The sequence below is a fragment of the Halorubrum sp. SD683 genome (assembly GCF_002135045.1).
Classification (GTDB): domain Archaea; phylum Halobacteriota; class Halobacteria; order Halobacteriales; family Haloferacaceae; genus Halorubrum; species Halorubrum ezzemoulense.
Window position 1 is genome coordinate 1 of record NZ_NEWJ01000014.1, and the last position, 49,774, is coordinate 49,774.

A 49,774-nucleotide genomic window follows, 5' to 3' on the forward strand; every position below is an offset into this window, starting at 1 on the left:
GCCCTTTTGACTCCCGCCCCGCCCAGTACGGCACTACACAGCATCGCACACCTCCCCAGCCTCATCGGTGATTACGTACCGTCTCACTCACCGCCGTCTCGGTACTGACCGGGGCCTGTCCCGATCGTCCCGTCAGAGGTCGACGCTGTCCGGGTCGTTCCACTCGTCGTCCGCGTCGTCACCGTCGTCCGCCTCCGTCCCCGCCGGGCCGAGCCGCTCTTCGCCCTGCCGCGACTCGTGGACGGCGAAGCCGCCGGTCCGCTCGTCGCTCCCGCCGGCGTACGGGTCGGTGTCCGGGTCGTAGTCGCGCTCACCCCGCTCGAAGACGTACGCGAAGAAGCCGAACAGCGGGACGACGAACGAGATGAGCGCCCACTTGCGCGGGTCCATTCCGTACTTGGGCGCGTCGACGTACGCGTAGGCGGCGAAGCCGACGAGCCACATGAGCGGGACGCCGACGAGGATGACGGCAACGAGCGGTCGCATACTGACGCTTCGCCCGCGCGGTAATAAGGCTGCGGGCGGGCCGGCGCCTCTGCGGCCGGACGCCCGCAGACGGGTCGCCGCTCGGTCGCGAGCTAGAGGAACGGCCGCCAGTAGTACGGACTGACGAACCCCTCGATAACGGCGGCGACGGTGATCAGAATCCCGATCCCGACGGTCACCCAGAACGCTGTCTCCAAGGCGTCGGCGAACCGCTCGCGGCTCGCGCGGCCGCGGAACGTCCGCCACGAGACCGCGCCGAGGCGGACGCCGAGCGCGCCGGAGACGACGAGCGCGGGGATCTCGAAGATCCCGTGCGGGACCACGAACGCGACGAGCGCGGAGAGGTTCTCCTCCAAGGCCGCGGTGGCGCCGAGCGCGAGGCCGTTGAACGCGAGCGACGAGAGCGCGGGGAGGGCAAGCCCGACGCCCGAGAAGGCGGTCGCGATCGCGACCCCCCAGTTGTTCCCGAAGTACGTCAGCGCCGCTACGGGCGGGATCTGTCCGGCGATCCGACCCTCGATCGAGGTCGGGGCCATCTCCGCGAACGGCGCGGCGGCGACCCACCCGAGCGCGCCGAACCCGACGGCCACTCCGAGCGCGAGCGCGTGGGAGCCCGGCGTCGACCGGACGAACCCGCGCAGCTCCCGCCACCCGCGTCGGAGGCCGCCGCCGAGCTGGGCCCGGAGGCCGGCCTCCGTCGGCGAGAGGGGGTCGACCGTCCCGCGGTAGTCGCCGTAGAGGACCGTCTTCAGCAGGTCGAGCGCGGGCGCGACGACGACGGCGCTGGCGAGCGCGACGACGGGGCCCCCGCCGACGAACGCGATTCCGGAGGCGACCGACGCGACGGCGACCAGCGCGCCGATCGCGACCACGAGGTACGCGGCGGCGTCGACGGGGTTCGAGCGAACGAAGCCGCCGGCGCCCTCGACCCCGCCGACGACGCCGGCGTCGTCGACGACGACGGCCGCGGGCGCGAATGCGAAGAGGATCCGAACGAGCGCGAGGGCAACGAAGCCGGCGAGCAGGGCGCCGATCGCCACCGCTGCCCCGAGGAACGGGTTCGCGAGGAACGCCGCGCCGACCGCGATCAATCCGAGCGCGACCACGCCGATCCACAGGATGAGTTCGGCGACGTACAGCCCGAGGAACGTGAGCCACCGGGACCGGGCGCCCGCGATCCCGGCGACGAGCCCGCGGTCGTCGCGGAGGCTCGCGGCGACCGCCGAGAGCTGGCCGGCCGAGACGACGGCGTACGCGAGGACCGAGAGGGCGACCGCGAGGAGGACGCCCCCGGCGAAGAGGACCACGACGGTCGGCGTGAGCAGCGGTTCGAACGCGGGGCCCAACCCCTCGGCCCACGCCTGAAGCGCCTCGGGGTCCTGCGTCTCCGGCGGCGGTTCGACTCCGGCGAGCGAGTCGCGGGCCGCGGCGAGGCGGCCGTTCAGTTCGAGGTGGAGGTAGATCCCCGCGAGCGCCGCGAACGGGCCGAGCCGAGCGATCGCCGGCACCGCGGTGCCGAGGAGGTAAAAGGGGAGGACGTCGGCGGGGCGTCGACGGAGGGTCGCAGTCGTTGCCGTGACGGCGGCGGAGAGGTCCATACGGTCGGTTCGGTCGTCCGCAACTTAAAAACGGGAGTCCGGACGGGGGAGCGGTTCGGCGCGGTCCGGGCCGCCGTTGGTCAGTCCCAGAACGACTGCGTGCGCGCGTACTCGCGCTCCTGGCGGAGCACGTCGCGGTAGAACTCGTCCTCATCCTCGCGGAGCTTATTGATGATCCGCGCGGCGTTGTGGGGCCCGACGCCGCGCGCCGCGAGGGCTATCACCGCCCGCTTCCCGTGCGTCTGGACGAGGCTCGCGGCGCGGTGCGCCCGCTCGGTGCGGCGCTCCTGCTCGTCGTCCTTCTCGGCCGCGCGCACCGCGGCGACCGTCTCGTCGTCCCACGGGTTGAGTGCCGCGACCCGGGTGGACCCGCACTCGGGGCACTCGGGCTGGTCGCGGACGCGCCGGACCTTCGTCGTGTGCTTCCAGTCTGTACAGTGGAGACAAAAGAGGATCACTCGGTCGTCCCGGATGCGCTCTTTGACCGTCTCGATCACGTCGGCGTCGGCGTTGTCGGGGACGAGGAACTCCGTGCCGGCGGAGCGACCCGCGGTGCCGAGCGGGGTGCGCTCGCGGGCGATAGAGAGGTCGAGCGGGCCGTCCCGTCCCCCGTCGTCCGGCTGGAGCGCCGCGAGCAGGTCCGCGGTCTCCGGCACCGCGAGGTCGGCGTGGAACACCTCACGGAGCGCCTCGTCGTAGACGGGGGTGTCTTCGAGGGCCGCGAGCAGGCGGTCGCCGCCGAATCGGCCGCGCCCCTCCTTGTACCGCTTGACGGCGCCGAACTTCGCCGCGACCTGCGCGAGCGTGAACTTCAGCGCGTCCGACTTCTTCACGGCGAGTTCGAGGTACGCCTCCAGCCGGTCGGGGTCCGTCGTCTCCAGCACCTCGCGGAAGGTTCCGGGACTGACGCCGTTCGGCACCTCGAACTCGATCCGGTACGGGTCGACGTCCATCCCGACGGACGAGCCGGCGCGCTGGCCGACGAGCGCAGCGAGCAACCGCGCGAGCGTCTCGTTGACCTCGTGGCCGAAGGCGGCGTTGACCGCGACGGTGCGGGCGCTCCCCTCGATCACGATCCGCTCGTCGGTCGGCACGGGGTGGCCGGCGTCGACGTGGTCGACGACCGCCTTCAGCGCGGCCGCGACCGTCTCCTCGTCGGTCGGGTAGCGCTCGGCGAGGTCGGCGGCGACCGCCGTCGGCGTGGAGCCGGCCGCTAGGGCGGCCGCGGCCTCGCCTCGGATCCGGCCGACCTCCTCGGCGACCGGCTTCGGGACGGGGATCTCCTGGCCCACCCACGAGGGGACCTCGCCGGTCGGGTCGGGGATCGGCGTGACGTTCACGCGCTCCTCCTCCTCGTCGACCTCGGTGATCCGCCACATCTCGCCGCGCTGGACGAACGTCTCGCCCGGCCCGGCGAAGTTGACGACGAACTGCTCGTCGAGGGTGCCGATACCCCGCCGCGAGGACATGTCGTACACCTCGTAGGTGGACTCGTCGGGGATCATCGAGAGGTTCGCGTAGAAGTACTGCCAGGTGCCGCCCGACTTTTCGAGAGTGTCCGTCTCCTCGTCGAGCCACAGCAGGCGGTTCCCGTCGAGCTCGCGGACGACCTCCTGGAACTCGGGCTCCGAGAGGTCGGCGAACGGGTAGGCGTTCGTGATCGTCTGGTACGCCTCCCGGGCGTGGACCTCGCCCTCGTCCATCACGAGCCCGACGATCTGGTTGGCGACCGTGTCGAGGCTCCCGTGGTGGATGTTCGCGGGCTCGACGAGCTCCTCGCCGGCGCGCCGCGCGATGGCCATCGCTTCGAGCGTGTCGTCGCCTCCCTGCGTCACGACGGTCCCCTCCGAGACGAGGTCGCGGCGGTGGCCCGCGCGGCCGACGCGCTGGAGCAGCCGGGCCACCTCGCGGGGGCTCCCGTACTGGACCACGTGGTCGACGCGCCCCACGTCGATCCCGAGCTCCATCGAGGAGGTGCAGACGAGCCCGTCCAGACCGCCCGACTTGAACCGGTCTTCCACGTCGACCCGGACCTCCTTCGAGAGCGATCCGTGGTGGAGCTCGATCTCGGTGGGGTCGGCGGCGTCGTCCCGCCCGTCGCGTTCGGCGGCCTCCCGCTCGTTCTCGGCGAGCGTCTTGAACCGCGAGCCGAGCGCCTCCGCGGTCTGGCGCGTGTTGACGAAGATCAGCGTCGACTCGTTCTCGGCGACGATCTCGCGGATCGTCCGGACGTGGCTCGCGGTCGTCTCGTCGACCGCGAGCTCGCCGGCGAGCGTGGTATCGCGGTCCGTGATCGCCGGATCGAGGACGCGCACGTCGGTCCGCGTCCCGGCCGCGACCTCGACCGTCTCGAACGCGCGGTCGCCGGGGCGGTCGGGGTCGCGCTTGCCGGTGCCGACGAGGAAGCGCCCGACCTCCTCGGGGTCACCGACCGTCGCGGAGAGGCCGACGCGCTGGAACGGCCCCGCGACGCGGCGGAGGCGCTCGAGGCCGACCGTGAGCTGGGCGCCCCGCTTCGCCGCGGCGAGCTCGTGGACCTCGTCGATGACGACGTGCGCCACGTCCTCCAGGGCGACCCGCATCTTCGAGCCGGTGAGGATCGCCTGGAGGCTCTCCGGGGTCGTGATGAGCACGTCGGGCGGGTCGTCGGCCTGCTTCGACCGCTCGTACTGCGTGGTGTCGCCGTGGCGCACCGCGACCTCGACGCCGAGGCGGTCGCCCCACCACTCAAGCCGGTCCATCATGTCGCGGTTGAGCGCGCGCAGCGGGGTGATGTACAGCGCGGAGATTCCCTCCCGCGGCGGGTCGCCGGGCGCGTCGCGGGCCGCGACGACCGCGTCGAAGACGGGGAGCATCGCCGTCTCCGTCTTCCCGGTCCCCGTTGGCGCGAGGACGAGAGCGTTCCGCCCGTCGGCGAGCGGCGGGATCGCCTCGCGCTGGGGCTCCGTCGGCGTGGAAAAGCCCCGGTCGGAGAGCGCCTCGCGGATATCGCTCCCGAGGTGCGCGAACGCGTCCATGCCCGACGATTCCGCCATTGTCTGATCGTCGGACCTTGGGCGCTCGGGCGATTAAGCCCGTCGCCCCGCGCGACGCGCACGGTCGACGTGAGGCGGCGGCGACGCGCGGCGACGGCGACGCGCTGGATGGAGACGCGCGGGACGGCGACGCACGGCGCCCGCCTCGCGCGCGCCGATCAGTTCGCGAGGGGCAGTTCGACGGCGAACACGCTCCCCGTCGGCTCGTTGTCCTCGACCCACACGTCGCCGCCGTACTTGTCGACGAGCGTCTCGACGAGGTACAGACCAATCCCCGTCCCGCCGCTCTCGAGCCCCTTCGCGCCCTCCTGGAAGATGTCCTCCTTGTGGTCGTCGTCGATCCCGGGGCCGTTGTCCGCGATCGACACGCGCACCGAGTCGTCCGAGACGCGCGTCGAGACCGTGATCTCGGCCCTCTCCTTGTCGTTGTGGACGACCGCGTTCGTCAGCAGGTTCCGGAACACCGCCTCCAGCAGGTCGTCCGCCGCCACCGTCACGTCCGGGATCGACTCGCTCACGGTGACCGTCGCCCGGTCCTGCTCCGACCGGACCTGTTCGATCTGTCCGTTGAGCTCGGCTCGGAGGTTCATCGGCGTCAGGTCGGAGCCGGCCTGTAGCAGCACGTCGGTGACGTCCCTGGCGGTCTCCGTGATGTCCGCCGCCTGCTTCGCCGCCTCGATGACCGTCCGCGCGTAGGTCCGGCTCTGGTCGTCGACGAGCGCGTCCTCGAGGAGTCCGGTGTACGACTCGACCACCATCAGCTGGTTTCTGATGTCGTGGCGGACGACCTGATTGAGCAGCGTGAGGTTGTCCCGCTGCTCTTCGAGCGTCCGCTCGTACTGCTTGAGCTCGGTCACGTCGCGGGCGTATCCAAGGACGGCGTCTTCGCCCGTCTCGGCAACCTCGTAGGGTATCTTCGTCGTCTGGAGGATGCGCGTCTCCCCGTCCGCCGTGGTCAGCGTCTCCTCGTCTATCGTCCTCGGCTCGCCCGACTCGATCACGGCGAGGTCGTCCTGTCTGAACGCCTCGGAGTCCTCGGCGCTGGGGATGATCTCCGCCTCGGACTTGCCCTCTACCTCCTCCGGCGTCTTCCCGTACGCCGCCGCGGTCGCCTCGTTGGCCAGCAGGTACTCGCCCTCCCGGTTCTTCACGAACACCAGGTCGGGCACGAGGTCGATGATCCGCCGGAGCTCCTCGCGCGTCGCCTCGATGGCCCGCTCGTACTCCTTCCGCTCCGTGACGTCCTGGAACAGCCCCAGCGCCCCGACGACGTTCCCCGCGTCGTCGTACTGCGGATCGCCGATCGCCCGCACCCACTTGGTCCGATCGGACTCCGTCACGATGCGGAGTTCGAGGTCGTACGACTCGCCCGCCTCGGTCAGGCGGTCGAACGCCGCCTCGATGGCGTCGCGGTCGTCCGGGTGGTAGAAGCTGAGCCTGTCCTCTAGGCGGATCGTGTCGTCGGGCGGAACCTCGTGGATCCGGTACACCTCGTCGCTCCACGTGAGCGAGTCCTCGACCAGATCGGCCTCCCACCAGCCGATCGACGCGCTCTCTTGGGTGCGCTCGATGACCGATCGCGTGCGTTCCAGTTCCGCCTCCCGGCGCTTCTGGTCGTCGATGTCGAGGTGGACCCCGACCGCGCGGACCGGCTTCCCGTCGTCGTCGCGCTCGACGACCTTCCCGACGTCCCGGATCCACTTCCAGTCCCCCGCCGCGGTGCGCATCCGGTGTTCCGTGTCGTAGAGCTCCGTCTCGCCGGCCATGTGGCTCGACAGGGCGTCTTCGACGGGCCCGAGGTCGTCGGGGTGAACGCGCCGCTCCCACGCGTCAACGTGCGGTTCGATCTCGTCGGGCGCGTGGCCCAACATCCGGGCCCACCGGTCGTTGAACTCGACCTCGTCGGTGGCCATGTCCCAGTCCCAGACGCCGATCTGTGCGCCCTCGACCGCGAGTTCGAGGCGGTCTTTGATCTGTTGGAGCGCTCGCTCTCGCTCCCGTTGTTCGGTGATGTCGGTCGACACACCGCACACACCGCGTATCTCCCCCTCCTCGTCGTACACGGGGGACTTCCGCGTCAGCCGAACGCTCTCTCCGGCGGGCGTCGGCACCGTCTCCTCGACTTCGATCCGTTCGCCGTCTTCAACGACCCGGTGGTCGTCAGCGCGGGCCTGCGCCGCGACGGCCTCCGGGAAGAGTTCCTCGTCGGTCATCCCGACGGGATCCTCGTCGACGTCGAACACGTTGCGGCACGCCTGGTTCATCAGCAGGTACCGCCCCTCGGTGTCCTTCAGGAACACCGCCGCGGACATCGTCTCCAAGACGGTCTGGAACCGCCGGTGCGTGCGCCGGTGTTCCCGCTCCCGCTCCTTCTGTCGCGTGACGTCGCGGGCGACGCCGACGATCTGCGTCACCGTTCCGTCGTCGACGACCGGGGTAAGCTTCGTCTGCCAGTCGGTCGCCCCGCCCGGGAACTCGAGCCGCTCCTCGTACTCGATCGTCGTCCCCCGCTCGACGCAGAGCCGATAGTTCGCCTCGACCGCGGCCCCCTGTTGCTCTCCGAGGAGTTCCCGCGGCGTCTTCCCGAACATCGCGTCCTCGGTCAGCCCGGTCTGTCGCTGGTGTGCGGTGTTGTTCTGCCTGAACGTGAACTCGTACTCGCCGTCCGTCCGCGCCACGTCAACGAGAAAGATCGCGTCGTCAGCCTCCTGAAACATCGCCTCGTAAACGCTCGTCACCTCGTCGCCGTCCGATCCGAACCGATCGGCACCGTTCGTCGATGAACCTCTTCCCATGATCTCGTTCTTCTCTCTTTACGTTACTGAGAGTAATAATACTGCGGATGTCAACGCGGGGAACAGACCGCCCGTCGACCCCGCTCGCGGCCCCTCACGGCGCCGCGCCCGCTACGTTACGCCGCCCTCGCCCGTCGCGTACGCCTCGTGGGCCCCCGAGTCGAGGATCGCCTCGATCTCGTCGACGACCTCCAGCACGTCGGCAAAGGAGGTGTAGGGGGCCGCGGGGCAGACCCGCACCACGTTCGGCGGTCGGAAGTCGACGACCGCGCCCCGGTCGTTGAGCGCCTCGCTCAGCCGCTCGGCCTCGGGGTGTTCGAGGGCGACGTGACCGCCGCGCGCGGCGTGTTCGCGGGGCGTTCCCACCGAGACCCCCGGGAGCCGGTCGTCGACGAGGGCGATGAGGAAGTCGGTGAGCGCGAGCGACTTCGCCCGCAGGCGGTCGATCCCGGCCTCACGCAGGAGTTCGACCGACCCTTCAAGCGGCGCGGCCGAAAGCAGTGGCGGCGTGCCGATCTGCCACGCGCCGGCGGAGTCGGCCGCGGTGAAGGTCATGTTCATCTCGAACTGTGTCGCCTTCTCGTGGCCCCACCACCCGGCCAGCGCGGGGTCGAGCCCGTGGTGGCGCTCGGCGACGAACAGCGCGCCGATCGACCCCGGTCCGGCGTTGAGGTACTTGTACGTACACCACACCGCAAAGTCGACGCCGGCGTCGCCGAACGCGTGGGGGACGGCGCCCGCGGAGTGGGCGGCGTCGAAGCCGGCGTACGCGCCCACCTCGTGGGCCGCCGTCGCGATCCGCTCGACGTCGAACAGCTGGCCCGAGCGGTACAGCGCGGTCGGCATGAACACGATCCCCACGTCGTCGTGCGCCGCCAGCGCCGCCTCGATGTCCCGGGGATCGATCGTCCGCCCGTCGCGGCTCGGAACGACCCGGAGCTTCTCGTCCGGGTCGATCCCCCGCTGCCGGAGCTGCGCCCGGAGCGCGTAGTGGTCGGAGGGGAAGTCGAGCTCGTTGACGAGGACCGCGGGGTCGGCGTCCGGGTCGCCGTCCGGCGCCCACTCTCCGTCCGCGGCCGCGACGTCCTCGCGTTCGGGCCCGTTCCCGGCCAGCAGCTCGTCGAGGAACGTGCCGATCAGGGTGTGGATGTTCACCGTGATCGAGTTGCCGACGACCACCTCGCTCGGCTCCGCGCCCACCAGCGGCGCGAGCGCGTCGCCGAGTCGTTCGCCGACATCGAACCACGGCGGGTCGGCGTCGGTCCACCCGGAGATGAGCAGCTCGCGCCACTCGTCGACCACGCGGTCGAGGCTCGCGAGGGCGGCGTCGCTCGCGGGGCCGAGCGAGTTCCCGTCCATATAGAGAACACCGTCAGGGACCCGGTAGCGGTCCGCGAACGACGCGAGCGGATCGTCCTCGTCGAGTCGCGCGGCGAGCACCGCAGGGTCGGCGTCCTCTCCGTCGTCGGCGCCGAGTCCCTCGCCCGCGAGGGCGTCGCGCGCGGGGGCGTACGAGTCGTCCATACACGAGGGCGCCGCGCCGGCGACTAAGCGTTTCCGGGGTCCGGCGAGGGCCGCGAAACGGTCGGGTGACCTACTCGACGATGTCGATCGCGGGTCGGCCCGGCTCCGCCTTGCTGACGACGGCCTCCTCGGCGTCCGCGGCGCGCTCGACGCGGACCGGGGCGTCGAACTCGCGCTCGATCAGCCACGCGGCCGCTCGCAGGGCGTCGTGTTCGGCGTCGCCGTCGAGCGTCTCACGGAGCGCCTCGCGGTTCGCCTGGAGGTCCTGCCCGTACGAGGCGGCGTCGTCGCCCCGCTCGCGGATGTGGCTCTCGGCCATCAGCTCGGAGATCAGGTTGTCGGCGTCGCTGTCGATCGCGATCTCCAGCGCGTCGTACTTCCAGTCGGGCGCGACGACCACGTCGATCCGCTCGGGGTCGTCGATCCCGGCGACCTCGACGATGTCGCGCACGTCCTCGCGGGTGTTCTCGACCAGCCGGCGCCGGCGTTCGACCGTCTCGCGGTCGACGCTCGCGGTCGGCCAGTCGGCCTCCGCGACGAACCCGTCGCGGCCGAGCGACTCCCACAGCTCCTCGGCGAGGTGGGGCGCGACAGGGGCGAGCAGGCGGACCGCGACGTCGACGCCGCGCTCGAAGACGGCGGGGTGCGGGTCGGCGTGCTCGCGGTAGCTCCGGAGCGTCCCCACGAGGTCCTGCGCCTCCCGCAGCGCCACGTTGAACGTCAGGTCGTCGTACTCCGCGCCGGCGATGGCGACCGCGGCGTCGGTCTCGTCGGCGACGTAGTCGTCGATTTCATCGCGGTCGGTGTCGGGGTCGGCCGTCGCCACGTCGCCCGCGGCGTGCGCCTCGACGAGGTCGCTGAGCCGGGTCAGGAACCGGTGGGTGGACCGGACGCCCTCCTCGGACCAGTCGAAGTCGCGCTCGGGCTGGGCGGCCTCCATCATGAACAGCCGCGCGGTGTCGGCGCCGTACTCGTCGACGATCCGCTGCGGCGAGACGACGTTCCCTTTCGACTTGGACATCTTCTCGCCCTCCAGCTGGACCATCCCCTGTGCCAGCAGGTTGGTGAACGGCTCGCGGTGGTCGAGGTCCTCCTCGTCGGCCAACACCTTGGTGAAGAACCGCGAGTACAGCAGGTGCATCACGGCGTGTTCGATGCCGCCCACGTACTGGTCGACCGGCATCCAGTCGTTCGCGCGGCCGAGGTCGAACGGGGCGTCCGCCAGGTCCGGCGAGACGTACCGCAGGAAGTACCACGAGGAGTCGACGAACGTGTCCATCGTGTCGGTCTCGCGGGTCGCTGGCCCGCCGCACTCCGGACAGGTCGTCTCCTGCCACTCGTCGGCGGCGTCGAGCGGGTTCCCGGTGGTGTTGATGAACTCGGGCAGCTCGACGGGCAGGTCCTCGTCGGGCACCGGGACCGCGCCGCAGTCGTCGCAGTGGACCATCGGGATCGGCGTCCCCCAGTAGCGCTGCCGGGAGATGCCCCAGTCGCGCAGCTGGTACTGCGTGGCCGGCTCGGCGCTCCTGATATCGTCCGTGATCCGCTCGCGCGCGGTCTTGCTGTCCAGTCCGGTGTACTTGCCGGAGCCGATTAGGACGCCGTCCTCCGTGAACGCGGCCTCCTCCACGTCCGGTGCGTCCGGGACCGCTTCGCCGTCGGGGTCGTCGGACTCCGGCGCGATCACGGGTCGGATCTCGACGCCCTTCTCCGTCGCGAACGCGTGGTCGCGCTCGTCGTGGGCGGGCACGGCCATCAGCGCGCCCGTCCCCACGTCCGAGAGGACGAAGTCGGCGACGTACACCGGGATCTCCTCGCCGGTGGCGGGATTGGTCGCGGTCAGTCCGGTCTCGACCCCGTTCGGCTCGTCGCCGTCGGGGTCGGCCTCGTGGTGGACGAACTCGTGGATCTCGTCGTCCTCCTCGGCCAGCTCCTCGGCGATCGGGTGATCGGGGGCGATCGCGAAGAAGGTCGCACCGTATATCGTGTCGATCCGGGTCGTGAACGCCGTTACGTCCCCGTACCCGTCGATCGAGAAGTCGACCTCGCTGCCGTGCTGTCGGCCGATCCAGTTGCGCTGCATCTGCCGGACCGAGTTCGGCCACCCCTCTAGGTCGTCGATGGCGTCCAGCAGCTCGTCGGCGTACTCGGTTATCTTCAGGAACCACTGGTCGAGCTCGCGGGTCTCGACGGGGGTGTCGCAGCGCCAGCACAGCTCCGCGTCGCCCTCGACCTGCTCGTCGGCGAGGACGGTCTCGCAGGAGGGACACCAGTTCACCTCCGCGTCGCGGCGCTCGACGAGGCCGGCCTCGTGGAAGCGGCGGAACAGCCACTGGTTCCACCGGTAGTAGTCGGGGGTACACGTGGTGACCTCGCGGTCCCAGTCGTAGCCGAACCCCATCGACTTCATCTGCCCCTTCATCGTGTCGATGCAGTCGAACGTCCAGTCGCGGGGGTTGGTGTCACGCTCCTTGGCGGCGTTCTCGGCGGGCAGTCCGAACGCGTCCCACCCCATCGGGTGGAGCACGTCGTCGCCGCGCATCCGCCGGTACCGGGCGTACGCGTCCGTGATCGTGTAGTTGCGGACGTGACCCATGTGGAGCTTCCCGGACGGGTACGGGTACATCCCGAGGACGTACGTCGGGTCCGAGGCCTCGTCCGGGACGTGGTACACGTCGGCGTCGTCCCACGCCTCCTGCCACCGTTCTTCGACCGTCGCGTGGTCGTATCTCTCCTGAGACATCTGCTTATATACTCGTGGTCGGTTCTGCGTCGTATAGCTTTCCATCCAGTGGTGCGCCGTGACACGGGGCGACGCGGTCGTTGCGCGCGCCCGCGCGAGCGCCGGCGCGCTGGCGGCCTACAGCTTTTCGGCGTTCCTCGCCTGCTCGACCCGCTTCGTCGCCTGCTCGACCCGCTTCGTCGCCTGCTCGACCCGCTTTCCGGTCGCGTTCGCGAGCCCGGGCGGGAGCCCCTCCCGCGCGGCCGCGAGCCGCTCCTCGATCCGGGCGATCCGGTCGAGCACGTTCGCCAGTTGACGCTCCGTCCCTTCGGCGTCGCCCTCGCGGGCGCGCTCCTCGGCCCGCTCCGCGGCGTCGACCGCGGCCGCGAGGGCGCGTTCGAGCCCGTTGACCGCGTTCGACGGGCCCCCTGAACCGCCGCCGCTCCCGCCGCTGTCGTTTCCGCCGCCGCTCCCGCCGCCCGCGCCGCCGTCTCCGTCCCCGCCGTCGCTCTCGGCCGCCGCGGCCGCGACCGCCGCGCGCGTCTCCTCGGCCACGTCGGCGACGTAGCCCGCGAGCGGGGCCGCCCCGGTCTCCGGGCGCTCGATCCGGATCGCGTCGTCGCCGGCGCCCGGACCGTCTCCCTCGTCGCCGTCGTCTCCCGTCCCCGGCCGGTCCGGGTTGACGCGGTACGCGCCGACCTCGTCGTCGGCGTCGCGGACCTCCGTCGTGTACGCGCCGCCGGCGTGGACGTAGGCGGCGTCGCTCCCCTCGATCGCGGAGTCGTAGATCCGCCCGGCGAAGTCGTCCTCGATCGCGGTCCGGGTCAGGTCGACCTCGCTCTCCGCGTCCGACAGCTCGACCTTCCGGGCGTTCTCGCGGGCGACGAGCGGAATCTCGCCGTCGACGCCGGCGGTCGTCACGGCCTCGTCGGCCGCGACGGTCAGCCGCTCGCTGTGGGGCGCCCGCCCGGCGCCGTTGACCGTGAAGCGGTGATCGCCCTCGGGGACGCCGTTCGCGACCGCGATGCCGCCGGCGAACGTCGGCACCGCTTCCGGGTCGCTCTCGATCAGCGCGAACGACTCGACGCTCGACTCGGTCGTGGTCAACCCCTCGCCGTCGGGCGCCTCGTCGCTCTCGGTCGCCCGCGTGACGCGCGCGACGACGGCGTCGAGCCCCCTGGCGGCCTCGTCGCCGAACGACGGGTCGTCGGCGATCGCGTCGTACCGGTCCGCCATCTCGGACCGGTGGTTCCCCGCAGTGACGTCGAGCGCGGGGTTCTCGTAGCGCGGCTGCTCCCACGGGACGCCGGTGGTCGTGATGTGGCTCGCGACCGCGTCCTCGACGGCCTCGGGCACGGCGAACTCGAAGCTGAGCTGCGGGCCGGTGAACGCGTCGATGTCCTCCAGCTCGGCGCTCTCCACCAGCTCGTACTCGACGACGGACTTGGCGGCCTCGGCGGCGAGCGCGGCGTCGTCGCCGTCGTCGGGGCGCTCGCCGTGTCGGAAGGCGATCCCCGTCTCCCGGAGCGGCAGGTCGGTCGGCGGCGAGCGCAGCGCGTCGAGCGACCGGACCGTCAGCGCGCCGTCGACCAGCGATGACTCCGAGACCGACGGGAGGTCAGGGTGGTCGTAGATCGGCTCCCCTTCGTACTCGGGGACGACGAACGGCAGTCGGGCCCCCTCGTCGCGGGGCAGACCGTAGGCGATCGGAATCCCGAGCAGGTCCTCGACCGTGTCGATCGTCGTGTTGGTGATGTCGGCGAGCAGGCCCTCCTCGCCGACGCGCCGGAAGCCGTCCGGGATCTCGTTGATCGAGAGCGTGCTGGAGTGCGAGCCGAGCTCGGGGAGGATCCGCGGGACGACCTCGGGGTCGGGGTCGAGGAACTCGTTGTTGGGCACGCTCCGCGAGTGCGAGCTGGCGACGTACAGCTGCGGGTCGCCCGAGTCGAGGTCGACGAAGACGTGGAGCACCTCCCAGTCGTGCCAGTGGAAGTTCGCGGTGAACTGGTCGAACGCGGAGTAGAGCCAGAACTGGACGACCGCCAGCGGGGAGTCCTCGTAGCGCATCCCGTTGTAGAAGACGGTCGGGTCCGGCGGCTCGCCCGCCTCGTCGTACCGCTCGTGGTAGCCGTCGAACGCGGCGAAGCCGTCGACGACCGTCTCGCCGTCCGCCTCGCTCGCGTACGGTCGCGGGTCGGTCGGGTACCACGGCTCGACGCTGTCGAAGTACAGCGTCGGCGCGAACCGCGCCGCGAGTTCGTCGAGCCGGTCCGCCTCGAGATCGGTCGTCGACGCGTCGTCCGGCTCAGAGCCGGAACAGCCCGCGACCGCGGCGCTCCCGGCGCCCGCGAGCGCGCCGAGGACGGTCCGGCGGTCGACGCGGCTCGCGGGCGCCCCGCCGGGCGCCTCGTCCGGCCCGCTCCCCCTCGCACCGTCGCCGGCGTCGGCGTCCCGATCCATTTCCTCGGGCGACGTGAGCCGCACGAATAACACTTCTGCCGCCCGCGAGCCGCTCGTTCGTCTCGGTTGTCACGGCTCCCGGCGTCCCAGCGAGACGTCCGAGACGACGGCGCCGACGCCGTCGACCGACGCCACCGCGCCGTACTCCCGGGCCGAGGCGACCGTCCACGGCAGCACCCGCAGCCCGGCGGTCGCGGCCCGCGAGACGATATCCGTCCGGAGGCACAGCTCGTACCGCGGCGACACCGCCGCACAGCCCAGTGCCGTCGCCGTCTCGACGATCCCCGCCACGTCCTGCGGCGGATACGCCCACCTCGGCAGTCCGACCCCCGCTCGGCTCCCCGGGATCAGCGGCCTGAGCGGCCGCGCCGGGACCGACTCCCGGGCCCCGTAGACGGTCGGGACCGTCGGGTCGGCCGCGTTCGCGGCCTCGATGGCCGCGGGGTCGTCGGCGACGACGGCGAGCCCGTGGTCGCGTTCCGCGCCGGCCGCGACCGCGTCGGCCGCCACGCCGCGCTCCTTCAGGTCGAGCAGGACCCACGCGTCCGACGGCACGGCGTCGAGCGCCGCGGCGAGCGTCGGCACCGGTTCCCCCGACCCCTCGACGGAGAGCTCGGCGAGCCGCCCCGCCGGGGTCCGGCCGACGCGACCGGTCGCGTCCGTCACCCGCCCCAGCGTCGCGTCGTGGAAGGCGACGAGCTCGCCCGTGCCGCAGCGGCGCACGTCGAGCTCGACCCGGTCGACGACGGCCGTCGCCGCCTCGATAGCCGCGACCGTGTTCTCCGGGTGTTCGGCCGCGAAGCCGCGGTGCGCGACGAGCGGAGGGTCCCCCCTACCGGCGGCCGCGCCGGCCCCCGCGGCGTAGCCGTCGTTTCCGCCGGCATCGCCGCTCCCGCGCCCGGCGCAACCGGCGAGGGCGGCCGACCCCGTCGCCGCGACCGCACCGACCGCGAGCGCCCCGCTCCGCCGAAGCATCGCTCTGCGGGTCGCTTCCGTCCGCGCGTCGGATCCGGGCGGGGCGGCGTCGCGCACGGCGGTCTCACCGTCTGACGTTCGGCGCCACGGACAAAAGTCCGGGGGCACGGACCGAACCGCGCGACGCCGTCTCCGGGAGAAGGTATTTGCGGCCGGCAGCCCGATTCCGGGGTATGGACGGGAAGCAGGCCCTCTACTACGCGGCGATCGCGATCGCGGTGTTGATCGGGGTCGGTATCGTCGTCAGCGTGGTCTCCGCGCTCGTGAGCCTCGTCTGGACGATCGTCTCCGGGGTCGTCTCGCTCGCGGTGCTGGCGGGGCTCGTTTACGTCGCCTACAAGGCCGGCTCGTGGCTGCTCGGCGACGGCGGCTCGCCGTCGCTCGACTCGATCGGCTCGGAGTCCGCCTCGTCGACCTCGGTCGACGCCGGGAGCAGCCGTCAGGACCGCCTCCGGAAGCAGTACGTCGAGGGACAGATCAGCGAGGCGGAGTTCGAGCGGCGCATCGGCGAGGAGTTGGAGACCGAGGAGGTCGACGAAATCGACCGCGAACTCGAACGGGAGCGGTAGGCGTCGATCACCGCGGGGACTCAGAACCGCTCGCGGAGCTCAGCGCGTAAGTCGTCGACGTCGAGGTCCTTCATCGCGAACAACACGAGCAGGTGGTAGACGAGGTCGGCGCTCTCCGCGGTGAGCTCCTCGCGGTCGTCGTCCTTCGCCGCGAGGATGGCCTCCGTCGTCTCCTCGCCGACCTTCTCTAAGACCGCGTTCTCTCCCTTCTCGTGGGTGAACAGGGACGCGGTGTACGACCCCTCCGGGAGCTCCTCCTTGCGCGACTCGATGGTGGCGAACAGCTCGTCGAGGACGGCCTCGGGCGGCTCGTCCGCGCTCGATTCGCCCTCGGCCGGATCGCTCACGCGACCACCTCCCGCTCGGGGAAGAAGGCGAGGTCGTGGATCCGCGGGTCGTCGGTGAGCTCCGGGTGGAACGCGGTGGCCACGACCGGCCCGTCGCGCACCGCGACCGGGCGCCCGTCGACGGTCGCGAGCGTCTCGACGCCGTCGCCCACGTCGTCGATGGCCGGCGCGCGGATGAACACGGCGTGGAAGGGGTCGTCGAGGCCGGTCACCGGGACCTTCGCCTCGAAGGAGTCCTTCTGCCGGCCGAACGCGTTGCGGTCGACGGAGACGTCGACCAGCCCCAGCGGCTCGACCCGGTCGTCCTTCGCGTCGGTCGAGCAGACGATCAGTCCGGCGCAGGTGGCGAGGATCGGCTTCCCGGCCGCGACGTGGTCCCGTATCTCCGCGGCGATCCCCTCGCGGTGGATCAGCCGCGAGATGGTCGTCGACTCCCCGCCCGGCATCAGGAGGACGTCGCAGTCGGGCACGACCTCCGACTCTCGGATCTCGACGACCTCCGCGGACTTGTCGTGGGCGGCCGCGGCGTTGCGGACGGCGGCGGCGTGTTCGGCCACGTCGCCCTGGACGGCGATGACGCCTGCTTTCATACGTATCGGTGGGGTGGGCGCGTGGAAAAAGGGCGCGCTACGCGACCGGTCGACTTGGGATCGGTGCGTCGGCAGAACGGGAACGGCGAGGCCGTTACGCGACCGTCAGCGAGAGGATCTGGACGAACACGCCGAAGAGGACGCAGAACGCGAGGACCGTCTTGGGGTCGATCGCGATGGCGTTCCGGTCCTCGTTCTCGAAGTAGCGGACCAGTCCCGCACTGGACATCAGCCCGCCGGAGTTGGAACCACTCATGTCCGCTTCTGGACGGCGACGCGTCCTAAACGTTTCGTTCGTCGTTCGGACCGTGTTCGCGCCACCGTCGCGCCGTCGCCCGGTCGAGCCGCCGCCGAGCGCGCGCACGCACAAGTGGGAAACCCTTATGCGCGGCCCGGCGGTAGTTGACCGCGACTATGACCGTTCGACTGCTGGATTTCCACGCCGAGTGGTGCGGCCCGTGTAAGACCCAAGACCCCATCCTGGAGGAGATCCAGGAAGACCTCGGCGACGCGTTCGAGCTCCAGAAGGTCGACGTCGACGAGGAGCAGGACGTCGCGAACCAGTACCAGGTCCGCTCGCTCCCGACGCTCATCGTCGAGAACGACGACGGCGTCGTCGACCGCTTCGTCGGCGTCACGCAGCGCGAGGACATCGAGGCCGCCCTCTCGGAAGCGGGCGCCTGACCAGGACTTTCGCCGACTAGCCTCTCCTCCCGCGACCGTCGCGGCGTCTCGCAACCTTTTACAGCACCGCCCGCACAGTAGTCGTATGGCCAGTTTCGACGCCGCCGAACGTCGCATGCTCGACCGACAGATCTGTATGCGCTGTAACGCCCGCAACGCCTCCGAGGCCGAGCGCTGCCGCAAGTGCGGCTACACCAAGCTCCGCCCGAAGGCGACCGAGCGCCGCGCGGCGTAACCCGGCCGTTTCCGGGTCGTTCACGGCCCTTCTCACGGACTCTCCTTCTGACGACCAGGTGCGCGTGTGCCTCGCTCCGCCCCAGCCTCGCGGTTCGCTCGGGGCTCCCTTCGGTCACCCCTCTCTCACCGCGTCCCTCGCACGCGCTCCTCGCGGCCGCCGAAGGCGGCCGCTCGGAGGCGCGCGCCGAAGTCGGTGGTCGGTCTCGCAGTCACTCGGTTTTAAACCCGGCTCCCGCTCACCCGTCGGGGTATTTCGGCTCGCGGCGCTCGGCGCGCTCCGTCGCGCGCTCGATCACCTCGCGGAGGGTCTCCGGGCCGTCGACGGCGCGGTAGATGTCGCCGTGGCCGGGGAACATCGCCCTCGTGGAGTCGGGCAGCCGGTTGAGGATCTCGCGGAGACTCTCGATCAGGCGCTCGCGCGACTGGCCGGCCATGTCGGTCCGGCCGAACGAGCCGTCGTCGAAGGCGCCGTCGTTGTACACCACCACGTCGCCCGAGTAGAGCCGCTCTGCGCCGACGAGCGAGACGTGGTCGTCGGCGTGTCCGGGGGTGTAGACGACCTCGCAGGACTCGTCGCCGACCACCACCTCGTCGCCGTCCCCGAGCGCGGCGTCCCGGAGCGGGTGATCGGCGTACGCGAGCACTTCCGCGTCGAAGCGCTCGACCACCGCGCCGAGCTCGCCCACGTGGTCGCGGTGCTGGTGCGTGATCACGACGCGGTCGAGGCCGTCGACGCCGGCGTCGGCGAGGGCGTCGGCGACGGCGTCCTCGACGCCGGGCATCGTTCCCGCGTCGACGAGCGTCGTCTCGTCCCCGACGACGAGGTACGCGTTACAGGTGAACTCCTCCGCGTCCGCGGTGACGGTGATCGGCTCCATGCCTCCACTCGCTCGCGGAGCGACAAAAGCGTACAGTCGCACCCTAGCGAGCCCCTCAGGTCCGCTGACGGCCGTGGATTTATGACTCACCCCCTGTTAGTGTCACACACAAATGGGCTTCGGCAGCTACGACGAGTCCGAACAGGAGAATCAGGACCTGGACGCGGACTTCGACGACGACGACGGCGTCCGGGCTGCCCAGGAGACCCACCAAGGGTCCGTGGACTACGAACCCGGCGCCTCGAACGACGAGCTTCTCGACCGGCTCCAGGAGATAAAGTCCGAGGACGCGTGAGTGACCACGCCGAGCCGCGCGCTCGGCGTCGCTTTCTCTGACGCCCGCGACGTGAGCCACGCGGCCGGCGTCGTCGTTCGCGCCGACGGGACCCCCGACGGCTTCGCGTTCGCGCGGTGTACCGTCGGCGGCACCGACGCGACCGACGCGGTGATCGACTGCTGGCGCACGCTCGCCCGCGAGGAAGTCCGCCACGTGGTCTGTGCGGGGGTCGCGCCCGCGTGGTTCAACCTCCTCGACCTCGACGAACTCGCCGAGACGCTCGACCGCCCGGTCTACGCCGTGAGCTACGAGGCGAGCCCCGGGCTCGAACCGGCGCTCCGGGACGCGTTCGACGGCGAGGCCCTCGCCGACCGGCTCGCCGCGTACCGGTCGCTTCCGCCCCGCGTTCCGGTCGGCGACCCGAACTCGGATCGGCCCCGATTCGTCCGCGCGGTCGGTATCGAACCGGAGCGCGCCGCCGCGGCGATCCGGGGACTCACTCGCGACGGCTTCCGGCGCTGTGAGCCCCTCCGGATCGCGGCGCTCGCCGCGAGCGCGCACCGTGAGGCGGCGACGGCCGAGTAGGCGGGGCTCGGCGTGCGGCCCGTTCGACCGACGCTACTTAGACGACCGCGCCCGGAGGCGTGGGCATGAGCGAACACGGCGGCGACGGCTCCGCGCTCGACGAGGACCTCCGAGTGCCATCCTGCGAGCGGTGCCCGGCGCTGGTGGAGTCGCGGAGCCGGATCGTCGACGGCGTCGGCCCGACGAACGCGGACCTGCTGTTCGTCGGCGAGGGGCCGGGCGCGACCGAGGACGAGGAGGGCGAGCCGTTCGTGGGGCGGTCCGGCGACGTGCTCGACGAGGCGCTGCGCGACGCGGGGCTCGCCCGCGCCGACGTGCGGATCACGAACTGCGTGCGCTGCCGACCGCCGGACAACCGCGACCCGACGACCGAGGAGCTGGCGAACTGCCGCGGGTACCTCGAAAGCGAGATCGACCGACTCGACCCGGAGCTGATCGTGACGCTCGGGAAGGTGCCGAGCGAACACCTCCTCGACCGCTCGGTCGCGATCACCGGCGAGTCCGGCGACGTGGTCGACGCGCGGCTCGCCGGCGTGTCGCGGCGCGTACTGTTATCCGTCCACCCCGCAGCGACGCTGTACGACCGGAGTCAGCGCGACGGCTTCTTCGAGACGATCGCCCGGGCGGCCGAACTGAGCGGCGTCAGCGACCGGGGAGAAAACGGCGGCGACGGCCAGTCGCGGCTCGGCGAGTTCTGAGTCGGCTCAGTCGCGGCGGTCGCCGACGCCGAGCCACTTCTTCGGGTCGAACAGGCCGCGGATCGCTTCGATGAGCCCCTTCCCCTCGTGCTCGCCCGGCCGGAGCCGGGCGCGGATGCGCGAGGAGATGAGTTCGATGCCGAGGACGACGATGAACACCATCACCAGCCCCGCGGCGGTCTGCTGGAACTCGAAGAGGTCCTGACTGTTCCGGATCATCAGTCCGAGCCCGCCGGCGCCGACGACGCCGAGCGAGATCGCGATCCGGGTGTTGATCTCTAAGATGTACAGCGTCCACGCGATGAAGGAGCGGGAGACCTGACTCAACATCCCGAAGCTCACGGTCTGGGTGCCCGACGCACCGGTCGACCGGATCGCCTCGATCGGCCCCTCCTCGATCTCTTCGAGGTCGTCGGTGAACAGGCGGCCGAGGTTCCCGATGCTGTCGGTCGCGATCGCGAGCACCGCCGTCACCTGTCCCGGTGGGCCGATGGGGATGTACAGGAAAATCCAGACGATGGCGGGGATGGCGCGGATCCCGCTGAGGGTACCCCGGAAGATGAAGTTGAACGGGAACGGCGTGACGCGCTCGCTCCCGAGGACCCCGAGGACGAGCGCGAACGGGAAGGCGAACACGGTGCCCATGATGCCGAGCAGGAGCGTCACGAGGCTCGCCTTCACCAGCGACTGCCGCGACGACTGGAAGCTCTCGATGATGTGGGCGCCGCCGTCGCCGAAGCTCGCGGGGATCGCTTGTAGCCCGCTGATCCCCTGGTCTTTGGTGTAGATCGTGAAGTTCTGGAAGTCCGGCGGGAAGAAGCCGGTCGAGATGAACTCGTACATCCCCGGGAGCCGCCCGGCGACGACGTTGGGCTGGAACCCGATGAAGCCGAGACCCCAGTAGGTGACGCCGAGAACGGCCGCGAGCAGCCCGGCCCACAGGAGGTATTTGAGTCGGCGGAGCCGTTCGAGCGCGCGGAACTGGTCGTCGATCGCCGAGTCTGGCGAGCTCACGCCCGCTCACCCCCGTCGGCGGCGGCGTCGACGTCGGCGTCGCTCCCGCCGAGTTCGTCGCCGCTCGTTCCGGTCGGAACCGTCTTGCCGCCTTGGGCTTCGCCGTAGTAGATCCGGTCCATCTCGTCCATGGTGAGGTCGTCGGCGTCGCCGTCGAAGATCACCTCGCCGTCGCGGATCCCGAGGAACCGGTCCCCGAACTCGCGCGCGATGTTCACCTGGTGGAGGCTGGTGATCGTGGTGAGGTCCTGCTCGGTCGCCGCCTTCTTGAGGTAGCGCATCACGTCGCGGGCCGCCTTCGGGTCGAGGCTGGCGACCGGCTCGTCGGCGAGGACGATCTCGGGGTTCTGGACGAGCGCGCGGGCGATCCCGACGCGCTGTTTCTGTCCCCCGCTCATCGACTCGGCGCGCTGCCCGGCCTCGTCGAGGAGGCCGACGGTCTGGAGTGCCTCTAGGGCGGTCCGCTTGTCCGCGTCGTCGTGCATCCCGAGGGCGCTCCGGAGGAGCCCATTCCGCGAGAGCGCCCCGGATAGCGCGTTGCCGAACGCGGTCTTGCTCTCGATGAGGTAGTGTTCCTGGAACACCATCCCGACCCCGCTGCGGTTCCCTCGAAGCTCTTCGCCGCCGATGCGAACGGACCCCTCGGTGGGTTCCGTGAGCCCGTTCAACACCCGCAGCATCGTCGACTTGCCGGCACCGGAGGGACCGAGCAGAATGACGAACTCCCCCTCGTCGATGGTGAACGACACGTCGTCGAGGGCGACGGTGTCCTCGTCGTATATTTTACTGACGTTTTCGAATTCGATCGTTGGCATGAGGTGTGAGTTTGTCCAAAAACAGACCGATCGTGTGAAAAACGATCCGAAGTTGGGGGACCGTGAGGGATCTACTGGTTGAAGATGTCGGTTCCGACGCCGAGCTCGTCGGCGACGTCGATGACGGACTGGTAGTCGTCCTGGGTCGCCCCGCGGACGCGGCTGAACCAGAGGTCGTCTCCGGTGCCGTCCTCGCCGTCCGCGCCGTAGTAGATGCTGTCCGGGCCCTCCAGGAACGCCTCCTGGATGGCGCTTTTCACGTCGTCGTCGAGCTCGGGCGAGACCACGATCGGTGCGCGCGGGAGCCCCTCGTCCTCGTGGAGGGTAGTCGCGACCTCCTGCCACTCGTCTGGCGTGGGGCCGGTCTTCGTGTCGCGGACGAAGCCGCCCATCGCGGCCGCGTCGACCTGGCCCTGTTCGAGGAGGGTGTACGAGCCGACGTGGCCGCCGGCGAAGCGGGCGTCGAACTCGGCCTGCGAGCCGTTGCCCTCGGGGAGCTCGCCGACGTCGAGGTCCCCCTGGCTCGACATGCTGTACAGCGGGTACAGCGCGCCGCTGGTGGAGAGCCGGTCGGAGAACGCGACGGTCTTCCCGGAGAGGTCGGACAGCTCGGTGATGTCGCTGTCGTTCGGCGTCGCAATGATGCTCTTGTACGTCCAGCCGCCGTAGCCGTACCGCTGGAGGATGACCTCCGCGTTGCCGGTCTTCACGCCGAGGGCGGCCGCGAACGGCCCGGTCTCGGCGATGTCCAGCGTCCCCTGGCCGAGAGACTGGATGATGGCGCTGTAGTTGCTTCCGATGGTCCCCTCAACGCTGAGGTCGCTGGGGACATCGTAGTTCTCCCGGAGGTAGCTCCCGATGTGCTCTTCGAGCGGGGAGTACTGTACGTTGAGGTCCTCCTGCGGGACGGACGGCGAGATGCCGAAGTCGATCGTGCCGTCGCCGCCGAACGTCATCTCCGGTTCGCTGTCCGACCCGTCGGAGCCGTCCGACCCGTCAGAGCCGTTCATGCCGTCGGAGCCGTCCGACCCGTCGCCGCCGCCGCTACAGCCGGCCAGTCCAACGATGCTTGCCGCACCCGCGATCTTGAGGAATTGGCGTCGTCGCTCCATGAGGAGTACGTGTGTGGGTTTTACTGTTCTATCAAAAGTGTTGCTGTTCAAATATACGTACGGCTACGTACCGCTATGCAACGCCTCACGGATGGAAACTGACTTCCACCGCGGTCGCGAATCGGAACCATGGACGAATCTCCACCGGACCGCGACGTGTCCGTCGCGCTCGTGGACTACGGGCTCGGGAACCTCCGGTCGGCGACTCGGGGGTTGGAGCGCGCGGGCGCGACCGTCGAGATCACCGACGATCCCGAGGCGTTCGCCGCGGCCGACGGCGTCGTTCTCCCGGGCGTCGGCGCGTTCCGTGAGGGGATGGAGAACGCCGGCCCGCTGCGCGAGGCGTTGACCGACCACGCCGAGGCCGGTCGCCCCCTCTTCGGGATCTGTCTCGGGATGCAGATGCTCCTGACGACGAGCGAGGAGGCCGACCACGAGGGCGAGGGCGAGGTGACCGGACTCGACCTGATCTCCGGTACCAACGTGCGCTTCGAGGTGGACCGGAAGGTGCCGCACATGGGCTGGAACGAGCTGGAAGTCGAGCGGGAGCACCCGCTGGTCGAGGGAGTCGACGGCGAGTACGCCTACTTCGTCCACTCCTACTACGCCGAGCCGGACGACGCCGACGCGGTCGTCGCCACCGCCGACTACGGGGTCGACTTCCCGGCGGTCGTCGCCAACGAGGCCGGCAACGTGTTCGGCACGCAGTTCCACCCCGAGAAGAGCGGCGAGACGGGGCTGACGATCCTGCGGAACTTCGTCGACTACTGCGCGGAGCGGTAGCCCCCGTTCCCTTCTACAGCGCGTCGTACGGCCCCGGCTTGGCCGCGGTCAGCCGGTCGACCTGCTCGTCCGACAGGTCGATCGTCGCCGCCGCGAGGTTCTCGCGCAGCTGGTCGACCGTCCGGGCGCCGACGATGGGCGCGGTGACGCCGTCGCGGTGCGCGAGCCACGCGAGCGCGGTCTGCGCGGGCGACGCGCCGACCTCGTCGGCGACCGCGTCCAGCTCGTCGTGGACGTCGAAGTTCTCCTCGGTGAGGTACGCCTCCTGGAAGCGGCTCGACTCGGCGGCCTTCGAGTCGTCGGGGAGGTCCGCGTCGCGGTCGTACTTCCCCGTCAGGAAGCCCTGCCCGAGCGGGCTCCACGGGGAGACGGCGAGATTCTGCTGGCGCGCGAACTCGAGGTAGTCCCCCTCGATCTCGCGGTCGACGAGGTTGTACCGCGGCTGGAGCACCGTGAACGGCTCCCACCCCTCGCTGCGGGCGATCGCGTTGGCGCGGGCGACCTTCCAGGCGTTCGGGCGGAGCGTGGAGGCGCCGAGGTAGTGGACCTTGCCGGACTCGACGAGCCCGTTGAGCGTCTTCATCAGCTCGCGGGCCGGCGTCTCGTCGTCCCAGCGGTGGATGTAGAGGACATCGATGTAGTCGGTGTCGAGCCGGTCGAGGAGGGCGTCGACGCGGTGGCGGACGTTCTTGCGGTTCGTCCCGCGGCTGTTCGGGTCGCCGTCGCGGATCTGCCAGTACACCTTCGACGCGATCGTGTAGCGCTCCCGGTCCCGCTCGGCGAGCCAGTCGCCGATCCAGCGCTCGCAGTCGCCGCCGCCGTACACGTCGGCGGTGTCGATGTACCGCCCGCCGGCCGCCTCGTAGGCGTCGAGCAGCTCGTGGGCGCGCTCCTCGTCGATCTCCACGTTCCCCGCCTCGGTCACGCGGCCGAACCGCCACGTGCCGAACTGGAGCTCGCTCGTCCGCAGGCCGGTTCGGCCGAGCGGCACGGTTCCCAGGTCGATCTCGTCGAGTTCGGGCGTCATCGCCGAACGGTTGTCGCGGTCGACGCAAAAAGGCACAGCAAGCGGACGCGATGTGTCAACGAGTGTCGATCGCAGGGTCCCAGCGGCGGCTACTCACAGGTCACGGCGAAGTGCTCCTTGGCCGCGGCCGCGGTACACACCGGGCAGCCCGTGTCGAGGATTGTCTTTCGCATCGCGTCGTTGACCTCGATAGTCTGGTCGCAGTCCGGACAGGTGAAGTGAACGGTGGTCAACGGCCTTCCTCTCGGTTCACGGATGCGCGGGCTGTGACCATAAATGAACGGTTCCGAACCGCGGCGCCGACGCCGCCTCGGAGGCGAGCCCTCACTCGGTCCGCGGGACCGCGTACGCGCCGACCGCGAGGAAGACGGCCGCGAGCGCGGTCAACACCAGCAGGTCGCCGGTCCACGCGCCGCCCTCGAAGGTGATCGCCCGGGTCCCCCGCGCGAAGTACGTCAGCGGCGAGGCCGCGACCGCGGGCCGGAACCACGCCGGCAGCAGCGACGGGGTGACGAACGTCTCGGAGAGGAAGAGGAGCGGGAGCGCGACCGTGTTGCTCGCGGCGATCACGCCGTCCTGCGAGTCGGCGAGCGCGCCGAGGACGGCTCCGAGCCCGCAGAACAGCGCGACCGCGACCGCGACGAAGACCGGCAGGACGGCCAGCGCGGGCGAGAGGATGAGCGTCGCGTCGGTCACCGCCAGCACGAGCCCGAGGATGAGCAGGCTCGCGGCGCCGATGATCCCGACGTTGACGAGCGTGTGCGCGAGCAGCCACTCGGCGCGGGAGAGGGGCGTCGTCGCGAGCTTCTCGAACCGCCCGCCGTCGCGGTGGCGCGCGATCTCGGACCCGACGCGCGACAGCGGCGTGAACAGGACGACGACCGCGAGGTAGCCGGGGATGTAGTAGCCCGCGGGCTCGGCGAAGAGGCCGCCGCCGGTCGGCTGGGTCCGCACCAGCGCGCCGAAGATGACGACGAGGATGACCGGGAAGAAGAAGGTGAAGAACACCGCCGTCCGGCGGCGCGTGAACGAGCGCGCCGCCGCGACCGCCTCCGTCCGGACCCGCCCGAGGCGGCTCATCGCTCCCCTCCGTCGGTGACGGCCTCGGTCGCCTCCGCCGCGCCGCCCCGCCGCGCGTACTCCTCGCCGGTGAGCCGCAGGTACACGTCCTCCAGCGACGGCTCGGACCACGAGAGCGAGTCGAACGCGACGCCGGCCGCGTCGAGCGCGTCGACCGCGTCCCCGATCGCCTCCGGGCGGACGCCGCGCACCCGGAGCCCGCCGTCGGTCGCCTCGACGGTCGGGTCGTCCCCGAGGCGCTCGCGGACGCCGGCCGCGACGCGCTCGACGGTCTCCTCGCCCGTCGCCGTCGCGGTGTCGGCGTCGAGGCGGGGCGCGCCGCCGTGCTCGGCGACCAGTCGGTCGGGGGCTCCGCTCGCGACGACCCGCCCGTCGCGGAGCAGCGCGACCCGGTCGGCGAGCCGCTCGACCTCGTCCATCGCGTGGCTCGTGAGGAAGACGGTCGTCCCGCCGGCCGCGAGCCGCTCGATCAGGCGGTGGATCGCCCGGCGGCCGGCCGGGTCGATCCCCGTCGTCGGCTCGTCGAGGAAGAGGAGGTCGGGGTCGTTGACGACGGCGGTCGCGACGCAGGTGCGCCGCTGCTGGCCCCCGGAGAGCGTCTCGTACCAGGCGTCGGCGTCGTCCGCCATCCCCACGTCGCCGAGGACGGACTCGGTGTCGCGGGCCGCGTCGTACAGCCCGCCGTAGTAGTCGACCAGCTCCCGGGCCGTGAGCCGCGCGGGCGGGTCGAACGACTGCGGCAGCAGCCCGATCCGGGCCGGGTCGACCGCCGCCGGCGCCTCGCCGAAGACGCGCAGGTCGCCCTCGGCCTCGGTGGTCCCCGTGAGCGCGCGCACCAGCGTCGTCTTCCCGGCGCCGTTCGGTCCGATGAGCCCGAACACCTCGCCGGCCGCGACGTCGAGGTCGACCCCGTCGAGCGCGACGACCTCGCCGTACTCCTTCCGGACCCCCTCGCCGGCGACGACGGGGTCGGCCGCGGCCCCGTCGGCGGCCGTTCCCGCGGCGGCGTCGGCGGTCGCTGTCTCGTCCATGCGATCGACTGCGGCCGCCGCGCGCGTAAGGGTTACTTTTCGGTCGACGCAGGGGTGTCGGCCCCTCTGGCGCGGTCGTGGTCACCGCGCCCGCCCTCCCGGTCAGGTCCGTTACGTCTAAGCGACGCGCCGCCGACTCACGGGACATGCACTACCACGAGGCGGCGGCGTTCCTATTCGACCTCCGCCGCTTCTCGGTCAAGCCCGGCACGGATCGGGTGGAGGCGCTGCTCGCGCACCTCGGGGACCCGCAGGCGGACGTTCCGTTCGCCCAGATCGCCGGCTCGAACGGGAAGGGCAGCGCGGCGCGGCTGACCGAGTCGGTCCTCCGGGAGGCGGGGCTGTCGGTGGGGCTGTACACCTCGCCGCACCTCTCCGCGCTCGCCGAGCGGGTCCGCGTCGACGGCCGGCAGATGACCGAGTCGGCGATCGCCGACTTCGTTGAGGCGGTGCGCCCGTGGCTGATCGACCGGGCGGCCGCCGGCGAGCCGCTCACCTTCTTCGAGGTCGTCACGGCGATGGCCGTCCGCGAGTTCGCGCGGCGCGACGTGGACGTGGCCGTCCTGGAGGTCGGCCTCGGCGGCGAGTACGACGCGACCAGCGCGGTCGACCCCGTCGCGACCGCCGTGACGAACGTCTCGCTCGAACACACCGACGTGCTGGGCGACACGATCGCCGAGATCGCCCGGACGAAGGCCCGGATCGCCCGCCCCGACGCGCCGCTCGTCACCGCCTGTGAGGGCGAGGCGCTCGACGTGGTCCGCGAGGTCGCCGGCGAGGCGGGCGCGCCGGTGACGCGAGTGGTCGGAGACGGCGCGTCGGAGGCGGCCGATCCCGATGATAGCGACGAGGACACCGAAGCCGACGATAGCGACGAGGACGCTGAACCCGACGAGCGCGACGAGGGCGCCGACCCCACCGATAGCGACGCCGAACCCGACGACCCGCCGGCGTTCGCGGCGAGCTACGAGGGTCGCGTCAGCGCCACCGACGCCGAGGTCGCGCTCGCCGGCGAGCGCGAGGGCACCTACCGAATCCCGCTCGTCGGGCGCCATCAGGCGACGAACGCGGCCGTCGCCGTCGCGCTCGCGGACCGGACCGCGGCAGCGTTGCGAACCGACCTCGACGACCGCGACGTGCGCGACGGCCTCGCGCGGGCGACGTGGCCCGGCCGGTTCGAGGTGGTCGACACCGCGCCGCTGACCGTCCTCGACGGCGCGCACAACCCCGCGGCCGCCCGCACGCTCGCCGCGACGCTCGCCGAGTACGACTACGACGACCTCCACCTCGTGTACGCGGCGATGCACGACAAGGACCACACCGAGACGGCTGCGGCGCTCCCGGACGCGGCGACGGCGGTCACCTGCCGGCCCGCCATCGACCGCGCCGAGGACCCCGCGGTCCTCGCGGCGGCGCTGCGCTCCGCCGGCGTCGACCGCGTGACCGCCGGCGACGACGTGGCGGACGCGCTCGCGGCGGCGGTCGACCGCGCCGAGGCGGGCGACTGCGTGCTGCTCGTCGGCTCGCTGTTCGCCGTCGCCGAGGCCCGGGCGGCGCGGATGCGAACGGTCCGCGAGCGGACGGTCCGCGGCGTCGACGGCGCGGCCCACGCGCTCGACACGGCCGGCGTTCAACCAGACGGGATCGCGGCGCACCGGGACGGCGTCGACCACCGCACCCTCACGCTCCGACTACGAGGCGATCGGGCCGAGCGCGTCGCGGCCGCGGCGCGGATCGTCGGCGGCGACGCGGCGCTCGGGGGGCTCGGCGCGAACGAGGACCGGGGGGCCGGCGGCGAGCACGTCCCCGTCACCGTCGCGGGAACGGTCGCCGAGCTCCGCGCGCTCGTCGACCGGCTCGCCGCGAGCGACGGCGGCGGGCTCGGCGGCGTGGCGACCGACATCGCCGCGTCGGTCGGGATCGACGCGCCGGACGGCGGTCGGAGCTCCGAGGGCGACGAGCCCGCCCCGGAGTTCCCGTGGAGCGACCGGACCGCCGTGATGGGCGTGCTCAACGTCACGCCGGACTCCTTCCACGACGGGGGGCGCCACGCCGACCTCGACGACGCGGTCGCGGGCGTCGAGCGGATGGTCGACGCCGGGGTCGACATCGTCGACGTCGGCGGCGAGTCGACCCGTCCGGGCGCGGACCCGGTCCCGGCCGACGAGGAGATCGAGCGCGTCGTCCCGACGATCGAGGCGATCCAGTCGGTGCCCGCGGTCGGGTCCGGGGACGTGCTCGTCTCGGTCGACACGCGCAAGCCGGCGGTCGCGCGGGCGGCGCTGGACGCGGGCGCGGACATCATCAACGACGTGACGGGGCTGGAGGACCCGGCGATGCGGTCGGTCGTCGCCGACGCCGACTGCCCGGTAATCGTGATGCACAGCCTCGACGCGCCGGTCGACCCGGACGCCGACCCCGAGTACGACGACGTGGTCGGCGAGGTCGTCGACGCGCTGCGCGAGCGCCTCGCGCTGGCCGACACGGCGGGCATCGACCGCGACCGCGTCATCGTCGACCCCGGGATCGGCTTCGGGAAGTCGCCCGCGGAGGACTTCGAGCTGCTCGCGCGCTGCGGCGAGTTCGCGGCGCTCGGCTGCCCGGTCCTCGTCGGCCACTCCCACAAGTCGCTGTACGGCGCGGTCGGGCGCGACGCCGACGACCGCGAGCACGCGACGGTCGCCGGCACCGCGCTCGCGGCCGACCGCGGCGCCGACATCGTCCGGGTCCACGACGTGGCCGAGAACCGCGCGGCGGTCGACGTCGCCGCGGCGGCGAACGGCGCGCTCCGCGACGGGGAGGACCCGGAGTGACTCGGCATCGGTGCCCGCTCGGCCCGGGAGCGGCCCCGCGCCGCGCCGACGGCAGCGTTTTGCCTCGCGATCCCCTCGCGCCGGTATGACCCGGCGCCTGCTGCTCGGCTGTAGCGCGGTCGGGAACGCGCTCGTCGAGCGCGCCCGCGAGGAGCGCGGCGACCGCGACGACCTGGTGGCGATCACGGACGACACCGGCTGGGTGTCGACGCTGCGCGACCGCAACGTCGCCACCGTCGAGGCCGACCCCTCCGACCCCGCGACGTATCCGGACTCGGCGGCGGTCGTGCTGGTCGCGAGCGACGACCCCGAGCGCAACGTCGCCGCCGCGCGCGCCGCTCGGGACAGGTACCCGGACGCGATGATCGTCGCGCACCTCGGTACGGCGCCGACCGAGGAGCAGCGGGCGGCGGTCGAGGCGGTCGCCGACCGCGTGGTCGACCCCGTCGAGGCGGTCGTCGATCGGGTCTCCGAGGCGATCGGACTCGCCGACGGTCGCGGCGCCTCCCCCGGGGCGGCCCTCTCGCGCGCCAATGCCGACGACGGCGAGAAGCCGGCCCGGCTGCTCGCGACGCTCCGGGGGTTCTCGGGGCCCCTGTTGGTCGTCGCGCACGACAACCCCGACCCGGACGCCATCGCCAGCGCGCTCGGGCTGGCGCGGATCGCGGAGTCGATCGGCGTCGACGCCGACGCCTGCTACGGCGGCGACATCTCCCATCAGGAGAACCGCGCGCTGGTGAACCTCCTCGACATCGGGCTCCGGTCGTTCGACGGGGTGGACCTCGACGAGTACGGCGGCGTCGCCCTGGTCGACCACTCCCGCGCCGGGATCAACGACAGCCTCCCCGAGGGCCACCCGGTCGACGTGGTCGTCGACCACCACCCGCCGCGGGGGCCGGTCGCGGGATCGTTCGTCGACATCCGGCCCGACGTCGGTGCGACGAGCACGCTCATCGCCGAGTACCTCTCGCGGTACGGGATCGCGCCGGACCGGGAACTCGCCACGTCGCTGCTGTACGGCATCCGGATCGACACGAAGGACTTTACCCGCGCGACCGCGACCGACGACTTCGAGGCGGCCGCCGCGCTGCTCGCGCACGCCGACGAGTCGACGCTCGAACGCGTCGAGAGCCCGAGCGTGAGCCCGGAGACGCTCCGCGTCCTCGCGGCCGCCATCGAGAACCGCGACGTGCGCGGGTCGGTCGCGGCCTCCTGCGTCGGCGAGATAACCGACCGCGACGCGCTCGCGCAGGCGGCCGATCGGCTTCTCGACCTGGAGGACGTGACAGTGACGTTCGTCTACGGCTACACCGACGGCGTGATCTACGGCTCTGCCCGCGCCCGCGGCGCCGAGGTCGACGCCGGCGAGTTGCTGCGCGACGCGCTCGATCCCGCGGGGTCGGCCGGGGGCCACGCCTCGATGGCTGGCGCGCAGGTCCCGCTCGGCATCCTCTCCGCGGTCGACGAGTCGGAGTCGCTGCCCGAGGTCGTCGAGGAGTTCGTCGCCGGGCGCTTCTTCGAGGCCCTCGACGACGCGCCGGCGCAGCCGACCGGGCTTCCGCCGGAGTTCCCGACGGACTGAGGCGCCGTCGTGCGAACCGGTCTCGAGGCGGCGTAAGACACTCATCACCGGGCGCCGAGATAGCGTCTGTTCCCGCCATGTCCGACGGCCTCTACGACGAGCGCCCGCGGCTGTACGACGCGATCCAGTCGGAGTGGGACTACGACCGCGACGCCGGCTTCGTGTTCGACGCGCTCGCCGACCGCGGCGTCGACCCCGAGCGTCTGCTGGAGGTCGGCTGCGGAACCGGCGAGCACACGCGCCGGTTCGCGGCCCGCGGAGTCGACGTGACCGCGATCGACGTCCACGAGGGGATGCTCGCGGTCGCGCGGAAGAAGTGCCCCGCCGACGCCGTCTCGATCTACCGGACCGGGCTCCCGGAGCCGGACCTGCGCGACACCGAACCGTTCGACGCCGCCGTCGCCATCCGCGGCGTCGTGAACCACCTCGGGCCCGGCGACCTCGACCCCGCGCTCGCCGCGCTCCGGGACCGACTCCGGCCCGGCGGCGTCCTCGTCTTCGATAATTCCCCGCTGCCGTCCGACGGGAACTCCCCGGGTCTCGACGTTGGCCACGACGCAAATGGGGAACTCCGGTACGTCCGCGTCGCGCACCACGTCGCGACCGACGACGGCCGGCTCGACTGGCGCGCGGTGACGTTCACCCCCGACGGCGACCCGTTCACCGACCGGCGCCGGATGACGCCGTTCGCCGACGAGCGGATCGGCGACGCGCTCGCAGATGCCGGGTTCGACGACGTTGACGTGTCCTCGGGGTACGGCCCCGGCGACGACCGGAGCGTGTTCGTCGCGGTGCGGTGAGCGGGTCCGCGGCAGTTCGTCGAGCGGGTCCGCGGCAGTTCGTCGAGCGGGTCCGCAGCAGTTCGCCGAGCGGGTCGGTGGCGGTCCGGCGGGCAAGTCCGCGGCAGCATCGGCGGGGCGGTCGTGCGGGAATCGCGCAACGGTCGCAACGTACATAGGACGCGGCGGCCAACTGTAGGTAATGACCGACGACATCGTCGAACACCGCCGACTCATCATCGCCGGCACCGGTATCTCGGGTCTCTCCGCGGCCATATACGCCGCGCGCTCGAACAACGACCCGCTGCTCGTCGAGGGCGACGAGCCGGGCGGCCAGCTCACGCTGACGACCGACGTGGAGAACTACCCCGGCTTCCCCGAGGGGATCTCCGGGCCGGGGCTGATCAACGACATGAAAGAGCAGGCGCAGAAGTTCGGCGCCGAGACCCGAAACGGCGTCATCGAGGACGTCTCGAAGGAGCCCGCGGGCCACTTCCACGTCGCGCTCACCGACGGCGACGTGTACACCGCCGACGCCGTCATCGCGGCGTCGGGCGCCAGCGCGCGGACGCTCGGCGTCCCCGGCGAGGAGGAGCTGATGGGTTACGGCCTCTCCACCTGCGCGACCTGCGACGGCGCGTTCTTCCGCGACGAGGACATGCTCGTCGTCGGCGGCGGCGACGCCGCGATGGAGGAGGCGAACTTCCTGACGAAGTTCGCGGACACGGTGTACATCGCGCACCGCCGCGAGGAGTTCCGCGCCGAGGACGTGTGGATCGAGCGCACGATGGACGCCGTCGAAGACGGCGAGATCGAGCTCCTCCTCAACACCGAGCTCACCGAGATCCACGGCACCCCCGAGGACGGCATCGACCGCGTGGCCCTCGTCGAACACCCCGACGGCCACCCGAAGGAGAAGCTCGACGACCCCGCGACCGCCGACGCGGTCGACGAGTACGACTTCGACGTGGGGGCCGTCTTCTACGCCATCGGTCACACGCCGAACACCGACTTCCTCGAAGGCACCGGTATCGAGACCGACGACGACGGCTACCTGCTCACCGAGGGCGGCCGCGGCGGCGGCCAGACCCGGACCGGCGTCGAGGGGCTCTTCGGCGCGGGCGACGTGGTCGACTTCCACTACCAGCAGGCGGCCACCGCCGGCGGGATGGGCGTGAAGGCCGCGCTCGACGCCGACGAGTACCTCTCCGAGCGCGAGCGCGCCGGCGAGCTGTACGAAGGCGAGCTCGACGCCGCGGCCGCGGACGACTGAAGCGCGGTCCGTCGGTTCCGACGCGTTCGATTCGCCGTCTCGACGGCTCCGTCCACACCCGTGACGCGATCGGTGACGCAAACCCCTCTTTGAGTTATACGCGGTACTATTTCCGCCTCTCCCGTCGTTGGACACGTGATGAACAGACGCGGTCTGGTCGTCGTCGCCGCTGCGCTCGCGTTGTTCGTGACCGGTAGCGCCGTCGCCCTCGCCGGCCCCGTGTCGGGAGGGCCCGGCGGCCTCCTCGGCGGGGCGAGCGATCCGCCGGCGCTGCTCCACTTCGATACCGACGGGGTCCGCTGTCCCGACGACTTCTCGGCGAACAGCTCGACGTCGGTGGTCGCCGGCGCCGAGAACACGGAGATCACGTACTCCAGAAACGTCTCGCTGCCGGGACCCTCGCACGCGATCGGCGGCCCGACGTTCGAGCGGGTGAACGAGTCCGCCTACGTGCTCGACGTTCCGACCGAGGAGACGGACGCGGCGCCGCGGTCGTGTTCCGGCGTCGTCCGCTACAACGGCACGGTGCGGATTCCCGCGGGCGACGACCCGTGGACCCTGATCGTGAAACAGGACGGCGAGACGGTCACGACGCTGCGCGGCGACTCGGACTCCTCGCTCCTCGGCGGGTCGACGAGCGTGAGCGGCAGCGTTTCGGCTCCCGATTCTGGGAGCAACTCGACGGACTCGTCGGAGTGAATCGGGCGAGCTATCGTAGCCGAACTCCCAGTTGCTCGCTTATGAACAACTGACAATCGACCGGCGGTGGCCGCCTCCAAAGCCCCAGCCGAGAGGCGGGCGCACGCTCGCTGTGTTCCTCAGTCGCTCGCGCTGCTCGCTCCTTTCGGTGCTTGCGTGGCCTGTGCCCGTCTCTTGGCTGCCCATTTGAATCCCACCTCGCACAGCAACCGCACCTCACACCTCCCCAGCCTCGTCAGTCGCCCTCCGCGTTGCTCCGGGCGACTGACTCCTTCGCGCGCGCTCCTCGCGCCCTCCGGGCGCTCGGAGGCACGCGCCACCGTAGTTCTATTTGTAAATGGTCGCCATCGCCGACCGATTCAGGACAGAATCTCCACGTCGTACCCTTCCGCTTCGAGTGCGTCGACGATGTCGGCGGCGTGTTCGGCGTCGTCGGTCTCTAATTCGAGTTCGAGTTCGGCGGCGTTGACGGCCACGTCCCGCGAGGTTCGGTCGTGGTGGACCGCGTACACGTTCGCGCCGGTGCGCGCGACGATGCTGGAGACGCGCTCCAGTTCGCCGGGTCGGTCCTTCAGGTCGATCGTGATCTTGAGGTACCGGCCCATCTGGACGAGCCCGCGCCGGACCACGGTGCCGAGGCGGTTGAGGTCGATGTTACCGCCGCAGAGCGCGGCGACGACCGTCTCGCCGTCGTCGTACTCGAACGCCTCCGAGAGGACGGCGGCGAGCGCGACCGCGCCCGCGCCCTCCACGAGCGTCTTCGCGCGCTCCAAGAGCAGCGTGAGGGCCAAGGCGATCTCGCGGTCGTCGACGGTGACGACCTCGTCGACGTACTCCGCCATGACCTCGAGGGTCTCCTCGCCGACCGACCGCGTCGCGATCCCGTCGGCGATCGTGTCGACGCTGTCGATCTCCGTGACCTCGCCCGCCTCGAGCGACTTCGCGGCCGACGCCGCACCCTCCGCCTGGACCCCCACGACGCGCACGTCCGGCAGCTGCTCTTTGATCGCCACCGCGACGCCCGAGATCAGGCCGCCGCCGCCGATCGGGACGACGACGGTGTCGAGGTCGGGGCAGTCGTCGACGATCTCCAAGCCGAGGGTCCCCTGTCCGGCCATCACCACGGGGTCGTCGAACGCGTGGACGTAGGTCCGGTCCTCCTCGCGCTCCAGCCGGTGCGCGTACGCCTGCGCTTCGTCGTAGTCGACGCCCTCCAGGCGAACGCTCGCGCCGTACCCGCGGGTGGCCTTCACCTTCGAGACGGGCGCGAACTTCGGCATCACGACGGTGGCGTCGACGCCAGCGCGGCTCGCCGCCAGCGCGACGCCCTGCGCGTGGTTCCCGGCGCTCGCGGTGACGACGCCGGCCTCGCGCTCCGCCTCCGAGAGCGTCTGTATCCGGTTCATCGCGCCGCGAATCTTGAACGCGCCGGTCCGCTGGAAGTTCTCCAGTTTCAGGTGGAGGTCCGCGCCGCTCATCTCGGAGAACGAGCGCGACCGCTCAAGCGGCGTGTGGCGGGCGACGCCCGAGACCCGCTCGCGCGCCTCGCGGATGTCGGCAAGACTGAGCATGCCACCCCGTCGCCGCGCCGCCCGCTAATCGGTTCCGGTCGGGGGCGACCGTCCACGGGACGGTCGACGGCACCCGCCGCGGTCGCCGTGTGCCGACTGCCCGCCGCCGGGCGGCCCGGCACGCCGAGCCGACGGCTCGCGGTCGGTGAAAGGGGGAATGCACGCGTGTGACGTGCGAGTGAAACGATGCGACGGAAATACAAAAAGGTGGGGCTACCAGAGCGAAAGTGAAACCGCACGACAGCGGCGCCGTCATCCGCCCGTCAGACGGTATCTCGGGGGGTCAGTCGCACCCGCACGTCGCGGGCGTCGAGGACGGAGCGCACTCGGTTGGGGAACGGGCCGGATCCGGGCCACGTCGCGTCCGCGTCGAGGCGTTCGGGGTCGCCGACGTACACCGCGGCGGCGTCGGGGTAGTCGGCCGGCGCGTCGAGCGGGACGGTCTCGCGGACGTACAGTCCGCCCCCGACGTCCTCGTAGGCGTCGAGCGCGTCGACGGCCTCCGTCCGGAGGAGTCGGCCCCCCGTCTCGCCGCCCGGCGCGAGCGTCGGGTACCGCCCCTCCACGAGCTGGAGGCCGTCGAGCGTCGCGGAGCCGACGAAGACGAACGAGTCGACGACCTCGGCGACCCGCTCCGGTTCGGTCAGCGTCCCGTACACGAAGACGTCCATGGGTGCCGTGGGTCGCTCGCGGCTTTCAACGTTCGGACGGCTCCCCGCGGCGTCTCTCTCGCCGCGCTGCGGCCGGCCTCCCGACGAATCCACAACCGTTTTACTCGCTTCCGCGGTCGGATTCGTAATGTCTACGCTGCGCGGCCACCGCGCCGTCTCCCTGATCGGAGCCGGCCTCCTCGTCGCCGCCGCGGTCCACCACGGCGCCGAGATCGGCGCCATCGGGAGCTCCGCCGGGCCGCTGCTGGCGTTCGCGCTCGACGGCGGGATCGCGGTCGCGGTCCTCGTCGCCGGCCGCCGGATCGCTCGCCGGGACCTCTCGCCCGGCGAGGAGCAGCGCGTCGCGCGGTGGACCGCCACCGGAACCGTCCTCGCCGTCGCCGCCTTCGCCGCGACGCTCGCCGTGCGCGCCTTCGAGGGCCGTCCGCTCGTCGAGCCGGCCTTCCCGATGCTCGTCGCCGCCGGCGTCGGGAGCCTCGGCGGCGCGATCGCGGGGTACTACGCGGTCCGGCAGTCGGCGGAGGCGCGCCGGGCGCGGGACGCGGTCCGGGCCGTCTCCTTCGTCAACCACCTCCTGCGGCACGACCTCCGAAACGACCTCTCGACGATCCGCGGCTACGCCGACCTGCTCGACGACCCCGACGGCTCCGGTCACGCCGAGACCGTTGCGGCGAAGGCGAGCGAGGGGCTCGAACGCATCGAGGCGACGAGCGCGGTCGCGGACGCGATCCTCGGCGACGCGGACTCCAGCCGCGTCGATCTCGCGGACACGACCCGAGACGTGCTGGCGGGGGTCGCCGACGGGGAATCGGCGGCGATCGAGACCGACCTCCCGGACGCGGCCCCCGTCGCCGCCAACGACGGCGTGCGGTCGATCGTCCATAACCTCGTCGAGAACGCGGTCGAACACGGCGGTCCGGGCGTCACCGTCCGCGTCGCCGTCCGCGCCGACGGCGACGAGGCGGCGCGCCTCGGGGGCGACGACGGGGTCGCGCTGGTCGTCGAGGACGACGGTCCGGGGCTTCCCCCGGAGGTACGGGACGGGTCGTTCCTGACCGACGAGGCGGTCGGCGGGGCGAGCGACGGCGGCGTCAGCGGCCTGCGGCTGGTCGCGACGCTCGCGGAGGCGTACGACGGGTCCCTCGACACCGGCGAGTCGTCGCTCGGGGGAGCGCGGTTCACGGTGACGCTCCCGCACGCACCGGCCGACTCGGCCGGCTCCGATACGTAGAAACCGCGGGCGCTCGTCGGGACCGACGCATGGACCTCCCGCGGCTGCGGCGCGTCTGGAAGCGCGTGTTCTCGCTCGCGTGGCCCGTGATGGCCGAGCAGACGTTCCGCACCGCGATGCGGACGACCGACATCCTGGTCACCGCGCTGTTCTCCCCGGCCGCCGTCGTCGCGATCGGCCTCGCCGACCTGTACGCCCGGTTCCCGCTGCGGATCGGGCTCGGCCTCGGCGGCGGCGCCATCGCGCTCTCCTCGCAGGACACCGGCGCGGGCGCCGCTGAGAACCGCGACGAGGCGGTGACGCAGGCGATCGTACTCGGCGCGCTCGCCGGGATTCCGTTCGTCCTCTTCGGGGTCCTCTTCGGCGAGCTCGCGATCGACGTGTTCGGCCGTCTGGTCGGCGAGGGGACCTCGCCCGCGGTCGTCGACCTCGGGTCGACGTACCTCGCGATCGTGTTCGCGACCGCCCCCGCGCGCCACGTCGCCCTCGTCGGCGCCCGCGCGCTCCAGGGAACCGGCGACACCCGCACGCCGATGTACGTCAACATCGCCGCCAACTCCGTCAACATCGCCGGTTCCGTCGTCCTCGGTCTCGGCCTGTTCGGCTTCCCGCGGCTGGAGGTGTTCGGCGTCGGTCTCGCGACCGCGACCGCGAACGTACTCACCGCCGGGCTGCTCTGTTTCGCCATCTGGGGGTCGTGGACCGACGCCGACTTCGCGTGGCCGCGCGACCTCACCATCGCGAAGCAGCTCCTCGTGGTGAGCGCCCCGCGCGTGCTGGAGGGGTTCGGCTCGGAGATCGCCGAGTTCCCGTTCAACGCGCTCCTCCTCGGCTTCGGCGAGTCGGTCAACGCCGGCTTCCAGATCGGTCGCCGGGTCTACCAGCAGGTGACCGGCCCGCTCTCGCGCGGCTACAACGTCGCGGCGTCGGTCCTCGTCGGCCAGGCGCTCGGCGAGGGCGACCCGGCGGGCGCGCGGTTCGACGGCTGGGCCGTCGCCGGGCTCGGCGTGCTCACGGTCGGGACGATCGGGCTCGGGCTCGTGATCGGCGCGCCGCGGATCGTGCCGATCTTCACCGACGACGCGGCGACGGTCGCGTCCGCGGTCGACTTCGCGCGGGTGTACGGGCTCGCCGGCGCGGCCCTCGCCTGCTTCTCCGCGCTCTCCGGGTCGCTCCAGGGCGCGAGCGAGACCCGGATCCCGCTCGTCGCGCGCGTCTCGGCGATGTTCGGGCTCTTCCTCGGGCTCTCGTGGCTGCTCGGACGCACCGTCGGGCTCGGCCCCACGGGCGCGTACGTCGGCGTGTCCGCGGCCTACGCGTGGATGGCGCTCGTCGTCGTCGCCGGCTTCCGCTACTCGGGTTGGGCGACCCGCGCCGCGGACATGATGGACGCGCGCGGGTCCGGCCCGGACGCCGACCCCGACCCGCAATCGGGCGCCGAATCGGACCCCGCGCCGGGCGAAAAATCGTCGTAGCCGCCGCGGTCGCCTCCAAACCCGCTCTTACGGCTCGCCGCCGAGCGACTCCTGCTCCGACCCCGCGTCGCCCCTGAGCCGGCGGCGGCGCTTGTCGTAGGCGGCCTCCAGTTTCGCGTTCGTCGCCCGCGAGACGAGGTAACAGTCGGCGTCGCCGTCGTCGCGGGGGTGCGCGCTCGCGACCCAGACGTGGCCGTCGCCGGCCGACAGGTCGTCCGCCCAGCGCTCGGCGGCCGCGCGGCTCTCGAAGGTGTGGCTGGGACCGTCCTCGAAGACGAGCCGTCCCACCTTCGCGTTCCGCTTGCGGGCCGAGGGTTTGATCGCGACGACGACGCTCACACCCGACGATCGACCGCCCTCGAATAAAAACCTCGTCAGACGCCGGCGCGCTCAGTCGTCGGCGACGGCGCTCGGGTCGGCGTCCGCCGCGTCCGCCTCCGCCGCGAGCAGCCGGTCGAGCCCGTCGACCATCCCGACGACGCTCGCGCGGGTGATGTCCGCGTCCGACGCCGAGACGCTCACGGAGCGGTCGCCCCGCGAGAGGTCGACCTCGACCGTGACGACCGCGTCGGTGCCGCCCGTGATCGCGTCGACGTGGTAGGAGTCGAGCTCGAAGGCGACGTCCGCCTCGGCGCCCGCGTCCCCGCCGCGCCCGCCGTCGTCGCCCGCGAGCGCCGCGCGGACCGCTTCGAGGCCGGCGTCGACGGGACCCGCGCCGGTGCCGGAGGCGACGCGCTCGTCCTCGCCGACCCGGAGCCGCACCGAGGCGGTCGGGAGGTTCCCGCCGGAGGTCGCCGAGAGGTCGACGAGCTCCACGTGGCGCTCGCGTTCGCGCCCGCGCACGTCGTCGGCGATCGCGAGCAGGTCGGCGTCGGTGACCCGCTTGCCGCGCTCGCCGAGCTCCTTGACGCGGGCGACGACCTCGCGCAGCTCGCCGTCGTCGACCGCCACGTCGTGCTCGGCGAGCGCCGCCTTCACCCCCGCGCGCCCGGCGTGCTTCCCGAGGACGAGCCGGCGCTCCCGGCCGACGATCTCGGGCGGGTACGGCTCGTACATCGTCCCGTCCTTCAACGTGCCGTCCGTGTGGATCCCCGACTCGTGGGCGAAGGCGTTCGCGCCGCAGACGGCCTTGTTCGGGGGGAGCGCGACGCCGGTCGCCTCTGAAACGGCCCGGCAGAGCCGATAGAGCCGAGATAGCTCGACCGTGTCGACGTCGTACGACTCCCCGAGCGCGATGGCGACCTCCTCGAGCGCGACGTTGCCGGCGCGCTCGCCGACCCCGAGGACGGTGCCGTGGACGGTGTCGGCGCCGGCCTTCAGCCCCGCGTGGACGTTCGTCAGTCCGAACCCGAGGTCGTCGTGGGTGTGGAGGCTCGTCGGGCCGAGGTCGGCGAGCCGCGAGACGACGCGGGCGGTCCGTTCGGGGTCGGCCGCGCCGACCGTGTCGCAGTAGCAGATCCGGTCCGCGCCGGCGTCGAGCCCGGCGCCGAGCAGGCGTTCGAGGTAGTCGAGGTCGGCGCGCGAGCCGTCCTCGCCGAGGACCTCGACCCACAGACCGTGATCCGTCGCGTACTCGACGAGTTCGACGGTCGTCTCGACGACCTCGTCGCGGGTCGACCCCACCTTCGTCTCGACGTGCTTGTCGGAGGCGGGGACGACGAGGTTCACCCCGTCGACGCCGCAGTCGAGCGCGTGGTCCACGTCGGCCCGCACCCCGCGGGCGAAGCTCGTCACGGTCGCGTCGACTCCCTCGTCGGCGACGCGGCTGATCGCCTCGCGCTCGCCCGCCGAGGTACACGCCGAGCCGGCCTCGATCAGGTGGACGCCCGCGGCGTCGAGCTCGCGGGCCACGTCGACCTTCTCGCCGGGGGTCATCGAGACGCCCGGCATCTGTTCGCCGTCGCGCAGGGTGGTGTCGAGTAGCTGTACCTCGTCGAGGTCGGTGAGTGGTGTTCGGGTCAAAAGGGAGTCCGTCGGCTCTGCGGTGGTCTCGGGGTCGGTGCCGCCGCGGGGCGGTCGTGCCCCGGAGTCGTTATCGTCGGAGAATTTCGCGGCCAGCCGCCGCGAGGCGACTTCCTCTATCCTCCGAACGATCGCGAGTGTCTCGCGTCATTCGTACCCGTGCGAACAATGTACACACATATAAACTGCCGGGTCGCGTCAGGTTTGGCCGAGCGATCCTCGCCGCGACCCGGGGTATCGCCGAGGGATCCTCGGCGCGGGTCGGCGAGAGCGTCACACGCCGGCGGTTTCACACGCGGCCGGCGACAGGATTACGACCCGCCCCCGAGAGCGACGCCCATGGAGCGAGCCGCGATCGACGACGTCGACGTCGTCACGAACCCGATGGGCGTTCACGACATCCGAAAGCCGGTCTCGCGCGCGCTCGGCGCCGACCACGTCGCGATGAACTACTTCGAGCTCGCGCCCGGCGACGCCTTTTCCGGCGGCCTCCACACTCACGGCGACCAGGAGGAGATATTCTACGTGCGCTCGGGCACCGCCACGTTCGAGGTCGGGCGCGAGCGCGAGCGCGTCGAGGTCGGCCCCGACGAGGCGATCCGCTTCGCGCCCGGCGAGTTCCAGTCGGGCTTCGTCCCCGAGGACGCCGACGAGGAGGTGATCGCGTGGGCGATCGGCGCGCCGGGCGCGCGCCACGACTGGGACCGGATCGAGTCGATCGTCGAGTGCCGTGACTGCGGCGAAGAACGGGTCCACGACACCGAACTCACCGACGAGGGCCGGTTCCGGTTCACCTGTACCGAGTGCGGCACGTCGTTTTCGCCGTGAGGATCGTTTGCGGCGCTCGGTGACCACCGCCCGCGCCGCCTCAGCCCAGCAGCGACCGGAGCGACCGCCGCCGCGTGCCGCACTCGGCGGCGTAGTCGCAGGTCGAACAGCGGCCGTCGTCGACGCGCGGCGGGGGCCCGTCGATCGACCGCGCCGCGCGGAGCGCCTCGCGGTACGCCGCCTTCTTCCGGAGCGTGAGCCGGACCTCACGGACGACCCCGACGGCCGGGTACTCGACCAGCGCGCGCGGTAGCTCGCGCTCTCGCTCCCACGCCAGCGCCTTCGCGATCCCGACCGCACGGACCGCCTGCGGCTCCCACACGCCGTTCTCCGGCGGCTCGCCCGACGAGACCAGCGTCGGAATCGGCGGGGGAGACTGTTCCGTCTCGTCCGGGTCCTCCGCCCCTCCGCTCGGTTCCAGCACCTTGTGAACGGTGCCGTGGCAGTCCTTGCCCGAGAGGAACCCGCGCTCGCTCGCGGGGTCGACGAGGGAGCCGTACTCCTCGCGCTCTCGGAGCCGGTCCAGATTCCGGCGGTAGGCCGCGGGCGATCGGTGAAGCGGAAGCTGCCGGAGCGCCCGATCGGGCGCGTCGACGAGTTCGTCGTACCGGAACGCCAGTCCGATGCGCTCGCGCGCCTTCGGGGGGACGCTCCGCTCGTCGTCGCGCCGAACGTAGTAGAGTTGGCGGGGACAGTACGCCGCGCGGGCCAAGTCGCTGAACGGGACGAGGGTCACGCGAGCCGCTGGCCGCGGCTTCGTTTATAAATGAACGACGGCGCGTGCCTCCGAGCGCCCACCGGGCGCGAGGAGCACGCGCGAGGGAGTCGCTGGCCCCGGAGCGAAGCGGAGGGTGCCAGCGACGAGGCTGGGGAGGTGTGAGGCTGCGGTGCTGTGCGGGGCGGGACTCAAAGGGGCAGCCGCGAGGACTCGCGCGGCTGGGGCTTTGGAGGTGTTCGTTACGGATCCGTCAGCATCCATTTACAAACGAGCGGCTGGGGCTTTGGAGGTGTTCGTTACGGATCCGTCAGCATCCATTTACAAACGAGCGGCTGGGGCTTTGGAGGTGTTCGCCGCCGCTCAGTCGTCGACTATTTATAAGGACACGTCCGTCTCGATGTCTTCGGTCGCCTCGCGGAGGCCGTCCTCGCGGGCGTCGCTCGCGAGCGATCCCTCGATATCGGCGTCGGTAAGGAGGTCGCGGAACGCGTCGCGGAAGCGGTCGTTCGCCCGCGTGGAGGCGATGTCGGTGCGCGCGACGGCGGCGTACCGGGCGACCGTGTCCGGCGCGGCGTCCAGTTCCTCGGCGCACTCGACGATCGAGTTCCCGGCGGCGGTGAGCCGCTTCAGGTCGGCGTACGCGAACGGCGGGTCGGCGCCGTCGTCGGTCCCGACCTTACGGTCCGACTCGCGGACGAGGTGGAGGTCGAGACGCGCCTTCCGGACGGTCTCGGCGTCGATATCGTCCGGATCGACCTCGGCGTCGCCGTCCTCGCGATCGCCGGGTTCGTCGCGGATCGCCGCCGCGACCGCCGCGTCGCTCTCGTCTGCGAACCGGCCGCGGGCGACCAGCGCGTAGGCGGCGTCGTCGAGCGGCGTCGAGAAGCCGTACCGCTCCCGCATCGCGGCGACGAGGTCGCGGACCCCCTCGCTGGCGTCGTCGCGATTGACGAGGGTCCCCCGCTCCGCCTCCTGGCGTTCGGTGACCGTCTCCGAGCCGGTGGCGTCGACGAACAGGTCGCGGAGTTCGGCGGTCTTCTCGTCCATGGGAGCGGTCCTACGCGGGCACGGCTGAAAAGCCTCGTGTCGGCGCGGCGTCCACACCGGTATCGCTCCGGCCTCACACCAACCCACCCACGGTGAACACCACGTAACAGCACGCCACCAGCGCGCCCGAGTGGAGCAGCGCGGCGTACCGCCCTCGCGCGGCGGTCCCGGCGAACCACCCGGACGCCAGCACGGTCGCCTGCGTGACGACGTACAGTCGGAACCGCTCCAACTCGGGGTATACCCCCTCCGGCTCCGTCACGGCCTCGGACGCGGCCGCGAACTCCGCGAGCCGCGCGGCGTCGACGACCTGCGTGTTGACGACCGCGACGACGCCGGCGACGAGGACCGCCGCGGCCCAGCCGACGGCGATGTACGGCTGCATCGACGAGCGGAGCGCGCGCTGCTCGCTGTACAGCCGCCCGACCTCGATGCGGAGCGTCTCGAAGACGGCGTCGGCGTCGCTGCCGGCGTTCAACGCCCCCGTGACGAGCCCGAGCGTCTGCGCGGCGAGCGGCGTGTCGACGCGGTCGACGAACCGCTCGATGGCGGCCCCGCGGAGGTCGACCGCGGTCGGCTCCTCCGGTGAGCCGGCTCCGGGCTCCGAACGGGCCGAGTCGGCGGGCGCGGTCGTCGACCGCAGCGCGAACGCCAGGTCGGCCACGTCGTCGTCGAGGACGCCGAGGTCGGCGTCGCGCGCGACCGCCGCCACCGCGGCCTCGAGGGGGCGCCCCTGCGCGACGTGGCCCGAGACGGCGTGGACGAAGTCGGCGAGTTCGCGGTCCTTCGCGTCGTCGATCCGCGTGCGGCGCGCCGCGACGAGCCCGACGGGCACCGCGAAGGCGGCGTAGCCGACGAGGGCGACGTTGACCAGCGTGTAGCCCGCGACCGCGAGCCAGAGCGCGAGGGCGACCGCCGGCCCCGCGGCGACGACGGCCGTGCTCGCGGGGTTGCGCCCGGCGGTCGCGAGGACCGCCCGCGGGCTCGCCGGCGCCTCGTAGCTCGCCCGCTGGCTCGGTGGGCGGAGCGTGCCCACCGCGACCGCCGCCGCGAGGCCGAACGCGACGAGGAACGCGACCGCGCCGTAGAGGACGACCGCCCGGGTCGGGACCACGCCGACCGGCGTCGAGACCGGCGGGAGCAGCTCGGGGATCACGACCGACAGCGCGGTCGCGCCGATGACGAGAAGCGCCGGCAACACCAACACGGCGACGAACAGCTCCGTGAGCAGTTCGAGGAACCGCCGGGCTCGCTTCCGGGCGCGGTCCTGCCGGTGCGAGAGCATCCGGCGCTCGGTCGCGAGGAACTCGGAGAGCGCCTCGTCGCCGGTGGCAGCGTGTTTCCGGAACTTGAGGAGGAACGGCGCGAGCAGCTCCCGCGACGGGGTGTCCCGCGCCACGCGCCGGAGCCCCTCGTCGAGGCTCCCCGCGAGCCGGGCGGCGTTGAGCGCCTTCCGGAACGAGGTCGCGGTGCCGCCGTACGCGTCGCCGTCGGCCGCCTTCCGGAGCATGGCCCGCGGCTCGTCGCTCCCCGAGGAGAGCAGTTCGAGGTAGCGCACCGCCCCCGGGAGGGTGCGCTCGATGTCCGTCCGCCGCGTCGCGACCACCCACCGCAGGTGGAGTCCGGCCACCGCGACCGTCGCGCGCTTGGCGAGGAGCGCGACACCGGTAGCGACGAGCAGCGCGGCCCGGTCCGTGCGGAGCGGGCCGACCGAGTCCGGCGTCGGGGCCGGCGTCGCCGTCGACCCTGCTGCGAGCAACGCCGCGCCGAACCGCGCCTCGACCGCGGCCGCGACCGCGGGCGCCGCGCCCGCCGCGACGACCAGCGCGGGCAGGAAAGCGGCGGCCGCGACGATCCACGAGAGCCCGTACGCCCCCGAGAGGTACGTCTCGAACCCGGTGTCGAGCGCGGTGCCGCGGTACCGCTTCCGGTCGGCGTCGTGCCGCCGGTCGCTCGCGTGGCGCGCGAACAGCGCGTAGCAGACCCGGCCGACGACCGCGAACCGCCCGCCCGCCGCGACGGGGTCGTCCGCGCCCGTCTCGCCTGTCGCGTCTACACTCGCCGCGTCCGCTCGGTCCGCGTGCGCCGCGTCCGACTGGCCCGCGGACGTCCCGACCGCGCTCGCGCTGTTCGCCTCGGAGCCGACCGTTTCGGTCGCGCGACGCCGGCTCACGGCCGCCTCCGTGCCGCTGACTCGTCTCGGCTCTCGCCCCCGTCGTCGCGGTCCATCATCCGCGCGGCGCGCTCGACGGTCGCGGCCTCGTCGGTACGCAGGTCGGCGAGGAACTCGAACAGTTCGTCCGGGTCGTCGACGCCGTCTCGCACGAGGAACTCCACGTACCGACGCTTCGACGCGAACTCGGCGGCGACTGCCTCGCGGTCACGGTCGGTCCGGCTTGCGATCCGGTCGAAGGCGCGGAACAGCGGGTCGCTGTCCCGACCGCCGCCCGGAGCTTCGCCCGCCGCGGTCGCGCTCGACGCCGCCCCGTCCGCGTCGCCGCCCGGCGCGCCGGGGAACCGGAACGTCCCGTCGCCGTCGCGCCACGCGACCGTGTTGTACCGGACGGACTCCCCGCCCGCCTCGACGACGCCCGCACCGCCGCGCTTCGGGTCGCCGGTCGGGCTCCGCGTCGCCTCCGGGCCGAGGCCGTCGTACGCGGCCTCGGAGAGCGGCTCGATCGCCCGCGAGACGTACCGCTCGCCGTCGACCCGCCGCGGGAAGACGACGAGGTCGACCTCCCGCAGCAGGCGCGCGGGCAGGTCGCGCTCGCGCAGGCGGTTCGCCAGCGCCTCGACGTCCTCCGCGTGCGTCGTCCCGATCACGCCGTGGCTGGTGTAAAGCGAATATCTATTAGTGAGTGGGCCGCCACTCTCTCACAAAGTATGACAGGCGACGACACACAGCCGGCCATGACCTACCCGGCGACGGACCAATATGAGGATTGGAAAACCGACGCCGCGGACATGGATATGTCTGTGTCTGAATGGATACAGGCGATGGTTGAAGCCGGTCGAAAGAAGTTTGACGGGAGTGTAGAACCGGATGAAACGGTCCGTGAACTACGGGAGCAACGCAACGATTTGAAAACCGAACTGGAACACGCACGCGACCGGATTGACAAGCTCGAAAACCAACTACACCGTGGCGAGCGCGAGACGATCCGCCGGTTCGTGGAGGAAAACCCCGGCGCGACGCGTGGAGAGATCGGGCAACGGCTCGCGGACACGGTGCCCGAACGGCTGACGCCTCATCTTGACGCGCTCGAAGGTGTGGAACTCAAAAAGGAGGGTGAAGAATACTACCCGGCCGGTGATGGGCCGTGAGTCGCACAGAACCGCCGTACGACCGGCTCGGCGTGTTCAAAGAACTCTCCGACGTTCCGGACGGTCGACGGCTCTACCACCTTGCTCCGGCCTATGAGGGCCGCGATACATGGGCCGACTACCGCGCGACCGTTGAGCTATCGGACCGGATGGGCGAGGAATGGGACCGTTTCGCTCGGCGGTGGAAAGAACACATGGACGGCCGTGGTCGGCACCATGCTCTTGCTCGCCCCGACGACGTGGAAGCTTGGTCCGCGGAATTGGCTGAGCGGTTCAGTATCGACCGAGCCTACCAACACTGGAACGTGATTGAAGGATTCTACGACTGGCTACTGTGGCATACCGAACACCAGCATACGTACAACCCGTTCCACATGGCCGTGGTTGGCGCGGAGAATAGCACCCGACAGATATGGAACCGAAAAATGGAGAAAAAAGATGAGTGACAACGACGCCCGACAGGAATTGGCCGACGCGTTCGGCCGTGAATTAGACCCGCTTGAACAGTACGCGACCACCTTCGAGGAAACCGGGATCGACCCCTTCGAGGTGTACGTTGAGGAACGACTGTCGACCAAGGACATATCGGATTCGGCGGTCGGCGAATACCACCGGACGTTTCGGGAGTGGAAAAAGCACATGAGCACCGTTGATCGGCACCCGGCGTGCCCGAATGAGGGCCATATCAAGGGCTTCATAGACTATTTGCGCGGAGAGCGTGGGAACGCGGACGGAACGGTCAAGAACCGGCTCATGTACCTGAACTCGGCGTATGAATATTGGCAAGACGACGCTGCCTTTCCCCACCCGACGGACTACAACCCGATTAAATTGGCCAAGGATACGGTCAATCTGAACGGCGACGGGCCGAAGGAACCCCCGCGCGTGACGCTTGAGGAATTACAGGATGTGGTTTCCGGGATCACTCATCTCCGTGACTTGGCGATCGTAACGCTACAGCTCAAGCTCGGGCTTCGAGCGACCGAAGTGTGTAATATCAAACTCTCGGAGATTCATATCCAGAACAGCGACGTGCTGGACCATTACGACGACATGGGATCGGCCCGTGGCCTACAGGGTCGCACGAACGCGTTGTATATCCCGCACGATCGCGAGGGTAACAAGTCGCGCCGGCCGCGCCTACTCCCGCTTGATGACGAACTCCGGGCGGTGTTAGTCCGCTACCTACTCATCCGTCCAGATAACGGAGAGCCGTGGCTATTCCTCTCAAAGAATACTCGGAACCAACTTCGCAAGAAGGCCATCAATAAGGACGTGTGGAAAGCCAACTTCCACCCCGAGTACGCCGAAACCGAAGACAATCGGGCGATTACGTCACACTTCGGGCGGCACTACTTCACGACTTACTGGCGTGTGAAGGAGGATCTAAACCAAGAGTTGGTGAAGTATATGCGTGGAGACACGGTTGGGGGGTCGCAGCTAAGCGACCAAGGGGCGATCCGGCACTACCTCCACACGTACTATGAGGATATCGAGGAAGCCTACCGGGAACGAATATTCAAACTGAACTTGTAGCTATTCGTTCCCCAGATCCTCAAGAAACTCCTCGGTGTGAGTCGTGTTTTCCAGTTCGATGCTCACATCCACGTTTGCCGTATAGCCTTTCTCTTTGATATACTGAGAAACGCCGAACTCTATTGCTTCGGCAAAGTGATCGAAGGCTGGTTGCTGTTCTCCGATCTCATCAAGCCCTTTGTGAATCGGCTTTTCACCGTAGTTCAACCCTCTGAGGAAAAATGCTATTGCCATTGGAACCGATCCGGCCGTAGTCGGGCTACTCGGTGTCTCGTCTTTGGCTTCATCGACTGCCGAAACTGGCTGGGCGGTGTTTGTTCCGAAAACTTTGCGCACTTCCTCTTGCTCAAGTTCACTGAACAGGGTCGTGAAATCTGCTAATCCCTGTTCAATGCGGTTTCTAATTCTCCGTTTAACCTGTCGCTCTACTGACGGTCGGTAATCCTTCTCACCTTTTAGATACTGCCGTTGTGCGTTCGTGAGGATCGCCGCTGGCTTGTCATCGGACATCGTGAATAAGTTGTTACGCGGCAATACACTTGTTACTACCGTTCGTACAGACTTGTATGAGTCAGGCACCGACGAAAGTAATCAACAATGGCCGAGTGACGATCCCGTCGGACATCCGGCGTGAACTCGGCCTTGAGGAAGGTGATTACGTCATGATCGACGTGACGCCGCTGGAGGAACCGTAACGATGAGTGACGGGAAGGCACCCGCGTGGGGGCGCGGGCACGGTGAAAGTAGGCTTGACGACGGGTGGCCGTCATGAGTGAGTACGCGCTCCGCGCTAATTACGCTTGCCCCGGTTGTGAGGGCGGTGTTCAGATAAGGATTGAAAGGTGAGGCGGTGCGTTTTCAAAGTGTTCTATGCCCAAAAACGACCGCCTCAACGGCTGTTTAGACGATATCAACTTAGAGTTTGTGGAGCGAGAAGCAACAC

General features: G+C 71.0%; 46 protein-coding genes and 2 pseudogenes. 20 read left to right on the forward strand and 28 right to left on the reverse strand.

All coding sequences use genetic code 11. The annotated features are described in order from the left end of the window. Positions 1–132: 132 nt before the first annotated feature. From B9G49_RS05940 to B9G49_RS05975, 8 genes are all read right to left on the reverse strand, one after another. Positions 133–486 carry a hypothetical protein gene (locus B9G49_RS05940; protein ID WP_086215754.1) on the reverse strand — a complete coding sequence of 118 codons (354 nt, stop codon included), beginning with the start codon at positions 484–486 and terminating at the stop codon, positions 133–135. Between the two features lie 92 nt (positions 487–578). Beyond that, positions 579–2,084 (reverse strand): stage II sporulation protein M, encoded by a 1,506-nt coding sequence (locus tag B9G49_RS05945; RefSeq protein WP_049931799.1) that lies wholly within the window; start codon positions 2,082–2,084, stop codon positions 579–581. Positions 2,085–2,164: 80 nt separating this feature from the next. After that, a complete protein-coding gene (locus B9G49_RS05950) occupies positions 2,165–5,119 on the reverse strand; it encodes a DEAD/DEAH box helicase (RefSeq protein WP_198943818.1) in 2,955 nt (984 codons plus the stop codon). Positions 5,120–5,277: 158 nt separating this feature from the next. Then, complete coding sequence (locus B9G49_RS05955) at positions 5,278–7,914, reverse strand: PAS domain-containing protein (RefSeq protein ID WP_086215755.1); 2,637 nt, start codon at positions 7,912–7,914, stop codon at positions 5,278–5,280. A gap of 111 nt (positions 7,915–8,025) precedes the next feature. Then, complete coding sequence (gene kynU, locus B9G49_RS05960; RefSeq protein WP_086215756.1) at positions 8,026–9,438, reverse strand: kynureninase; 1,413 nt, start codon at positions 9,436–9,438, stop codon at positions 8,026–8,028. A gap of 70 nt (positions 9,439–9,508) precedes the next feature. After that, on the reverse strand, positions 9,509–12,181 hold the full coding sequence (leuS, locus tag B9G49_RS05965; protein WP_086215757.1) for a leucine--tRNA ligase: 2,673 nt from the start codon (positions 12,179–12,181) through the stop codon (positions 9,509–9,511). A 117-nt stretch (positions 12,182–12,298) separates the two neighbouring features. Continuing rightward, on the reverse strand, positions 12,299–14,620 hold the full coding sequence (locus tag B9G49_RS05970) for a hypothetical protein (protein WP_086215758.1): 2,322 nt from the start codon (positions 14,618–14,620) through the stop codon (positions 12,299–12,301). A gap of 69 nt (positions 14,621–14,689) precedes the next feature. After that, positions 14,690–15,652, reverse strand: coding sequence for a glycerophosphodiester phosphodiesterase (locus tag B9G49_RS05975; protein WP_233125170.1), 963 nt, complete (start codon positions 15,650–15,652; stop codon positions 14,690–14,692). Positions 15,653–15,768: 116 nt separating this feature from the next. Between B9G49_RS05975 and B9G49_RS05980 the strand changes: the two genes are divergently transcribed. Next, positions 15,769–16,164 carry a hypothetical protein gene (locus B9G49_RS05980; protein ID WP_086215759.1) on the forward strand — a complete coding sequence of 132 codons (396 nt, stop codon included), beginning with the start codon at positions 15,769–15,771 and terminating at the stop codon, positions 16,162–16,164. A gap of 20 nt (positions 16,165–16,184) precedes the next feature. Here B9G49_RS05980 and hisE read toward each other — a convergent pair whose 3' ends face one another. The 3 genes from hisE to B9G49_RS05995 form a co-directional block, all read right to left on the reverse strand. Further along, entirely contained in the window at positions 16,185–16,511 is a 327-nt protein-coding gene (hisE, locus tag B9G49_RS05985) for a phosphoribosyl-ATP diphosphatase (RefSeq protein ID WP_086215760.1), read from the reverse strand. Then, positions 16,508–17,101: a pyridoxal 5'-phosphate synthase glutaminase subunit PdxT gene (gene pdxT / locus B9G49_RS05990; protein WP_086215761.1), complete on the reverse strand. Its 594-nt coding sequence runs from the start codon at positions 17,099–17,101 to the stop codon at positions 16,508–16,510. The genes hisE and pdxT overlap by 4 nt, the downstream gene beginning before the upstream one ends. Before the next feature lie 94 nt (positions 17,102–17,195). Continuing rightward, positions 17,196–17,357: a preprotein translocase subunit Sec61beta gene (locus B9G49_RS05995; RefSeq protein WP_049910744.1), complete on the reverse strand. Its 162-nt coding sequence runs from the start codon at positions 17,355–17,357 to the stop codon at positions 17,196–17,198. A 158-nt stretch (positions 17,358–17,515) separates the two neighbouring features. Between B9G49_RS05995 and B9G49_RS06000 the strand changes: the two genes are divergently transcribed. Continuing rightward, a complete protein-coding gene (locus B9G49_RS06000; RefSeq protein WP_006111654.1) occupies positions 17,516–17,785 on the forward strand; it encodes a co-chaperone YbbN in 270 nt (89 codons plus the stop codon). A gap of 85 nt (positions 17,786–17,870) precedes the next feature. Further along, entirely contained in the window at positions 17,871–18,020 is a 150-nt protein-coding gene (locus B9G49_RS06005; protein ID WP_006629440.1) for a 50S ribosomal protein L40e, read from the forward strand. A 238-nt stretch (positions 18,021–18,258) separates the two neighbouring features. On the opposite strand, the gene B9G49_RS06010 is transcribed toward B9G49_RS06005, so the two are convergent. Next, positions 18,259–18,900 (reverse strand): MBL fold metallo-hydrolase, encoded by a 642-nt coding sequence (locus tag B9G49_RS06010; RefSeq protein WP_086215762.1) that lies wholly within the window; start codon positions 18,898–18,900, stop codon positions 18,259–18,261. Between the two features lie 112 nt (positions 18,901–19,012). Here B9G49_RS06010 and B9G49_RS06015 point away from each other — a divergent pair, with 112 nt between their 5' ends. The 3 genes from B9G49_RS06015 (at position 19,013) to B9G49_RS06025 (ending at position 20,460) form a co-directional block, all read left to right on the forward strand. Further along, positions 19,013–19,195 carry a DUF5786 family protein gene (locus B9G49_RS06015; protein WP_007995123.1) on the forward strand — a complete coding sequence of 61 codons (183 nt, stop codon included), beginning with the start codon at positions 19,013–19,015 and terminating at the stop codon, positions 19,193–19,195. Beyond that, positions 19,196–19,762 (forward strand): DUF99 family protein, encoded by a 567-nt coding sequence (locus B9G49_RS06020; RefSeq protein ID WP_086215763.1) that lies wholly within the window; start codon positions 19,196–19,198, stop codon positions 19,760–19,762. A 65-nt stretch (positions 19,763–19,827) separates the two neighbouring features. Further along, positions 19,828–20,460 (forward strand): uracil-DNA glycosylase family protein, encoded by a 633-nt coding sequence (locus B9G49_RS06025; protein ID WP_086215764.1) that lies wholly within the window; start codon positions 19,828–19,830, stop codon positions 20,458–20,460. Between the two features lie 6 nt (positions 20,461–20,466). Here the strand turns inward: B9G49_RS06025 and B9G49_RS06030 are convergent, their stop codons facing one another. From B9G49_RS06030 to B9G49_RS06040, 3 genes are all read right to left on the reverse strand, one after another. Beyond that, entirely contained in the window at positions 20,467–21,474 is a 1,008-nt protein-coding gene (locus B9G49_RS06030; protein WP_049931821.1) for an ABC transporter permease, read from the reverse strand. Next, positions 21,471–22,289, reverse strand: a complete 819-nt coding sequence (gene phnC / locus B9G49_RS06035) for a phosphonate ABC transporter ATP-binding protein (protein WP_086215765.1) — start codon at positions 22,287–22,289, stop codon at positions 21,471–21,473. The genes B9G49_RS06030 and phnC overlap by 4 nt, the downstream gene beginning before the upstream one ends. 71 nt (positions 22,290–22,360) lie before the next feature. Then, entirely contained in the window at positions 22,361–23,401 is a 1,041-nt protein-coding gene (locus B9G49_RS06040; protein ID WP_049931825.1) for a phosphate/phosphite/phosphonate ABC transporter substrate-binding protein, read from the reverse strand. 129 nt (positions 23,402–23,530) lie between these two features. Between B9G49_RS06040 and hisH the strand changes: the two genes are divergently transcribed. Continuing rightward, the gene (gene hisH, locus B9G49_RS06045; protein ID WP_049931826.1) at positions 23,531–24,184 is read left to right on the forward strand and encodes an imidazole glycerol phosphate synthase subunit HisH; all 654 of its coding nucleotides are present in this window, start codon (positions 23,531–23,533) and stop codon (positions 24,182–24,184) included. A gap of 13 nt (positions 24,185–24,197) precedes the next feature. Here the strand turns inward: hisH and B9G49_RS06050 are convergent, their stop codons facing one another. The 4 genes from B9G49_RS06050 to B9G49_RS06060 form a co-directional block, all read right to left on the reverse strand. Continuing rightward, positions 24,198–25,211: an aldo/keto reductase gene (locus B9G49_RS06050; RefSeq protein WP_049931828.1), complete on the reverse strand. Its 1,014-nt coding sequence runs from the start codon at positions 25,209–25,211 to the stop codon at positions 24,198–24,200. Positions 25,212–25,300: 89 nt separating this feature from the next. Beyond that, positions 25,301–25,444 carry a zinc ribbon domain-containing protein gene (locus B9G49_RS16160; RefSeq protein ID WP_143414683.1) on the reverse strand — a complete coding sequence of 48 codons (144 nt, stop codon included), beginning with the start codon at positions 25,442–25,444 and terminating at the stop codon, positions 25,301–25,303. A 91-nt stretch (positions 25,445–25,535) separates the two neighbouring features. Continuing rightward, on the reverse strand, positions 25,536–26,291 hold the full coding sequence (locus B9G49_RS06055) for an ABC transporter permease (RefSeq protein WP_049931830.1): 756 nt from the start codon (positions 26,289–26,291) through the stop codon (positions 25,536–25,538). Continuing rightward, positions 26,288–27,322 (reverse strand): ABC transporter ATP-binding protein, encoded by a 1,035-nt coding sequence (locus B9G49_RS06060; protein ID WP_086215766.1) that lies wholly within the window; start codon positions 27,320–27,322, stop codon positions 26,288–26,290. Before B9G49_RS06060 ends, B9G49_RS06055 begins: the two co-directional genes overlap by 4 nt. A gap of 146 nt (positions 27,323–27,468) precedes the next feature. Here B9G49_RS06060 and folP point away from each other — a divergent pair, with 146 nt between their 5' ends. From folP to B9G49_RS06085, 5 genes are all read left to right on the forward strand, one after another. Next, the gene (folP, locus tag B9G49_RS06065; RefSeq protein ID WP_086215767.1) at positions 27,469–30,135 is read left to right on the forward strand and encodes a dihydropteroate synthase; all 2,667 of its coding nucleotides are present in this window, start codon (positions 27,469–27,471) and stop codon (positions 30,133–30,135) included. An 85-nt stretch (positions 30,136–30,220) separates the two neighbouring features. Next, the gene (locus tag B9G49_RS06070) at positions 30,221–31,717 is read left to right on the forward strand and encodes a DHH family phosphoesterase (protein ID WP_049931836.1); all 1,497 of its coding nucleotides are present in this window, start codon (positions 30,221–30,223) and stop codon (positions 31,715–31,717) included. A gap of 77 nt (positions 31,718–31,794) precedes the next feature. Further along, complete coding sequence (locus B9G49_RS06075) at positions 31,795–32,517, forward strand: bifunctional 2-polyprenyl-6-hydroxyphenol methylase/3-demethylubiquinol 3-O-methyltransferase UbiG (protein ID WP_086215768.1); 723 nt, start codon at positions 31,795–31,797, stop codon at positions 32,515–32,517. 181 nt (positions 32,518–32,698) lie between these two features. After that, the gene (locus B9G49_RS06080) at positions 32,699–33,769 is read left to right on the forward strand and encodes an NAD(P)/FAD-dependent oxidoreductase (RefSeq protein WP_086215769.1); all 1,071 of its coding nucleotides are present in this window, start codon (positions 32,699–32,701) and stop codon (positions 33,767–33,769) included. A 138-nt stretch (positions 33,770–33,907) separates the two neighbouring features. Continuing rightward, positions 33,908–34,468: a hypothetical protein gene (locus tag B9G49_RS06085; RefSeq protein WP_086215770.1), complete on the forward strand. Its 561-nt coding sequence runs from the start codon at positions 33,908–33,910 to the stop codon at positions 34,466–34,468. Positions 34,469–34,827: 359 nt separating this feature from the next. Here the strand turns inward: B9G49_RS06085 and ilvA are convergent, their stop codons facing one another. Beyond that, on the reverse strand, positions 34,828–36,039 hold the full coding sequence (gene ilvA, locus B9G49_RS06090; protein WP_086215771.1) for a threonine ammonia-lyase: 1,212 nt from the start codon (positions 36,037–36,039) through the stop codon (positions 34,828–34,830). 263 nt (positions 36,040–36,302) lie between these two features. Further along, positions 36,303–36,710: a gamma-glutamylcyclotransferase family protein gene (locus tag B9G49_RS06095; protein WP_086215772.1), complete on the reverse strand. Its 408-nt coding sequence runs from the start codon at positions 36,708–36,710 to the stop codon at positions 36,303–36,305. A gap of 127 nt (positions 36,711–36,837) precedes the next feature. On the opposite strand from B9G49_RS06095, the gene B9G49_RS06100 reads away from it, so the two are divergent. Further along, on the forward strand, positions 36,838–37,941 hold the full coding sequence (locus tag B9G49_RS06100; protein WP_158093600.1) for an ATP-binding protein: 1,104 nt from the start codon (positions 36,838–36,840) through the stop codon (positions 37,939–37,941). 29 nt (positions 37,942–37,970) lie between these two features. Then, entirely contained in the window at positions 37,971–39,416 is a 1,446-nt protein-coding gene (locus tag B9G49_RS06105) for an MATE family efflux transporter (RefSeq protein WP_086215774.1), read from the forward strand. Between the two features lie 27 nt (positions 39,417–39,443). Here B9G49_RS06105 and B9G49_RS06110 read toward each other — a convergent pair whose 3' ends face one another. Beyond that, the gene (locus tag B9G49_RS06110) at positions 39,444–39,755 is read right to left on the reverse strand and encodes a hypothetical protein (RefSeq protein WP_049931849.1); all 312 of its coding nucleotides are present in this window, start codon (positions 39,753–39,755) and stop codon (positions 39,444–39,446) included. A gap of 51 nt (positions 39,756–39,806) precedes the next feature. Then, positions 39,807–41,378 (reverse strand): alpha-isopropylmalate synthase regulatory domain-containing protein, encoded by a 1,572-nt coding sequence (locus B9G49_RS06115; protein ID WP_198943819.1) that lies wholly within the window; start codon positions 41,376–41,378, stop codon positions 39,807–39,809. Positions 41,379–41,717: 339 nt separating this feature from the next. On the opposite strand from B9G49_RS06115, the gene B9G49_RS06120 reads away from it, so the two are divergent. Next, complete coding sequence (locus tag B9G49_RS06120; RefSeq protein WP_049931851.1) at positions 41,718–42,206, forward strand: cupin domain-containing protein; 489 nt, start codon at positions 41,718–41,720, stop codon at positions 42,204–42,206. Between the two features lie 40 nt (positions 42,207–42,246). On the opposite strand, the gene B9G49_RS06125 is transcribed toward B9G49_RS06120, so the two are convergent. The 4 genes and pseudogenes from B9G49_RS06125 to B9G49_RS06145 all read right to left on the reverse strand — a co-directional run. Next, positions 42,247–42,942: a hypothetical protein gene (locus B9G49_RS06125; protein WP_049931853.1), complete on the reverse strand. Its 696-nt coding sequence runs from the start codon at positions 42,940–42,942 to the stop codon at positions 42,247–42,249. Between the two features lie 357 nt (positions 42,943–43,299). Continuing rightward, positions 43,300–43,971, reverse strand: coding sequence for a hypothetical protein (locus tag B9G49_RS06135; RefSeq protein WP_086215776.1), 672 nt, complete (start codon positions 43,969–43,971; stop codon positions 43,300–43,302). Between the two features lie 73 nt (positions 43,972–44,044). Next, positions 44,045–46,144 carry a type II secretion system F family protein gene (locus B9G49_RS06140; protein ID WP_086215777.1) on the reverse strand — a complete coding sequence of 700 codons (2,100 nt, stop codon included), beginning with the start codon at positions 46,142–46,144 and terminating at the stop codon, positions 44,045–44,047. Next, positions 46,141–46,815 (reverse strand): annotated as a pseudogene (locus B9G49_RS06145) (secretion system protein); the annotation flags it as partial. The pseudogene B9G49_RS06145 and the gene B9G49_RS06140, both read right to left, overlap by 4 nt. 39 nt (positions 46,816–46,854) lie before the next feature. Here B9G49_RS06145 and B9G49_RS06150 point away from each other — a divergent pair. From B9G49_RS06150 to B9G49_RS06160, 3 genes are read left to right on the forward strand one after another with little or no spacing between them, the layout of a single operon-like run. Then, on the forward strand, positions 46,855–47,295 hold the full coding sequence (locus B9G49_RS06150; RefSeq protein ID WP_198943820.1) for a hypothetical protein: 441 nt from the start codon (positions 46,855–46,857) through the stop codon (positions 47,293–47,295). After that, positions 47,292–47,741, forward strand: coding sequence for a hypothetical protein (locus B9G49_RS06155; RefSeq protein ID WP_086215778.1), 450 nt, complete (start codon positions 47,292–47,294; stop codon positions 47,739–47,741). Before B9G49_RS06150 ends, B9G49_RS06155 begins: the two co-directional genes overlap by 4 nt. Then, positions 47,734–48,831 (forward strand): site-specific integrase, encoded by a 1,098-nt coding sequence (locus tag B9G49_RS06160; protein ID WP_086215779.1) that lies wholly within the window; start codon positions 47,734–47,736, stop codon positions 48,829–48,831. Before B9G49_RS06155 ends, B9G49_RS06160 begins: the two co-directional genes overlap by 8 nt. Here B9G49_RS06160 and B9G49_RS16165 read toward each other — a convergent pair whose 3' ends face one another. Further along, a complete protein-coding gene (locus tag B9G49_RS16165) occupies positions 48,832–49,341 on the reverse strand; it encodes a hypothetical protein (protein ID WP_143414684.1) in 510 nt (169 codons plus the stop codon). A 56-nt stretch (positions 49,342–49,397) separates the two neighbouring features. On the opposite strand from B9G49_RS16165, the gene B9G49_RS06165 reads away from it, so the two are divergent. Together B9G49_RS06165 and B9G49_RS16170 are read left to right on the forward strand one after the other, a co-directional pair. Continuing rightward, positions 49,398–49,526 (forward strand): AbrB/MazE/SpoVT family DNA-binding domain-containing protein, encoded by a 129-nt coding sequence (locus tag B9G49_RS06165; RefSeq protein ID WP_086215780.1) that lies wholly within the window; start codon positions 49,398–49,400, stop codon positions 49,524–49,526. A 175-nt stretch (positions 49,527–49,701) separates the two neighbouring features. Next, positions 49,702–49,774: pseudogene (locus tag B9G49_RS16170) on the forward strand (IS6 family transposase); the annotation flags it as partial.

Coding starts and splice junctions, on each gene's coding strand:
- B9G49_RS05940 (WP_086215754.1), bottom strand. CDS start 486: ATGCGACCGCTCGTTGCCGTCATCCTCGTCGGCGTCCCGCTCATGTGG.
- B9G49_RS05945 (WP_049931799.1), bottom strand. CDS start 2,084: ATGGACCTCTCCGCCGCCGTCACGGCAACGACTGCGACCCTCCGTCGA.
- B9G49_RS05950 (WP_198943818.1), bottom strand. CDS start 5,119: ATGGCGGAATCGTCGGGCATGGACGCGTTCGCGCACCTCGGGAGCGAT.
- B9G49_RS05955 (WP_086215755.1), bottom strand. CDS start 7,914: ATGGGAAGAGGTTCATCGACGAACGGTGCCGATCGGTTCGGATCGGAC.
- kynU (WP_086215756.1), bottom strand. CDS start 9,438: ATGGACGACTCGTACGCCCCCGCGCGCGACGCCCTCGCGGGCGAGGGA.
- leuS (WP_086215757.1), bottom strand. CDS start 12,181: ATGTCTCAGGAGAGATACGACCACGCGACGGTCGAAGAACGGTGGCAG.
- B9G49_RS05970 (WP_086215758.1), bottom strand. CDS start 14,620: ATGGATCGGGACGCCGACGCCGGCGACGGTGCGAGGGGGAGCGGGCCG.
- B9G49_RS05980 (WP_086215759.1), top strand. CDS start 15,769: ATGGACGGGAAGCAGGCCCTCTACTACGCGGCGATCGCGATCGCGGTG.
- pdxT (WP_086215761.1), bottom strand. CDS start 17,101: ATGAAAGCAGGCGTCATCGCCGTCCAGGGCGACGTGGCCGAACACGCC.
- B9G49_RS05995 (WP_049910744.1), bottom strand. CDS start 17,357: ATGAGTGGTTCCAACTCCGGCGGGCTGATGTCCAGTGCGGGACTGGTC.
- B9G49_RS06000 (WP_006111654.1), top strand. CDS start 17,516: ATGACCGTTCGACTGCTGGATTTCCACGCCGAGTGGTGCGGCCCGTGT.
- B9G49_RS06005 (WP_006629440.1), top strand. CDS start 17,871: ATGGCCAGTTTCGACGCCGCCGAACGTCGCATGCTCGACCGACAGATC.
- B9G49_RS06010 (WP_086215762.1), bottom strand. CDS start 18,900: ATGGAGCCGATCACCGTCACCGCGGACGCGGAGGAGTTCACCTGTAAC.
- B9G49_RS06015 (WP_007995123.1), top strand. CDS start 19,013: ATGGGCTTCGGCAGCTACGACGAGTCCGAACAGGAGAATCAGGACCTG.
- B9G49_RS06025 (WP_086215764.1), top strand. CDS start 19,828: ATGAGCGAACACGGCGGCGACGGCTCCGCGCTCGACGAGGACCTCCGA.
- phnC (WP_086215765.1), bottom strand. CDS start 22,289: ATGCCAACGATCGAATTCGAAAACGTCAGTAAAATATACGACGAGGAC.
- B9G49_RS06040 (WP_049931825.1), bottom strand. CDS start 23,401: ATGGAGCGACGACGCCAATTCCTCAAGATCGCGGGTGCGGCAAGCATC.
- hisH (WP_049931826.1), top strand. CDS start 23,531: ATGGACGAATCTCCACCGGACCGCGACGTGTCCGTCGCGCTCGTGGAC.
- B9G49_RS06050 (WP_049931828.1), bottom strand. CDS start 25,211: ATGACGCCCGAACTCGACGAGATCGACCTGGGAACCGTGCCGCTCGGC.
- B9G49_RS06055 (WP_049931830.1), bottom strand. CDS start 26,291: ATGAGCCGCCTCGGGCGGGTCCGGACGGAGGCGGTCGCGGCGGCGCGC.
- B9G49_RS06060 (WP_086215766.1), bottom strand. CDS start 27,322: ATGGACGAGACAGCGACCGCCGACGCCGCCGCGGGAACGGCCGCCGAC.
- folP (WP_086215767.1), top strand. CDS start 27,469: ATGCACTACCACGAGGCGGCGGCGTTCCTATTCGACCTCCGCCGCTTC.
- B9G49_RS06070 (WP_049931836.1), top strand. CDS start 30,221: ATGACCCGGCGCCTGCTGCTCGGCTGTAGCGCGGTCGGGAACGCGCTC.
- B9G49_RS06075 (WP_086215768.1), top strand. CDS start 31,795: ATGTCCGACGGCCTCTACGACGAGCGCCCGCGGCTGTACGACGCGATC.
- B9G49_RS06080 (WP_086215769.1), top strand. CDS start 32,699: ATGACCGACGACATCGTCGAACACCGCCGACTCATCATCGCCGGCACC.
- B9G49_RS06085 (WP_086215770.1), top strand. CDS start 33,908: ATGAACAGACGCGGTCTGGTCGTCGTCGCCGCTGCGCTCGCGTTGTTC.
- ilvA (WP_086215771.1), bottom strand. CDS start 36,039: ATGCTCAGTCTTGCCGACATCCGCGAGGCGCGCGAGCGGGTCTCGGGC.
- B9G49_RS06095 (WP_086215772.1), bottom strand. CDS start 36,710: ATGGACGTCTTCGTGTACGGGACGCTGACCGAACCGGAGCGGGTCGCC.
- B9G49_RS06100 (WP_158093600.1), top strand. CDS start 36,838: ATGTCTACGCTGCGCGGCCACCGCGCCGTCTCCCTGATCGGAGCCGGC.
- B9G49_RS06105 (WP_086215774.1), top strand. CDS start 37,971: ATGGACCTCCCGCGGCTGCGGCGCGTCTGGAAGCGCGTGTTCTCGCTC.
- B9G49_RS06120 (WP_049931851.1), top strand. CDS start 41,718: ATGGAGCGAGCCGCGATCGACGACGTCGACGTCGTCACGAACCCGATG.
- B9G49_RS06135 (WP_086215776.1), bottom strand. CDS start 43,971: ATGGACGAGAAGACCGCCGAACTCCGCGACCTGTTCGTCGACGCCACC.
- B9G49_RS06150 (WP_198943820.1), top strand. CDS start 46,855: ATGACAGGCGACGACACACAGCCGGCCATGACCTACCCGGCGACGGAC.
- B9G49_RS06160 (WP_086215779.1), top strand. CDS start 47,734: ATGAGTGACAACGACGCCCGACAGGAATTGGCCGACGCGTTCGGCCGT.
- B9G49_RS16165 (WP_143414684.1), bottom strand. CDS start 49,341: ATGTCCGATGACAAGCCAGCGGCGATCCTCACGAACGCACAACGGCAG.
- B9G49_RS06165 (WP_086215780.1), top strand. CDS start 49,398: ATGAGTCAGGCACCGACGAAAGTAATCAACAATGGCCGAGTGACGATC.